This window comes from Altererythrobacter sp. C41 (genome assembly GCF_016803135.1).
GTDB lineage: Bacteria > Pseudomonadota > Alphaproteobacteria > Sphingomonadales > Sphingomonadaceae > Pelagerythrobacter.
This window is the reverse complement of record NZ_JAEVFE010000004.1, coordinates 238,960-294,486: the sequence shown is the minus strand read 5'-3', so window position 1 is coordinate 294,486 and position 55,527 is coordinate 238,960. Positions and strand designations below refer to the sequence as shown.

The window sequence follows — 55,527 nt, the reverse complement described above, 5'->3', positions numbered from 1 at the left end:
CTTCCAGGTCTTGGTCTTGGAGATCGGCTTGGTCTCCTCGATCCGGACGGTGTCGCCCAGCTTGTACTCGTTGCTCTCGTCGTGCGCGTGGTACTTCTTCGAGCGGCGGATGATCTTCCCGTAGAGCGGGTGCTTCACCTTACGCTCGACCAGCACGGTGACGGTCTTGTCGGTCTTGTCGGAGGTGACAGTCCCGATCAGGATACGCTTCGGCATTGTCTAGCTCCTCAAGCCTTGGCTGCCGCCGCGGCGGCGCGCTCGTTCTGCAGAGTCTTGATCTGCGCGATCGAGCGGCGAACCTGGCGGATCCGCGCCGGGGCTTCCAACTGGTTGGTCGCCGCCTGGAAGCGGAGGTTGAACTGCTCGCGCTTGAGCTCGGTGAGCTGCGCGTCGAGCTGGTCGTCGGTCTTCGTCCGGAGGTCTTCAATCTTGGTCATGATCAACCCTCCAGATGCGAGGTGTCGCCGAGACGGGCGACGACCTTGGTCTTGATCGGCAGCTTCATCGCCGCGCGCTCGAACGCTTCGGCGGCGAGCGGGCCGGCGACGCCGTCGAGCTCGAACAGGATGCGGCCGGGCTTCACGCGGGCGGCCCAGTATTCGACCGAACCCTTGCCCTTACCCTGACGGACTTCGGCAGGCTTCTTCGACACCGGCACGTCGGGGAACACGCGGATCCACAGGCGCCCCTGGCGCTTGATGTGGCGCGTGATCGCACGGCGCGCAGCCTCGATCTGGCGTGCGGTGATCCGCTCCGGCTCCATGGCCTTGAGGCCGTACGAGCCGAAGTTCAGCGCGGTGCCGCCCTTGGCGTCGCCCTTGATCCGGCCCTTGAAGGCCTTGCGGAACTTGGTTTTCTTCGGTTGCAGCATTGCTCTTACCTAATCTCAGCGAGCCGGACGGACGCCGGAGGTCTGCGATTCCATCATCAGACGGTCCTGCGCCGTCGGATCATGGCCGAGGATCTCGCCCTTGAAGACCCACACCTTGATGCCGATGATGCCGTAGGCGGTCAGCGCCTCGGCCTCGGCATAGTCGATGTTGGCGCGCAGCGTGTGCAGCGGCACGCGGCCTTCGCGGTACTGCTCGACACGGGCGATTTCCGCACCGCCGAGGCGGCCGCCGCAGACGATCTTGATGCCTTCGGCACCCAGACGCATGGCGGACTGCATCGCGCGCTTCATCGCCCGGCGGAATGCCACGCGGCGCACGAGCTGGTCGGCAATGCCCTGCGCGACGAGCTTGGCATCGACTTCCGGCTTGCGGATCTCGACGATGTTCAGCTTCACCTCGCTCTCGGTCATGGTCGACAGCTTGGAGCGCAGCTTCTCGATGTCCGCGCCCTTCTTGCCGATGATGACGCCGGGACGGGCCGCATAGATCGAGACCCGGCACAGCTTGGCCGGACGCTCGATCACCACCTTCGAGATCGCCGCCTGCGGCAGGTTCTCGATGATGTACTTGCGGATCTCGATGTCTTCCTTGAGCAGCCGCGCATAGTCGCGCCCTTCGGCGTACCAGCGGCTGTCCCAGGTGCGGTTGATCTGCAGGCGCAGACCGATCGGATTGCTCTTCTGGCCCATCTTACGCCTCTTCCTGCTCGCGAACCACGATGCGCAGCCGGCTGAACGGCTTGAGGATGCGGGTGCTCTTGCCCCGTCCGCGCGTGTGGAAGCGCTTCATGGTGATCGACTTGCCGACGGAAGCTTCCGCAACCACCAGCGCGTCGACGTCCAGGTCGTGGTTGTTCTCGGCATTGGCGATCGCCGAGGCGAGCACCTTCTGCGCGTCGCGCGCCATCGCCTTCTTCGAGAAGGCGAGGATGCTCATCGCGTCCTCGGCCTTCTTGCCGCGGATCAGCTCGGCGACGAGGTTCAGCTTCTGCGCCGAACCACGGATCGTGGTGCCGACGGCCAGCGCCTCGTTGTCCGCAACGCGGCGGGGAGCTTTCTGCTTGCCCATTAGCGCTTACCCTTCTTGTCGGCAGCGTGGCCCGGGAAGTTGCGCGTGGGCGCGAACTCGCCGAGCTTGTGGCCGACCATGTCTTCCGAAACGGAGACCGGGATGAACTTCTGGCCATTGTAGACGTTGAACGTCAGGCCGACGAACTGCGGCAGGATCGTGCTGCGACGCGACCAGGTCTTGATCGGCGCACGGCCACCGGCTTCCTGTGCGTCCTCAGCCTTCTTGAGAAGGCTGAGCTCGACGAACGGACCTTTCCAGACGGAACGAGCCATGTCCGATTACCTCTTCTTCTTCGCGTGGCGCGAACGGATGATCATCTTGTCCGTCGCCTTGTTCTTGCGGGTCCGGGCGCCCTTGGTCGGCTTGCCCCACGGGGTGACCGGGTGACGGCCGCCCGAGGTGCGGCCTTCACCGCCGCCGTGCGGGTGGTCGACCGGGTTCTTGGCGACACCGCGGGTGAGCGGCTTGATGCCCATCCAGCGGCGGCGACCGGCCTTGCCCAGGTTCTGGTTCTGGTTGTCGGGGTTCGACACCGCGCCAACCGTACCCATGCAGTCCGCCCGCAGGTAACGCTGCTCGCCCGAATTGAGGCGAACGATCACCAGGCCGCGGTCACGACCGACGAGCTGGACGTAGGCGCCCGCCGAACGGGCGATCTGGCCGCCCTTGCCCGGCTTCATCTCGACGTTGTGGCAGATCGTGCCGACCGGCATCTGGCCGAGCAGCATGGCGTTGCCCGGTTTGGTGTCGGTCTTCTCGCCGGCGACGACCTTGTCGCCCACGGCCAGACGCTGCGGCGCCAGGATGTAGGTCAGCTCGCCATCGGCATACTTGATCAGCGCGATGAAGGCCGTGCGGTTGGGATCGTACTCGATCCGCTCCACGGTGCCCTCGACGTCCCACTTGCGACGCTTGAAGTCGATGAAGCGGTACTTCTGCTTGTGACCGCCGCCCATGCCGCGCGAGGTGACATGGCCCTTGTTGTTGCGGCCGCCCGTCTTGCGCTTGCCTTCCGTCAGCGACTTGACCGGCTTGCCCTTGTACAGGCCGGACTTGTCGACGAGGATGAGGCCGCGGCGCGCGGGGCTCGTCGGTTTGTAGTTCTTGAGTGCCATCTGTCCTGCCCTCAGATTCCGCCGGTGACGTCGATCGAGTCACCTTCCGCCAGCGTCACCACCGCCTTCTTCAGGTCGCTGCGCTTGTAGGGCTTGCCCTTCCAGCGCTTCGTCTTGCCCTTGACGACGATCGTATTCACGCCCTTCACCTTCACGTCGAACAGCGCTTCCACCGCTTCCTTGATCTGCGGCTTGGTCGCATCGTTCGCCACCTTGAAGACGACGCCGTTCTGCTCCGAAAGCAGGGTCGACTTCTCGGTGATGTGGGGGCTGAGGATCACGTCGTAGTGACGCGCATCGATTTCCTGCTTCTTAGCCATTGAAGCGCGCCTCCAGCTTTTCGACCGCGTCCTTGGTCAGGACCAGCGTGTCGTGCTTCAGGATGTCGTAGACGTTGGCGCCGATCGCGGGGAGCACGTTGACCCCCTTGAGATTGCCCGCGGCCTTCTTGAAGCCTTCGTTCACGGCCTCGCCGTCGATCACCAGCACCTTGCCGTTCCAACCGTTCTTGCCGAACGCTTCGGCGACGGCCTTGGTCTTGGCGTCCTTGAGCTCAAGGCTGTCGACGACCACGAGGCCGTCCTTCGCCTTGCTCGAAAGCGCCATCTTCAGGCCGAGCGCGCGGATCTTCTTGTTCAGCGAGACGTCGAAGTCGCGCAGACGGGCGCCGTGCGCCTTGCCGCCGCCGATGAAGATCGGAGCAGCGCGGTCGCCGTGACGAGCCGTGCCGCCGCCCTTCTGACGGCCGAACTTCTTGCCGGTGCGCGCGACATCGGACCGCTCGCGAGTCGGGCGGGCGGTGCCGCGCCGGTTCTCGAGCTGCCAGGTGACGACGCGGTGCAGGATGTCGGCGCGCGGCTCGACGCCGAACACGGCGTCATTGAGCTCGATGTCGCCCGACGCCTTGCCGTCGAGTTTCTGGACCTTGACCTTCACGATCAGGACTCCTTGCTCTCGCCGTCGGCCCCGCCATCACTGGCAGCGCCTTCGGCCTTGTTCTCTTCGCCTGCCGCGGGGGTGACGTCGTCACCGGCCCCGGCCTGCTGTTCTGCGGCCAGCTTCGCCTGCTGTTCGGCGTCGACCTGCTCGTGCACTTCGTGCTCGGCAGCGCTCTCGACCAGACCCGGGGCAGCTTCCTCGTGCGCCGGAGCGGTGCCCTTCTTCTCGAGGATCGCGCCGGGGAACGGCACGCCTTCGGGAACCGGCAACTTCACGGCGTCGCGAACGAGCAGCCAGGCGTTCTTCGCGCCCGGAACCGAGCCCTTGACGAACAGGAGGCCGCGATCGGCGTCGGTGCGCACGATCTCGAGGTTCTGCTGCGTGCGCTGACGGTCGCCCATGTGGCCCGCCATCTTCTTGTTCTTAAAGACGCGGCCCGGATCCTGGCGATTACCCGTCGAACCGTGCGAACGGTGGCTGAGCGAAACGCCGTGCGACGCGCGCAGACCGCCGAAGCCCCAGCGCTTCATCGCGCCGGCAAAGCCCTTGCCCTGCGTGTGGCCGGTGATGTCGACCTTCTGCCCGGCGATGAAGTGCTCGGCACTGATCGTCGCGCCGACCGGCATCAGGCCTTCCTCGTTCTCAACGCGGAACTCGGCGACCTTCATCTTCAACGGCACTTCCGCCTTCGCGAAAGCTTCGCGCTGCGGCTTGTTCACGTTCTTCTGCTTGGCCTCGCCCGAACCGACCTGAAGCGCGAAGTAGCCGTCGCGATCGGCGGTGCGGTGCGAAACGACCTGGCAGTCTTCCAGAGCGAGAACGGTCACGGGCACGTGCCGGCCATCCTCCTGGAACAGGCGGGTCATCCCGACTTTCTTTGCGATAACGCCGGTGCGCATCGTAAGACTCCTAAAACAGAGGCACCCCCGGCCCATCCGGAGGTGCGTGACAGCCCTGGTAATGATGCGTCGCCCCGTCCGGGCTGAATGCCTTCCGAAGAAGGCGAGACGGGGGACGCTTGCCCGGTTGAAACCGGAGGTATCCCTATGTCGTCGAGAGTCCCTGCGAAGGCAGGGACCTCAGGCCGCCTGCGGCGACCTATAAACTTGCCCGGTCATTTTAACGTCCGACCAGGAGGACTGAGACCCCCGCCTTCGCGGGGGCTCGCGGCAAATCGGCTCAGGCCAATTTGATCTCCACGTTCACGCCCGCGGCGAGGTCGAGCTTCATCAGCGCGTCGACCGTCTGGGCGTTGGGCTGCACGATGTCGAGCAGCCGCTTGTAGGTGCGCACCTCGAACTGCTCGCGCGACTTCTTGTCGATGTGCGGGCCGCGGTTCACGGTGAACTTCTCGATCCGCGTCGGCATGGGAATGGGGCCACGAATGAGAGCACCCGTACGACGCGCGGTATCTGCGATTTCACCAGTCGCCTGGTCGAGAACGCGGTGGTCGAACGCCTTGAGGCGAATGCGGATGTTCTGAGCTTCCATTACCTATACCGATGCGAAAGAGCCAAGGAGCGCCACCGGTTGCGGCGTTCGCCCCCAAAAAAAGAAGGCCAGCCCCGCCTCCCGGAAAACCCGGTCAGGGGCGGCCCCCTTCGAAAAATCCGACCGGCGAGGGACGAATCCCCCGCCGGTCGCGCGCCTATATTACTTCGTGATCTTGCTGACAACCCCCGAACCGACGGTGCGGCCGCCTTCACGGATGGCGAAGCGAAGACCTTCGTCCATCGCGATCGGCGCGATCAGCTTGACGCCGATCGTCACGTTGTCGCCCGGCATGACCATCTCGGTGCCCTCGGGGAGGATCACTTCGCCGGTCACGTCGGTCGTGCGGAAGTAGAACTGCGGGCGGTAGTTGGCGAAGAACGGCGTGTGACGGCCGCCTTCGTCCTTCGACAGCACGTAGACTTCCGCGCTGAACTCGGTGTGCGGAGTGACCGAACCCGGCTTCGCGAGAACCTGGCCGCGCTCCACGTCGTCACGGCCCGTGCCGCGCAGCAGCGCACCGATGTTGTCGCCGGCTTCGCCGCTGTCGAGCAGCTTGCGGAACATTTCGACGCCGGTGACGGTGGTCTTCTGCGTGTCGCGGATACCCACGATCTCGACTTCGTCGCCCACGTTGACCTTGCCGGTCTCGACGCGGCCGGTGACCACGGTGCCGCGGCCCGAGATCGAGAACACGTCTTCGATCGGCATCAGGAACGGCTTGTCGACCGGACGGTCGGGCTGCGGGATGTGGTTGTCGACGGCTTCCATCAGAGCCTTGATGGAGTTCTCGCCGATTTCCGGATCGCGGCCTTCGAGCGCGGCCAGAGCCGAACCCTTGACGATCGGAATGTTGTCGCCGTCGAAGTCGTACGAGCTCAGGAGCTCACGCACTTCCAGTTCGACGAGCTCGAGGATTTCCTCGTCGTCGACCTGGTCGACCTTGTTCATGTACACGACCAGCGCCGGCACGCCGACCTGACGGGCGAGCAGGATGTGCTCGCGGGTCTGCGGCATCGGGCCGTCGGCAGCGTTCACGACCAGGATCGCGCCGTCCATCTGCGCCGCACCGGTGATCATGTTCTTCACGTAGTCGGCGTGGCCCGGGCAGTCGACGTGCGCGTAGTGGCGCGCGTCGGTCTCGTACTCGACGTGCGCGGTCGAGATGGTGATGCCGCGCTCACGCTCTTCCGGGGCCTTGTCGATGTTCGCGAAATCGACCGCGGCGCCCTGCACCTTGGTGATCGCCGCCGTCAGCGTGGTCTTGCCGTGGTCGACGTGGCCGATGGTGCCGATGTTGCAGTGCGGCTTGTTCCGCTCGAATTTTTCCTTAGCCATTTGCGTGTAACCTCTGTCTGTCAGATTGAATTTCACCAAAGTCGCGGGCGGCACCCAGGTGAATCAGGCGCCGCCCCTAGACGCTTGCCCAGCCTTAGGCAAGCTTCTCCTTGACCTCCTGCGCGACGTTCGCCGGCACCTCGTCGTAGTGCGAGAACTGCATCGAGTAGTTCGCACGTCCCTGCGTGAAGGAGCGCAGCTCGTTCACGTAGCCGAACATGTTGGCGAGCGGCACGAAGGCGTCGACCACCTGGGCGTTGCCGCGGCTGTCGGTGCCCTGGATCTGGCCGCGACGGCTGTTGAGGTCGCCGATGACGTCGCCCATGTACTCTTCCGGCGTCACGACCTCGACCTTCATGATCGGCTCGAGCAGCTTGATGCCGGCCTTGCTGGCCGCTTCGCGCATCGCGCCGCGACCGGTGATCTCGAACGCCACCGTGCTCGAGTCGACGTCGTGGTACTTGCCGTCGATCAGTTCGATGGTGAAGTCGATGATCGGGAAGCCGACCAGATAGCCGCTCTCGGCCTGCTCGCGCATGCCCTTCTCGACCGACGGGATATATTCGCGCGGAATATTGCCGCCCTTGATCTGGTCGTCGAAGATGATGCCCTGGCCGCGTTCGCCGGGGATCACGCGAACCTTGGCTTCACCGAACTGGCCTGAACCGCCCGACTGCTTCTTGTGGGTGTAGGTCACCTCGACCTCGCGGGCGAGCGACTCGCGGTACGCCACCTGCGGCGCGCCGACGTTGGCCTCGACCTTGAACTCGCGCTTCATGCGGTCGACCAGGATGTCGAGGTGAAGCTCGCCCATGCCCTTGATGATCGTCTGGCCCGACTCGTGGTCGGTCGAGACGCGGAAGCTCGGATCCTCGGCGGCCAGGCGATTGAGCGCGACGCCCATCTTCTCCTGGTCGGCCTTGGTCTTCGGCTCCACCGACAGCTCGATCACGGGCTCGGGGAATTCCATCCGCTCGAGGATGATCGGCTTGGCCGGATCGCACAGCGTGTCGCCGGTGGTGGTCTCCTTGAGACCGGCGATCGCGACGATGTCGCCCGCGAACGCTTCCTCGATGTCCTCGCGGTTGTTGGAATGCATCAGCAGCATGCGGCCGATCTTTTCCTTCTTCTCCTTCACCGAGTTCAGGACCTGGCCCTTGGCCAGCTTGCCCGAATAGATGCGGGTGAAGGTGAGCGAGCCGACGAACGGGTCGTTCATGATCTTGAACGCCAGCGCGCTGAACGGCGCGTCGTCGCTCGAAGGACGGGTGTCCTCCTCGTCGCTGTCGGGCTTCACGCCCTTGATCGCCGGCACGTCCACCGGGCTCGGCAGATAGTCGACGACCGCGTCGAGCAGGGGCTGCACGCCCTTGTTCTTGAACGAGGAGCCGCACATCACCGGCACGAACGCGTGGTTCAGCGTGCCCTTGCGGATCAGCTTCTTGAGCGTCGCCGGATCGGGCACGTTGCCTTCGAGGTAGGCTTCCATGACCTCGTCGTCCTGCTCGACGGCGAGTTCGACCAGCTTCTCGCGGTATTCGGCGGCCTTGTCGGCCATGTCCGCCGGGATCTCGGCGTAATCGAACTTCGCGCCGAGGCTCTCGTCCTGCCAGATGATCGCGCGGTCGTTGACCAGGTCGACCAGGCCCTTGAAGTCGGACTCGGCGCCGATCGGCAGGTACAGCACGGCCGGGACCGCGCCGAGACGGTCGATGATCGTCTGCACGCAGTAGTAGAAATCGGCGCCCGTGCGGTCGAGCTTGTTGACGTAGCACATGCGGGGCACGCCGTACTTCTCGGCCTGGCGCCACACGGTCTCGGACTGCGGCTCCACGCCGGCGACGCCGTCAAACGCGGCGACCGCGCCGTCGAGCACGCGCAGCGAACGCTCGACTTCGATGGTGAAGTCCACGTGGCCCGGGGTGTCGATGATGTTCAGGCGGTGCTCTTCACCCTGCCCGTCGTCGGCCTTCCAGAAGGTCGTGGTCGCGGCCGAGGTGATGGTGATGCCGCGCTCCTGCTCCTGCTCCATCCAGTCCATCGTCGCGGCGCCGTCGTGGACTTCGCCGATCTTGTAGGACTTGCCGGTGTAGTAGAGGATGCGCTCGGTCGTGGTGGTCTTGCCGGCATCGATGTGCGCCATGATGCCGAAGTTGCGATAGCGCTCGATAGGATGGCTGCGGGCCATGGGAAATTCCTCGGGTTCGTTAGGAGCGGCGGAGAAGCGCGCCCCATATAGTTAACTCTGTGACCGGTTGAAGACGTCTCGCGGGAAGCGGACCGGCCTGCGGCAGACGCCGGCCCGGCCCGCTTCCCTGCGACGAGCGATCCCCGCCGGTCCCCGCCTTACCAGCGGTAGTGCGAGAACGCGCGGTTGGCGTCGGCCATGCGGTGCGTGTCTTCCCGCTTCTTGACCGCGTTGCCCCGGTTGTTCGCCGCATCGAGCAGCTCGCCCGACAGACGCGCCGCCATGGTGGTTTCCGCACGCCCGCGGGCGGCGGTGATCAGCCAGCGGATCGCCAGCGCCTGGGCACGCTCGGGCCGAACCTCGACCGGCACCTGATAGGTCGCACCGCCGACGCGGCGGCTGCGGACCTCGACCTGCGGCGCGACATTGTTCAGCGCGTCGTGGAACAGCGCGATCGGATCGGCCTTGGCCTTCGCCTCGACGGTGTCGAGCGCGCCATAGACGATACGCTCGGCGACGGATTTCTTTCCGTCGAGCATGAGGTTGTTCATGAACTTGGACAGCACCTGATCTCCGAACTTCGGATCAGGCAGGATCTCCCGCTTCTCGGGACGACGACGACGTGACATCGGATGTATTCCTTATCTTGGCCCCTGCCCTTCCCTCCTTCGTCACTCCCGCGAAAGCGGGAGCCCAGGGAGGCAAAGCGCGGCGCCTGAAAACCAAACCGCCCTTCGAACCCGCCCTGGGTCCCCGCTTGCGCGGGGATGACGGGTGAAGAGCTGCGCGCCCCTTACTTGGGCCGCTTGGCGCCGTACTTCGAACGGCTCTGCTTGCGGTCCTTCACGCCCTGCGTGTCGAGCACGCCGCGCAGCACGTGGTAGCGCACGCCCGGAAGGTCGCGCACACGGCCGCCGCGGATCAGCACCACGGAGTGCTCCTGCAGGTTGTGCCCCTCGCCGGGGATGTAGGAGATGACTTCGCGCTGGTTGGTCAGGCGGACCTTGGCCACCTTGCGCAGAGCGGAGTTCGGCTTCTTCGGCGTCGTGGTGTAGACGCGGGTGCAGACACCGCGCTTCTGCGGATTCTGCTCCATCGCAGGGACCTTGGACTTGGCCTTCTGCGGAACGCGGCCCAGGCGGACCAACTGGTTGATCGTCGGCATAGATTCTTTCTCTTCACCGTATGGAGGTGACACTGGGGCCAGGGTGGAGAGATTTGGGCTGCCCTGAGTCCCCGCGAAGGCGGGGACCTCGTGCCACCGGCGCACCGCCTGCGGCCTGAGGCTCCCGCCTGCGCGGGAGCTCGGTAGCGAGCCTGAAACACTCCACCCGGGTCACGGACACCGGGTTACTTTGACGGCTGCCCCGAAGCACCCCAAGGGCGCTTCAATAGAAAAAAGCCTCCAGCGCTCAGCGCCAAGGCCTCCGGGACATGACCGGCAATGTTCAGCTCTATCTGACCGACGCGGAGCGCACCCCGTTTCGGATGAGCGCGCCCTTAGGGGGATTCGGGCTCACGGTCAAGAACCGGCGCACCGCTGCCCTTCCCGGCGTCGGATCGCTGCGTTCTAGTCACTACATCGTTACACCCCGCCGTCATCCCAGCGAAAGCTGGGATGACGAAGGGTACCGAGGCGACGCCCGACATCACGAAAATTGCATCTTGTCTCACCTTCCACAATTCTATAATTCGATAGTTATCGAATCATTGAAAGTACCCCATGGAAGCGGTTGACACCATACGCGCCCTGTCCGCTCTGGCCCAGGAACACCGCCTCGCCGCATTTCGCCTGCTGGTACAGGCGGGCGAGGACGGAATGGCAGCCGGCGCGCTCGCCGACAGTCTCGACGTTCCGCCTTCGTCGATGAGCTTCCACCTCGCCCAGCTCACCAACGCCGGGCTCGTGACCCAGCGGCGCGAAAGCCGATCGATCATCTATTCGGCCGACTATGCCGCGATGAACGCGCTGATGGGCTACCTGACCGAGAATTGCTGCGGCGGCGTTCCCTGCGCCGACGATGCCTCCACCTGCCCTCCCCAAACGAAAAGGACCGCGTGATGAAGCGCTTTCATGTCCATGTCGGCGTGACCGATCTCGACCGATCGATCGCCTTCTACAACAAGCTGTTCGGTGCTGAGCCGAGCGTGGTGAAGAGCGACTACGCCAAGTGGATGCTCGAAGACCCGCGGATCAATTTCGCTGTCTCGCTGCGCGAAGGCGCATCGACGGGTATCGAGCACGTCGGGCTGCAGGTGGAGAACGGCGACGAGCTCGCCGAAGTCTACGCCCGCCTCAAGGCGGCCGACCGGCCCGTGCTGGAAGAAGGCGCGACCACGTGTTGCTACGCGAAGTCGGAGAAGAGCTGGATCGCCGACCCCGACGGCGTCGTGTGGGAAGCCTTCCTGACCGACGGCGAAAGCACGACCTACGGCGGCAATCCCGACCTTGCGCAGCTCGCCTCGACGAATGCGGCCTCCGATGCCTGCTGCGTGCCGAAGGCTGCAAACGCCTCGGCTCCTTCCGTGTCCTGCTGCTGAGACCCACGATGCCGACCCAGCCGCTGAACGTGCTGTTCCTCTGTACCGGCAATTCCGCTCGCTCGATCCTCGCCGAAGCGATCCTCAACCGCGACGGCGACGGCCGATTCCGCGCCTTCAGCGCCGGCAGCAATCCGGCCGGAACGGTCAGTCCCTGGGCTATCCATACGCTCGACAAGCTGGGCTATCCGGCTGATGGATACCGCTCGAAAAGCTGGAACGAGTTCGCGCAAGGTCCGCAGTTCGATCTGATCTTCACGGTCTGCGACAGCGCGGCGGCGGAAACCTGCCCCGTCTGGCCGGGCCGGCCGGTCAGCGCGCACTGGGGCATTCCCGATCCTGCGGCAGTCGACGGGAGCGATGCGGAGAAAGCCGCGGCTTTCCTCGATGCGTTCCGCATGCTCAAGCGGCGGATCGATCTGATGCTCGCCCTGCCAGCCGACAGCCTCGAGGATGTCGCGCTGCGCGAACGGCTGCACGCGATCGGGCAGGAGGCGGACGGACGATGAGCGCATCCGCTGCCAGTCCTGCCGCGCCCATCGACACCCGCGCCGCGGGCCTGGGCCTGTTCGAGAAATGGCTCTCGCTGTGGGTCGCCGGCGCGATCCTTTGCGGCCTTGCGCTCGGCAGTCTCGCGCCGGACATCTTCGGCGCGCTCGCCGCGATCGAATATGCCTCGGTCAATCTCGTGGTCGCGGTCCTGATCTGGGCGATGATCTTCCCGATGATGGTGGCGGTCGATTTCTCGGCCGTGCGCCGGGTCGGCGACAAGCCCAGGGGCCTCATCATCACGCTGGTGGTGAACTGGCTCGTCAAGCCCTTCACCATGGCCGCGCTCGGCGTGCTGTTCTTCGAAGTCGTCTTCGCCGATCTGATCGCGCCGGCCGACGCGAGGGAATACATCGCGGGGCTGATCCTGCTTGGCGCCGCGCCCTGCACCGCCATGGTGTTCGTCTGGTCGCAGCTTACCAAAGGCGATCCGGCCTATACGCTGGTGCAGGTGGCGGTGAACGATCTGGTGATGATCGTCGCCTTCGCGCCGATCGTCGCCCTGCTGCTCGGGGTCGCCGACATCGCCGTGCCGTGGGAGACGCTGCTTCTCTCGGTCGCGCTCTACGTCGTCGTGCCGCTTGCGGCGGGCGCATTCGTCCGCCGCCGGCTCCTCGCCGCGCACCACGGCGATCCGGGCGCGGTGGATCGCTTCACCGGCCGCCTCAAGCCGCTCTCGATCCTCGGGCTGCTCGTGACCGTGGTGCTATTGTTCGGCTTCCAGGCCGAAACCATTCTCGCGCGGCCGCTCCTCGTCGCGCTGATCGCCGTGCCGATCGTGATCCAGAGCTACGGCATCTTCCTCATCGCCTATGGCGCGGCGAAGGCCTGGCGCGTGCCGCACGCGATCGCCGCGCCCTGCGCGCTGATCGGCACCTCGAACTTCTTCGAGCTCGCCGTGGCGGTCGCGATCGGGATGTTCGGGCTCGGCAGCGGCGCGGCCCTGGCGACGGTGGTGGGCGTGCTGGTGGAAGTGCCGGTGATGCTCTCGCTGGTCGCGCTCGCCAACCGGACCCGCGGCGCGTTCCCGGACGGCTGATCCGGGGCCGGTCGACGCTCGCTCACAAACCATTTTCCTACACGCCGAAAATTTGCAATCTGCTTGCGGGCTATGTCCGACCGAGTCGCCTGCCCCTTCGTGTCTTCGCGTCCTTGCGTGAACCCAATCAGCGCTGATGGAGCCGCATGCGGCGCCGTGGCAGGCCCTGGCCTGCCGGGGGTCGTTCGCTTCCACCCGCAAGCCCCGGGCGGAGCGTCGCGGCGCGCTACCGGCAGCACGGCACACCGGGACGCAGGGGCTCGCAGCCATGCCGCAAGGTTACACATGACATGCAAGGTGACACTTGCCCCGGGGACCGTGTCACTCGTGTCAACACCCCCTTCCCGCCCGAGGCCCTTGCGGCGCCGGGCGAACGGGAACCCGCCCCACCGGGTCGACCGTTGGTCCCGTGAGGAGACGAGCGATGAGCGAACCCGAGCGGGACGAGGCGATCCATATCGAGGCGCAGGACGCGCGCGGGGCGGAGATCGTCCTGCGCAAGCGGCGCAACCGGCTGATCTTCATCGCGGGGCTCGCGGCGTTCGTCGTGCTGACGATCCTCGTGCGGCTGCTGGGCTGAGGATGGCCGGCTCGGCTGGGGACGAGGGCGCGGCGCTCTACCTGCTGTGGATCGATCCGGCGGCGGAGGTGCCCGGCGGGCTCGACCTGCACGGCGACGGGCATCCGCTGGCGGAAACGCTGTGGCTGGTCCGCAGCTGGCTGAGCCGCTCGCGGCTCTACCACCGGATCAAGCGGCAGTTGCCGGCCGGCGCCGCGCTGCTTGTTGCGCCCCTCGCCGACACGCGGGAGGGCTGGCCCAAGTTCAAGGGGATGGAAGCGGGCGCGCTCGCCTGGCTGCGCGGCGCGGGCGGCTAGGCGGCGGTGAGGAAGGCGACCAGCGTCTTGACCTTCTTCTGCCGCCACTGGGGCAGCGGGGCGACGAGCCAGTACGCACGGCGCCCTTCGTCCGGGCCTTCGAGCACCGTCAGGCGGCCGTCCTCCAGCGCGTCTTCCACCAGCAGGTACGGGAGCACCGCCTTGCCCAGCCCGGCGATCGCGCTCGACAGGGCCTGACCGGCGTTGCCGACCTCGACCGTCGGCTCGGCGCCTTCGGGCAGCGGGGCGCCGGGCCAGTCGATCCAGGCGCTCAGTACTTCCTCGGGCGCGTCCTTGGCGGCGACGACCACGCGGCGTGCCGGGGCGAGCTCGACGCCCTCCAGCTCGCCCGGCCCGTCGACCAGGCGCACGGCGACGTCGAGGTTGGTCTCGGTGAAGTCGGCATGCTCGTCGGCCACGAAGCGGAAGCGGATGCCGGGGTTGGCCTTGCGGAAGGCGGACAGGCGCGGGGCGAGCCACTGGGCGTAGAACTCGCGCGGGGCGGCGATCGTGTAGCGGTCGCTCGCCTGCCCGGCCTGCATCGACTGGACCGACTCTTCGAACTTCAGAAACCCTTCGCGCAGCGCGTCGAGCCCGGCGAGCCCTTCCTCGGTCAGCTCCAGCCCCTTCGAGGTGCGGCGGAACAGCACGGTGCCGAGGTGATCCTCGAGCGCGCGTATCTGCTGGCCGACGGCGGCCGGCGTCACCGCCAGCTCGTCCGCGGCGCGGGTGAAGGAGAGGTGCCGCGCGGCGGCGTCGTAAACGCGCAGGGCGTTGAGGGGCAGGTGCGTGCGCTTCATCGTGCCGGTGCGGATAGCGGCAAGCCGCCTCTGCCGCAATCGGGCGCCGTGTCACACAAGCGTAACACGCGGCTTGCAAGTGGGTCTGCGAGGGCTTGGCACTTCCATGGACGTACTCACGCAGGGCGCGGCCGAGCGGGCCGAAGGCGGCAGCGCGGCGCCGGCGGAGCGGTACGTCAACCGCGAGCTTTCCTGGCTTTCGTTCAACCGGCGGGTGCTGGCGGAGGCGGAGAACGAGCGCTATCCGCTGCTCGAACGGCTGCGCTTCCTGTCGATCTCGGCCAGCAATCTCGACGAGTTCACGATGATCCGGATCGCCGGGCTCGAGGGCCAGGCGACTCGGGGGATCGAGACGACCGCGATCGACGGGCTGGATCCGCGCCAGCAGCTCGCCGCGATCCGCGAGCAGGTGCTCGCGCTCGACAGCCGGCAGCAGCGCACGCTGGAGACGCTGCGCGGCCTGCTCGCCGCAGAGGGCATCCTGATCGCGGAGATCGACCAGTTGGACGAGCGCCAGCGCGCCTGGCTGGTGACCTACTTCACGACCGACATCCTGCCGCTGATCACGCCGCAGGCAATCGATCCCTCACACCCCTTCCCCTTCGTCGCCAACCTCGGCATGGGCGTGCTGTTCCGGTTGAAGCGCGGCAAGCGCCAGCCCGATCTGGTCGAGATGGTCCTGATCCCCAGCGGCGCCCCGCGCTTCGTGCGGGTGCCGGGTGAGGAGGCAATCTACGTCGCGATCGAGAAGCTGATCGTGCGCTATGCCGACCAGCTCTTCCCCGGCTTCCGCATTCTCGGCGACGGCCTGTTCCGCGTGCTGCGCGACAGCGACATCGAGGTGGAGGAGGAAGCCGAGGACCTCGTCCGCCTGTTCCGCACCGCGATCCAGCGGCGGCGGCGCGGACGCGCGGTGCTGCTCGAGCTCGACGAGAACTGCGACCCCGCGGCCGAGGCGCTGCTGCGCGAGCAGTTCGACGTCGATACGGCGATGGTCGCCAAGACCGCCGGCATGCTCGGCCTGCGCCACCTGAGCGCGATCTGCGGCGAACCGCGCCCGGACCTCAAGTTCGCGCCCTTCGCCTCGCGCTATCCCGAGCGCATCCTGGCGCACGACGGCGACTGCTTCTCCGCCATCCGCGAGAAGGACATCGTGATCCAGCACCCTTACGAGAGCTTCGAGGTGGTCGTCGACTTCCTCCACCAGGCGGCGGTCGATCCGGCGGTCGTCTCGATCAAGCAGACGCTCTACCGCGCCGGCGACCAGTCGCCGGTGATCGCCGCGCTGATCGATGCGGCACAGGCGGGCAAGGCAGTGACCGCCGTGGTCGAGCTCAAGGCCCGCTTCGACGAGGAGCGCAACCTGCACTGGGCGGCGGAGCTCGAGCGCGCCGGCGTGCAGGTCATCTACGGCTTCATGGACTGGAAGACCCACGCCAAGGTCAGCCTGGTCGTCCGGCGCGAGGAGGAAGGCTACCGCACCTACTGCCACTTCGGCACCGGCAACTATCACCCCACCAACGCGCGGATCTATACCGACCTCAGCTACTTCACCGCCGATCAGGCGCTCGGGCGGGACGCGGCCAAGCTGTTCAACTTCATCACCGGCTACGTCGAGCCGCGCAGCACCGAATGCCTGGCGATCTCTCCGATCGGACTGAAGGAAAAGCTGTTCGAGCTGATCGACCGCGAGATCGCGAACGCCCGCGCCGGCCGGCCCGCCGGCATCTGGGCCAAGCTCAACGCGATCACCCACAGCGAACTGATCGACCGGCTCTACGCCGCGAGCGCGGCGGGAGTGGAGATCCAGCTCGTGGTGCGCGGCATATGCTGCCTGCGCGCGGGCGTGCCCGGCCTGTCAGAGAACATCGAGGTCAAGTCGATCATCGGCCGGTTTCTCGAACACAGCCGCGTCTGGGCTTTCGGAAACGGGCACCGCCTGCCGAGCAAGCATGCCGCCGTCTACCTGACCTCCGCCGACGCGATGAGCCGCAATCTCGACCGGCGGGTGGAAGTGCTGGTGCCGCTGGCGAACAAGACGGTCCACGACCAGGTGCTCGAGCAGGTCATGCTGGCGAACATCCTGGACACCGAACAGAGCTGGCAGTTGCAGCCGGACGGGGAGTACGCGCGCATGCGCATGGGCGAAGGCGGCTTCAACTGCCACGACTACTTCATGAGCAATCCCTCGCTCTCGGGCCGCGGCGCGGCGCTGAAGGCGGGCGCGGTGCCCAAGCTGCGCCTGGAAGGAAGCGGCGCGTGACCAGCCTGCGTGCCTTCGCCTGGCGCGGCCTGCGCGTGGCCCCCGCCGATCGCCGGGCGGTGATCGACATCGGGTCGAACACCGTGCGGCTGGTCGTCTACGACGGTCCCCAGCGCGTGCCGCGCACGATGTGGAACGAGAAGGTCGTCGCGCGGCTGGGCCGCGATCTTGCCGAGACCGGCCGCATCCCGGACGAAGCGAGCGAGCAGGCGCTCGCCGCCCTCGCCCGCTTCGCGCTGCTGACGCGCGAGCTGGGCGTGACCGACGTGCAGACGGTCGCCACGGCAGCGGCGCGCGACGCGGAGAACGGCGCCGAGTTCCTGGAACAAGTCCGGGCGCTGGGGCTCGCGCCGCAGCTCCTGAGCGGAGAGGACGAGGCGATCGCCGCCGCCTACGGGGTGATCGGTGCCTTCCCGGATGCGCGCGGCACGGTCGCCGACCTCGGCGGGGGCAGCCTCGAACTGGTCGCGGTGGAAGATGGCGCATGCCGCGACGGCGCGACCCTGCCGCTCGGCACCCTGCGCCTGCCCGCCCTGCGCGCGAAGGAAGCGCCGGGCTTCAAGCGCGCGGTGAAGAAGGCGTTCGCGAACGCCGGCGGGGCGGCAGCGCAGGCCGGACCGCTCTATCTGGTCGGCGGAACCTGGCGCGCGCTCGCCGCCTACGCGATGCACGACGCACGGCATCCGCTGACCGACCCGCACGGCTATCGGCTCGAGGTGCCGGAAGCCGACCGGATCGCGCGCGCCCTGACCCGCACCGATCCGGCGAAGCTGGTCGAGATCGAGGGGATCGGCGCAATACGCGCGCCTTCCCTGCCCGATGCGGCGGCATTGCTGCGGATCATGCTCGCCGAAATCGAGCCGGAGGCGCTGGTGTTCTCGAGCTGGGGGCTGCGCGAAGGGTTGCTCTTCCGGCGACTCGATGCGCTGGAGCGTGCGAAGGACCCGCTGATCGTCGCGGTGGCGGATTTCGCCGCGCCGATGAAGAGCGCGATCACCGACGCGGCGCTGATGTCGGCCTGGGTGGTCGGCGTGACCGAACCGGGCGGCGGCGAGAGCGAGCGGTTGCGGCTCGCCGGCGCGCTGCTGTCGCTGGCGCTGCACCGGGTGGAGCCGAACTTCCGCACCAGCCAGGCGGTCGAATGGGCGCTCGACAAGCGGTGGATCGGCCTCGACGCGCACGGACGAGCGATGCTCGCCGCGATGATGCTCGGGAGCTGCGGAAAGACCTCCTGGCCGAGGCGCGTGGCCGCGCTCGCGCCGGAGACGGATCTCAGACAGGCGGTAGGCTGGGGGCTCGCCATGCGCCTCGCCCGCCGCATGAGCGCAACATCGCGCGTATCCGTAACAACGAGCGCGCTCGAACGCGACGGAACTAGCCTGGTGCTGCGCCTCGACCAGAGCCGCGCGGCACTCGCCGGCGAAGGCGTCATGCGCGATCTCGCAGCGCTGGGGGATTGGCTGGGGCTGACGCCGGAGCTGCGCGTCAGCGATTGAGCGACCCGGGCCGTGGACTCATGATCGTCCTCGCTGGTCGATGGCGGCTGCCACGCATATTATGCATCGGCCATGCACACAAAGATGTCGCTTCTTCTGCTCTGCTTCGTCGCGGGATGTGTGACGAAGGAGCCCGCGCGTCACCTGGAGTTCGGATGCGAGGATATTGCCGTGGTCGGGCGAATAAAAACGCTCGACCAAACGGCCATCCAAGGCAACGATCCTCTCCCTGGCTGGCAAAGTGCATATCGGCTTCAGATCCACATCAAGCGGGTGGTTCGCGGTAGCGAACACAGGCGACTGGTCCCGGCGACAGCCTTAGCTCATGCGCAAATTCGCGATGACCGCGATTTCCTGATTGTTCTCACGCCAGACGGTGCCGGTGGCTACTCCGTGGCGGCTGCCTCTTTGTGGCAACACCGGCCCAGGCTCAGCGCGTCATGCTCGCCTGCGTCTGGGATCTGACGGACACTATCGGACGCCGCCTCCGACTGTGGCATCGAGATGATCAGCACTTCCGTTCGCGCTCATCATGAGTTGAGGGCGCTAGTCCGCGGTCGCGGGCGCTGCGAGGGGGAAATAGGGGATGCGCACTTCGAGCGGCGTGCCGTCGGCGCGGTGGAAGGTGTAGAACCCTTCCATCGATCCGTGGGGTGTCCCGAGCGGGCAGCCGGACACGTAGTCGTGGCTGTCCCCCGGTGCGAGCACCGGCATCTCGCCCACGACGCCCTCCCCGTCGACCAGATTGACCCCGCCGCGCGAGTCGGTGATCCGCCAGTGGCGGGTGATCAGCTGCACCCGCTCGTTGGAGCCGTTCTCGATCCGGATGTGATAGACCCAGAACCACTTGCCCGCCTCGGGCTGCGACTGCTCGGGCAGGAAGTTCACCGCCACGCGGACGGTGATCCCTTCGGTGATCGCGGCGTGCTGGAACAACTGTTTCATTGCGTCGGCGAGAATAGAGGCAATGGGCGGGGCCGGTAAAGGGCGCGTTTGTGGTGATTTTGCGTTCATCGTCATCCCGGCGAAAGCCGGGATCGTTAGCCGCCCGCGCGCCGCTGGAAAGCTTTCCCGGCTTTCGTGGGGATGACGGCGGCTCCTGACGCGGCGCCGGCGGTGAGCCGAATCAGAACCCCGCGGCGGACAGTGCGCGGTCGAGATCTTCCTTGAGGTCTTCCGGATCCTCGAGCCCCACGTTGAACCGCAGAAGCCCCTCACCCACGCCCATCTCGGCGCGCGCCTCCGCCGTCATGCCGGCGTGCGTGGTACTCGCAGCGTGGCACATCAGGCTGCGCGCGTCGCCGATATTGTTGGAGATATCGACCAGTTCGAGCGCGTCGAGCACCGCGAAGGCCTTCTCGCGGCTTCCGACATCGAACGCGAAGATCGGGCCGAAGGCATCCATCTGCTTCGCGGCGATGGCATGGCGCGGGTGGCTCTCGAGCCCGGGATGGAGCACGCGGGGCACCCGGCTTTCGATGAAGCGGCCGAGTTCCAGCGCGGTCTCGCTCTGGCGGTGTGCGCGCAGCGGAAGCGTCTCGAGCCCCTTGTGCACGACCCAGGCATTGAACGGCGACAGGTTGGGCCCGGTGTTGCGCTGGAACGGCAGCAGGACCTCATCGACGAACTCGCGCGTGCCGCATACGGCACCTGCGAGCACCCGGCCCTGCCCATCCATCAGCTTGGTCGCCGAATAGGCCACGACATCGGCGCCGAATTCCATCGGGCGCTGGAGCACCGCGGTGGCGAAGGCGTTGTCGACGACGGTGGTGATGCCGTGGGCCCTGGCGAGACCGCAGACGAATTCGAGATCGACCACGTCGAGCGTCGGATTGGCCGGGGTCTCGAAGAAGAACACCTTCGTGTTGGGCCGGATCGCGGCTTCCCACGCGGCGTCGTCGGTGCCGTCGATCACGGTCGCCTCGATGCCGAAGCGCGGACAGAGGTGGTCGACCAGCCAGCGGCACGACCCGAACGCTGCGCGCGCGGCCACGACATGATCGCCGTGCGAAAGCTGGCAGAGGAGAGCCGCAGTCATCGCCGCCATGCCGCTGGCCTGTGCGCGGCATGCCTCGGCACCCTCGATCAGCGCGATCCGCTCCTCGAGCATCGCGACCGTCGGGTTCTGCAGGCGGGAATACGTCATCCCCTCGGCTTCGCCAGCAAAACGCGCGGCAACGCTGGCCGCATCGTCGTAGCTATAGCCGGAGGTGAGGAATAGCGCTTCGCTGGTTTCGCCGTGCTCGGAGCGCCAGGCGCCTCCTCTTACAGCACGGGTTGCGGGGCGCCAGGTGCGTGTGGCGGCGCGGTTCATTCCGGTGGTCTTCTTCATCGCGGCCGCTCTAACGGCGGGGAAGCCCCCGGCGCAATGAAAAAGGAATATCCGTTATAGAACCGCGCCTACCAGTACGCAGTGGAGCGATCAGACGCTCACCGGATCTTCATCGTCGTCGTCGGTCACGAGCAGGGCGATCATGCCCACGGCCGCGATCGCGACGATGATCAGCGCCGGGCCGATCTGGCCAGCAAGCTTGGATTCTCCGCTCACGGGCTCGGAAGCGCGGTCGGCGATCTGAGCCTGCGCTGCGACCGGAGCGGCGACCAGCGACGCCGCAGCCATAGCTGGGAGGAGATTGCGAAGTTTCATAGACTATTACCCTTCCGTTCGGGACCGAAGTTCCTGAGGAGAGACGGGCTTTAAGCTAAAACGTTCCCTGCCGTCACCCAATTTTTTTAGAAAATGCAACGGCCGGGCGCGCAAAGATCACGCTTTGTGAAAGTGGGATCCGCCTTCGTCCAGGTGCATCGGGTCCTGCGGAACCCCTTCTTCCCATCCATCCTCGGCGCGCCACATCCGCGTGCGGCACCAGCGGCAACGGCCGACATATATCTGCCCTTCGCGGCGTATGCGGCGACGGTTGACCTGATGGCCGAGGACCATGCAAACAACGTGACGAGCCATTCTTGCGCAACTCCGTTTCTCTGCGCCCCCGACACTTGTTCTTTCCGACCGGCTTCTCCCCGTGTGAACGTCCGGTCGTTGCTCTATACAGGGATTTATTAACTAATGTAACGCCCCGTTCGACTTGCTCCATCGCGGGACGAGCACTATCCGTCGCGTCAATGAACGAGGCGCCCGATCATCCGCGCGACCCGGCCAGGTGGAGCGCCGCGATCGCCGTCGTCTTCTTCGTGCTCTGCCTCGTGCGAATCGGCATCCCGGGCACCCCCTATTTCGACGAAATCCATTACCTGCCCGCGGCACGGGCGTTGCTCGACGGAAGCGAATACCTCAATCGCGAGCACCCCCTGCTAGGCAAGGAGATACTCGCGCTGGGCATTGCGCTGCTGGGTGACAACCCCTGGGGCTGGCGCCTGTTCCCGGCGCTGGCAGGTACGGGTGCGCTCTACGCATTCACGCGCGCGCTATGGTTCGCCAGCCTCTCGCGCTTCGCCGCGGTCGCCTACGGCGCGCTGCTGGCGAGCGGGTTCGCGCTGTTCGTGCACAGCCGCATCGCGATGCTCGACGTGTTCTTCGTCGCTTTCCTCGCGCTTGCGCTCTGGCAATGCGCCGCCGCTGTACGCGAGCCCGAGACCGGGCGGCGCCGGCTCGCGATCGCCGGCGTGGCGATCGGGCTGGCGATGGCCGCGAAGTGGAACGCGGTGCCGCTGGCGGTCGTGCCGGGCCTCGCCTTCTTCGCCGCGCGGCTGGCGGCGGGACGGCGACGACTCTTCACCAGTCGCAGGGGTATTCCGGTGCCCGGCGTGTCGCTGCTCGAAGCCGCACTGTGGCTCGGCCTCGTGCCGCTGGCAGTCTACGCGGCGACCTTCCTGCCGACTTACGGCTTCGACAAGGGCGCGCTCCAGCCCGGCGGGCTGATCGAACTGCACCGCCAGATCGTCGCGCTGCAGGAAAGCGTGGTCGAACCGCACCCGTACCAATCGCGCTGGCCCGAATGGATCTTCAACCTGCGCGCGATCTGGTATCTCTACGAGCCGGTCGACGGCGCGCAGCGCGGGATCCTGCTGATCGGCAATCCGCTGACCATGCTGCTCGGGCTGCCGGCGATGGTCTGGGTGATCTGGAGAGGCGCCGGGGGCGACCGCGCGGCGCTGTCGGTCGCGGTGCTCTACGCAGTAAGCCTCGGTTTCTGGATGGTCGTGAACAAGCCGGTCCAGTTCTACTATCACTACTTCCTGCCGAGTTGCTTCCTGCTCGCCGCGCTCGCGCTGGCGCTGGCCGAGCTTCGGCAGCGCGGCTGGCGGCGATCGACGACGGCAACGCTCCTCGCGAGCGTGGCGCTGTTCGTCTGGTTCTACCCGATCCTGAGCGCCGCGCCGCTCGTCGGGGAGCACAGCTTCGCGTTCTGGATGTGGCTCGACGGGTGGCGGTGACGTCGACCTCGGGCGAAGGTCACCTGCGGCGCCAGACGAAGCGGCTCGACAGGGCGTAATTCCACACCGCCCCGACCAAGATACCTGCTCCCGCAGCGAGGAGCCAGTGGAGGTCTTGCTGCTTCAGGAGTCCCGCGACCGCCACGTTCGCGACCGCACCCACGGCGCAGGTGGCGCAGAAGGCCGCCCAGCCGCGCAGGAACGCGCCACCGCCCGTCAGCCGGCGGTCGCGGTAGGTGAGCCAGTTGTTGAGCCAGAAGTTGAACGTCATCGCTGCGAAAGTCGCCGCCGCCTGCGCCGTCAGGAACGCCGTCCCGAATGCGCGGTAGAGCAGCGCCAGCACCACGAGGTGGACCAGCACGCCGAGCCCGCCGACGGTGCCGAACAGCGCGAAGCGGGTCGGAACCACGCGGCCGAAGCCCTTGTCGTAGAGGCCGACCAGGAAGTCGAACGCGATCGCGCGGTCGAGCTTGCTGGTGCCGCTGCGACGCTCGCCGAACTGCAGCGGAAACTCCTTCACCCGCAGCGGCGCGGGGGCGCTCGCGAGCAGATCGAGCAGGATCTTGAAGCCGATGCCCGATAGACGCGGCGCGAGCGCGCGCGCTCTGGCAGTCTCCATCAGGAAGTAGCCGCTCATCGGGTCGGTCAGCTCGACCCCGGCGATCCGGCGCGCGAGGCGGTTGGCCAGACGGGAGCCCTTCTCCCGGCGTGCGCTCGGGAGCCCATCGAGGCTGGCACCGTCGACGAAGCGGCTGGCCACCGCCACCTCGCATTCGCCGCGCTCCACGGCGCCGAGCATGGCAGGGAGCAGCGCAGGATCGTGCTGGTGGTCGGCGTCCATCACGGCGACGAACGGGGCGGCGGTGGCACAGATGCCCTCGACCGCGGCCGAGGCGAGCCCGCGCCGTCCGATCCGCTCGATCACTCGCACCCGTGCATCTGCACGCGCGAGGCGCCGCGCTTCTTCCGCCGTGCCGTCGGGACTGACGTCGTCGACCACGATCGCTTCCCACCCCTGGGGCCCGAGCGCCGCGTCGATCCGCGCGATCAGGGGCGCGAGGTTCTCGCGCTCTTCGAGCGTGGGGAGGACGATGGCGAGAATCGGTGACGGGGGTGCCATATTATTAGCCCGTCGCCCCTGCCGAGGCAGGGATCCAGATGACACGTGGCGAGCGCCGATGCGGTAGCAAGATGCCGAGGGCATGAAAGTCGTGATGGGAGGCCACACGGAACATCGGCCCTGGATAGGCGCCTGCCTTCTTGGGGGCGACGAAAATTTCGACGCTGTCTCGCTTCAAAGCCGCTCCAGCACCGCATCGCCTACGGCTTCGGTGCCCGCATCGCCGCCGAGGTCCGCGCCGCGCACCCCGTCGGCAAGCGCCTTCGCCACGGCCGCTTCGATCCGCGTCGCTTCCGCCTCGCGGCCGAAGCTGTGGCGCAGCATCATGGCGGCGGAGAGGATCGTCGCCATCGGGTTGGCCTTGCCCTGCCCGGCGATGTCGGGCGCGCTGCCGTGGATCGGCTCGTAGAGTCCGAACGTGCCGTGCGCGGTTTGCCGCTCGCCAAGCGAGGCGCTGGCAAGCAGGCCGATCGAGCCGACGCACATGCTCGCCTGATCGGAAAGGATGTCGCCGAACAGATTGCCGGTCACGACCACGTCGAACCGGCCCGGATCGCGCACAAGCTGCATCGCGGCATTGTCGACGTACATGTGCTCGAGCGCAACGTCAGGATATTGGGCGGCGACGTCGTTCACGACCTCGCGCCAGAGTTGGCTCGTTTCGAGCACGTTGGCCTTGTCGACGCTGACCAGCCGCCGGTCGCGCCCCCGCGCCGCGCGGAATGCGACGTGCGCGATGCGGCGTACCTCGTCCTCGGCGTAGGCCATCATGTCCCAGCCCTGCCGCCGGCCATCGTCGAGCGTTCGCATGCCCTTCTCGCCGAAATAGACATCGCCGTTGAGCTCGCGCACGATCAGCAGATCGATCGCGCGGGCGATCTCAGGCCGCAGCGCGGACATGGCTTCAAGGCCGGGGAAAGTCGTGGCTGGCCGCAGGTTCGCGAAGAGGCCGAGCTCTGCCCGGAGCCCGAGGATCGCCTGTTCGGGTCGCAAATGCCGCTCCAGCCCGTCGCAGGCCGGATCGCCCACCGCGCCGAACAGAACGGCATCGGCGGCGCGCGCCATCTCGAGCGTCTCGGCCGGCAGCGGGTGGCCGTGGCGGTGGTAGGCCACACCGCCGACGTCGCCTTCGAACAGCACCATGCCCGGCAGGTCGAGCGCCTGAAGCACGCGCACCGCCTCTCGCGTGACTTCGGGGCCGATCCCGTCGCCGGGGAAGATTGCGATCTTCATGGTGCTGGATTTCCTTCGTCTCACGCGCGATTTGCGACTGCAGGCGACCAGGAGCGCCGTTTCACCCGGCCATTTTCGCCAGCCGCTCGCGCAGCATGGCGCGGGCGGCCATAACATCGCCCCGGCGGTCGGCAAGCAGGTAGCGCTCCAGCAGAGGCCCCTGTGCGGCAAGGATTTCCAGCAGCGACTCAAGCCCCGCTTCGGCAGGCGGCGGTGCGCCCCCGTAGCCGAGTTCGCGCAGCAGCAGCGCCTCGTAAGCGACCAGCGCCCGCAGCCAGCCGCGCGCCGAGGGCGCGTGACAGATCGCATCAAGAAGAGCGATCAAGGCGCTGTAGAGATTGGGATAGGGGTTGCGCTCAGGCAAGGCAGTGGCGGTCAGCGCGGTGACCCAGCCGATCGCCGCGGCCGGAAGCGGTTCGGCCAACCATGGGCCGCGGCTCTCGGTCAGTTCCAATCGCGCGAACGGAAGCTGGCTGTCCGATCGCGCGCGCAGGTCGACCTCGACGACATTGGCCGGGATCACCACCGGCCGAAGCTGCCGCCCGCGCCCGCCAGCCACATAGCCGGCGACGAGCCCATGCTCTTCGGTCAGCATCCGCGCGATCACCGCCGTCTCCCCATGCGGCCGCGCGGCGAGGAGGATGGCGGGTGCGCGAAAGTTCATCGCGCGCGGCGGATCACCCGCCGCCGATGCGGGCTTCGAGGGCGGCGAGGCGGTCGGCGAGGGCTTCGTTTTCCTCGCGCGCGCGGGCGGCCATGGCCTTGACCGCGTCGAATTCCTCGCGGCTGACGAAGTCCATCCCGCCCATCGCTTCCTTCACCCGCTCGCGGGCACTTTCGCGCGCCTCACGCGTCATGCCGGCAAACGTGCCGGCGGCTCCGTTGAGGAGCTTCACGAAATCGGCGATCATCGGGTTCTGGCTCTGCATGCGCGCTATTTGGGCGCGGGCGGCGCGAAGCTCAACTCAAATTTCGATCCGCTGGACGGCGCCGCGGCTCTGGTCCGCCCCGTCCGCCTCGGGATTGAGGCGCAGGAACTCGCAGTTGAGCAGCGTGGCGAACAAAATCCACGCGAGGTAGGGCAGCAGGAGCAGCGCGGCCGGCCGGCGCACCCGCCAGAACAGCACGATCGTCGCGATCACCAGCACGTCGAGCGCCAGCAGGATGCCGAGCGCCGCAGTCATCTGGTGCATGCCGAAGAACACCGGCGTCCAGGCGAGATTGACCACGAACTGCAGGCCGAAGAGCGCGACCGCCGCCGTCCGCCCGCGCGCACCCCAGGCGGCACAGACGAGTGCGAGCGCGAAGCCCATGACCGCATAGAGGATCGTCCACACGATCCCGAACCAGATCGGCGGCGGGAATATGGCGGGCTTGATCAGACCGGCGAACCAGGCGTTCTCGGGGCCGCTCTGCGCGAGATTGCCCGCAAGGAAGCCGAGCAGCATGCAGGCGGGAACGGTGAACAGCGCCCAGCGCATGACGCTGGCGCGCAACTGTCCACGCGAGGCAAGTGCGGTCATTGAATCTCCCCGAGGACCGGCGATTCGGCCGTTGCGAATACTGGCGGGACTCCTTCGGCCGCACAAGCAAGCCTCCCCGCGGCGTGCCAGTGCGGGATGGCGCTCAATTTCGCGCTGCCGAGATCAGGAACTCGACGTTGCCCTCCGGCCCGGTGATGGGGCTCTCGACGATCCCCTGCACCGCCCAGCCCAGCCCTTCGAGCCATTCGCGCACTTCGTCGCAGACGCGCGCATGCAGCGCCGGATCGCGCACGACCCCGCCCTTGCCGACTTCATCCCGCCCGACTTCGAACTGCGGCTTGATCAGCGCCACCAGCCGGCACTCACGCGCAGCCAGTTCCAGAGGTCTTTCCAACACCTTGGCGAGTGAAATGAAGGAAGCGTCGCAAACGATCCAGTCGCACGCCCGATCGATCTGCGCGCGCGTGAGAATGCGCGCGCTGGTCTGTTCGAGCACGGTGATGCGCGGATCCTGGCGCAGCTTCCATGCGAGCTGGTTGGTTCCTGAATCGACCGCGAAGACGTGTTCGGCACCGTTCTGCAACAGCACGTCGGTGAAGCCGCCGGTCGAGCTGCCGATGTCCATCGCCACTGCGCCCGCCGGATCGAGCGCGAAGTGCTCCAGCGCGTGCGCCAGCTTGATCCCGCCGCGCGAAACCCACGGGTGATCGCGCCCGCGCACCTCCAGCGGCGCATCTTCCGCCAGTTGCTGGCCGGCCTTGGCGAGCTTGGTTTCGCCCGAGAACACGAGGCCTGCCATCACCAGCGCCTGCGCACGGGTTCGGCTTTCCGCGAGGCCGCGGGCGACGAGCAACTGATCGAGGCGCTGTTTGGCAGGCATGGACCCGAACCCCGTTAACGGTCATTGTCGCTTTGAGAAACCGGGAGATTCGCTTGAACTACCGCCGCGCCCTTGCCGTTGCCACCACCTGCCTCGCGCTCGCCTCCTGCGTCACCCCGGCGCCGGAGCCGGCCCCGCCCCCTCCCGCACCCGAGCCGGCGCCCGCGCCCGCCCCGCCGCCGGTGGCGCCGCCGGCCTACGACAACTGGATGGATGCGCCGGCTACCCCGGGCGACTGGTACTTCCGCAGCACGGCGGGCGGATCGCAGGCAGTGTTCGGCCCGGCAAACAGCGAGGCGATCTTCGCGCTCACCTGCGATCGCGCCGCGCGCACGATCACGATGACCCGCGCCGGCAGTGCAGCCGGAGCAACGGCGATGAACATCCGCACCGAAACCAGCGACCGCGCAGTTCCCGCACAGCAGGCGGGCACCGGGCTCTCCATGCTCGCCGCCACGCTGCCCGCGGCGGATCCTCTGCTGGCCGCGATGGCCTTCTCCAAGGGGCGGTTCGCGGTCGAGACCCAGGGCCTCGCGACGCTCTATATCCCGAGCTGGCCCGAAGTGACGCGGGTGATCGAGGATTGCCGGTAAATTCACGTGATCGCGGCAACAAAAAAAGCCCGCGAAACACGGGCCACAGCGATCAATTCTGACGTGGGAAAAGTTTTTTTCAAGGCTTGTTTTCCCGGGCCCGCTGACTCACATTCTCAAGTGAGGCCAGCGGCGAGCGCGGCTCTCACCCGGCGGTGAAACGCCAGGTTCGGCTACATAGCGCGAAAGGAGGTGATCCGATGTCTCATGGTTCAGCAGGGAGGTCGGTACGTTTCCGCGCGAGGCACTATCGCTGAGCAGACAGCGATAGAGGTTTCGTGAGCGGCGCTATCGGCCGCTGACCATGCGAAAGGTCGTTTCGGCTCAGGCCGAAGCGGCCTTTCTCATTTTGCGGCCAGAGGCGTTTTCGCGAAACGATCGGTCTTGCCCTGCCCGCTTCTCCCCATTACGCGGCGCTGCATGGATTTCGAACACATCCCCCACGCCGCCCCGGTTCCCTCCGCCACGCGCGACGAGGCGCTTGCCAACCCGGGTTTCGGCACGCTCTTCACCGATCACATGGTCGAGATCGACTACGACGCGAACAAGGGCGGCTGGCATGCCGCGAAAGTCTGCCCGCGCCAGCCGATCAGCCTCGATCCGGCGGCGGCGGTGCTGCACTATGCGCAGGAAATCTTCGAAGGGCTCAAGGCCTATCGACATGAGGACGGGGGGATCGCGCTCTTCCGGCCGGAGGCGAACGCACGGCGCTTCAACCAGTCGGCCGACCGCATGGCGATGCCGCACCTGCCCGAGGAGATGTTCCTCGAATCGATCCGCCGCCTGATCGCGGTCGACAAGGACTGGTTTCCCACGGTCGAAGGCGGATCGCTCTACCTGCGGCCCTTCATGTTCGCGAGCGAGGCATTCCTCGGCGTGCGCCCGGCGAAGCAGTACAAGTATCTGCTGATTGCGAGCCCGGCCGGCAATTACTTCAAGTCTGGCGCGCCGGCGGTGAAGATCTGGGTCAGCCGCGATTACGTACGCGCGGCTCCCGGCGGCACGGGCGCTGCGAAGACTGGCGGCAACTACGCCGCGAGCCTCGTCCCCCAGGCCGAGGCGATCGAGAAGGGTTACGACCAGGTCGTGTTCCTCGACGCCGCCGAGCGCAAGTGGATCGAGGAACTGGGCGGCATGAACCTGTTCTTCGTGTTCGACGACGGGAGCGTCGTCACTCCGCCGCTCACCGGCACGATCCTGCCCGGCATAACGCGCGACAGTCTGATCCAGCTCCTGCGCGAGGAGGGGCTGACGGTGCGCGAGGAGCCCTACTCCATCGACCAGTGGCGCGACGACGCACAGAGCGGACGCCTGGTCGAGACGATGGCCTGCGGCACCGCCGCGGTCGTCACGCCGGTTGGCACGGTTGCCGGACCGGACGGGGAGTTCACCATCGGCGGCGGCGGACCGGGCCAGATCACCAGCAAGCTGCGCGACAAGCTCGTCGGCATCCAGCGCGGCCGGGTGGAAGACAGCCACGGCTGGGTGATGCGGCTTTAGTCGCAAAATTGATCCTCCCCATTTTTGCGCAGCCAAATGGGGAGGTGGCGCCCGCCGCAGGCGGGTGACGGAGGGGTCTTTAACATTACCCCTCCACCACGAGCCGCTTACGCGTCTCGCGGTCCCCCTCCCCATTTGTCCTGCGGAAAAATGGGGAGGATCTTGGCTGGGCTTACATCGGCGGCAGGGCGCGGCGTAATTCTTCCAGCCACACATCCGCGACCGCGTCGCTCGGTGCGCGCCAGTCGCCGCGGGGGCTTAGCGCGCCGCCGGCGCTGACCTTGGGACCGTTGGGGATCGCGCTGCGCTTGAACTGGCTGAAGGCGAAGAAGCGCTTGAGGAAGTTCTCCAGCCACTTCGCGATCGTGGCGAGATCGTATTCGTTCTTCGCCGCCTCGGGAAATTCAGCCGGCCACAATCCTGCGCTGGCGTCCTTCCACGCGTGCCACGCGAGGAAGGCGATGTGGCCCGGCGCGTGGCCCCAGCGGATCGTGTGGTGAAGGAAGAAGTCGTTGAGCTCGTAAGGGCCGATCACGCTCTGCGTGGACTGTATCTGGCCGTCCTCACCCACGGGCACGAGCTCGGGACTGATCTCGGTCGCAAGGATCGCCTCGAGCACCGCATCGGTCTCCGGATCGAACTGGTCGGTGCGTGTGGTCCAGCGGATCAGGTACTGGATCAGCGTCTTGGGCACGCCGGAATTGACCGCATAGTGGCTCATCTGGTCGCCCACGCCATAGGTGCACCAGCCGAGCGCCAGCTCCGACAGGTCACCCGTTCCGAGCACGAAGCCCGAATGCTGCCCGGCGAGGCGGAACAGATAATCGGTGCGCAGGCCAGCCTGCACGTTCTCGAACGTGGTGTCGTAGACCGGCTCGCCCTTGGCGAAGGGATGGCCGATGTCCTCCAGCATGCGCTGTGCCGCGGGGCGGATGTCGATCTCCTCCGCCGCAATGCCCATCGCTTCCATCAGCTTCCAGGCGTTCGACTTGGTCCCTTCCGACGTGCCGAAGCCGGGCATGGTGTAGCCGCGGATCGTGGTGCGCGGCAGATCCAGTCTGTCGCAGACCTTGGCCGCAACGAGCAGCGCGTGCGTGCTGTCGAGCCCGCCCGAGACTCCCAGCACCATGTGCTGCCCGTTCGTCGCCTGGAAACGGCGCATGAGCGCGTCGACCTGGATGTTGAACGCCTCGTAACAATCCTCGTCCAGCTTGTGCGGCCGGTTGGGGACGAAGGGGAAGCGGCGGATCGGGCGGATCAGGCCGCTGTCGCCCGGTGCTGCGGCATGCTCGAAGCGAACGCGGCGGTAGAGGTCCTCGGGCCGCCCCGCGGCCTCGGCGCCATCGTTGAAGGTCTGCATCCGCATCCGGTCGCCCAGGATCCGGGAAACGTCGACGTCGGCTATGCACAGCTCAGGTTCGAGGTCGAAGCGCTGGCTCTCGGCGAGCAGGTCGCCGAGCTCGTAGACCATGCCCTGCCCGTCCCACGCGAGGTCGGTGGTGCTTTCGCCGTGACCGCTGGCCGAATAGGCATAGGCGCAGGCCGCCCGGCTCGACTGCGACCGGCACAGCATGTGCCGCTCGTCGGCCTTGCCGATGGTGATGTTCGAGGCCGAGAGGTTGAGCACGATCGTCGCCCCCGCCAGCGCCGCGCGCGTCGACGGGGGTTCGGGCGCCCAGAAGTCCTCGCAGATTTCGAGGGCGAAGCAGAAGCCGGGCAGGTTCTCCGCTTCGAACAGCAAGTCGGTGCCGAACGGCGCGACTTCACCGTCCACCGTGATCTCCAACCCGATGCAGCCGCGCCCGTGGGCGAACCAGCGCTTCTCGTAGTACTCGCGGTAGTTGGGCAGGAAGCTCTTGGGCACCACACCAAGCAGCCGCCCGTCCGCGACCGCCAGCCCGCAATTGTAGATGCGGCCGTTCCTGCGCAGCGGCGCGCCGACCACGGCGACCGGCGACAGCTCCGCGCTCGCCGCCACGATCTCGCGCACGCCCCGCTCGACCGCGTCGAGCAGCGCCGACTGCATGTGCAGATCGTCAATCGCGTAGCTGGACAGCGACAGCTCGGGAAAGAGCACCACGTCCGCCTGCCGCTCGTGCGCCTTGCGCAACTCGTCCAGGATGCCCGCGACATTGGCCGCGACGTCAGCGGTCCGCGTGCGGGGCGTGGCGGTGGCGACGCGCACGAACCCGTGGGTGCGGCGGTCGAAGAACGGGTGATCGGTATGGTCGGTCATGCGCGAAGCGCATTGTCCACCATGTCCAGCGCGACTGCAAGCGCGGCGATGCGCACGCCGTCGCGACCGATCGCACCGAAGTGCTCCTCGCGGTGCGCGATCTCCCCGCCGTGAGCACCGCAGGCGAAGTGGACCAGGCCTTCCTCGTCATCGTCGTCGCCCGGCCCCGCGAAGCCGGTGATCGCCACACCGATGCCCTTGCGCGAGCGGTCGAGCGCGCCCTTCACCATAGCGACCGCGATCTCGCGGCTCACCGCCCCGCACCGCTCCAGGTCGCCGCGGTCAACCCCCAGCAGGTCGCACTTGGCATCGTCCGAATAGACGACGAAGCCGCGCTCGAAGATATGGCTGCACCCCGGCACGTCGGTCAGCAGCGCCGCGAGCATGCCACCGGTGCAGCTCTCCGCCGTTATCAGCGGAATCTCGCGTTCGGCTGCGCGTTCGAGCACGGCGCAGGCCTTTTCCGACAGGTCTTCGGGCAGGATCGGGTCCAGGGTTTCGGTCTTCGTCACGCGGCAAGCAACTCCTCGGCGCCGGGCGCCTGCTCGAGCAATTCGATCAGCCCCCGTTCCTCGCGGGTCAGCCACTGGGTCGCGCGCGGCAGCCGCAGGGTGGCGCGCCACTCCTCCTGCCGTTCCACCAGATCGATCACGGCCGGGTGGACATAGCTCTTGCGCGTCACCGCAGGCGTGTTGCCGAGATGCTCCGCGACGACGTCGAGCATGGCCTTGAGCGGCAGCCGTTCCGACGCTTCGGCCAGCATCTGGAATCCGAGCACGCTCGCGTGCCAGGTACGGAAGTTCTTGGCGGTGAAATGCTCGCCCATGGTCTCGCACAAGTACTGGTTCACATCCTGCGAACCGACCGCGTGCAGGTCGCCCTCGTCATCGATGTACTGGAACACGTGCTGCCCGGGCAGATCCTGCATCATGCGCACGACGCGCGCCAGGGCGCCGTCGGTCAGCGAGACCTCGCGCAGCTTGCCCGATTTGCCCTTGTAGCGCAGCCGCAGGGTCCGCCCGGTCACCTCCGCATGGCGTTGGCGCAGCGTGGTCGCACCGTAGCTGCGGTTCGCCTTGGCATAGCCCTCGTTCCCGATCCGCATCGCACCGAGATCGAGCAGGCGCACGACGCTCGCGATCGCGTGCTCCCGGGTGAGCGTGCGGCCGGAGAGGTCCTCCTCGACGCGCTTCCGCACCAGCGGGAGGAGATTGCCGAAAACGAGGCAGCCGTCGAATTTCTCTCCCTCGCGAGCCGTTCGGAAATCCGGGTGATAGCGATACTGCTTGCGTCCCTTCGCATCGGTCCCGGTCGCCAGGATATGGCCGTTCGGCGCGGGGCAGAACCAGGCATCGGTATAGGCGGGCGGCAGGGCGACCGCGTTCAGGCGCTTGCGCTCTGCGGGGTCGCGGATCAGCTTGCCATGCACGTCGTAGTAGGCCCAGCCCTTCCCCGCCCGCTTGCGGGTGATGCCCGGCAGCTCGTCGTCGACATAGATGAGCTTGGGCGCGCGGGTGGCCATGGGACAAGGAACCGCGCTTCCCGCTTGCGGTTCCGGGCGTCCCGACCCATTTCGTGTGCTCGACGCACAAACAGGGAGCCCGCGATGGCCGATCCGACCTACATCCCGCCCGAAGTCTGGACCTATACCGAGAACGGCGGGAAGTTCGCCGGCATCAACCGCCCGACCGCCGGTGCGCGCGAGGAGCGCGATCTGCCGGTCGGCGAGCATCCGTTCCAGCTCTACTCGCTCGCCACGCCCAACGGGGTGAAGGCCGGCGTCATGCTCGAGGAATTGCTCGAGGCAGGTCACGCCGCGGAATACGACGCCTGGACCATCGAGATCTCGGACGGCGACCAGTTCACCAGCGGCTTCGTCGGCGTGAACCCCAACAGCAAGATCCCCGCCCTGCTCGACCGCAGCGGGCCGGAGCCGGTGCGCGTGTTCGAAAGCGGCGCGATCCTGATGCACCTGGCAGAGAAGTTCGGCGCCCTGCTCCCCACCGACCGCACCCGTGCCGAAGTGCTGAGCTGGCTGTTCTGGCAGGTCGGCAGCGCCCCGTTCATCGGCGGCGGCTTCGGTCATTTCTATGCCTATGCGCCGGAGAAATACGAGTATCCGATCAACCGCTACGCGATGGAAACCAAGCGGCTGTTCGACGTCGCCAACCAGCGCCTGGCGCAGAGCGAGTATCTGGGCGGAAAGGACTACACTATCGCCGACATCGCGACGTGGCCCTGGCTCTCCCCCTTCGTCCTCGGCGGCATCTACGGCGAGGCGCGCCAGTTCCTCTCGATCCACGAATACGAGCACGTCGATCGCTGGGTCCGCCAAATCGCCGAGCGTCCGGCCGTCCGCCGCGGCCGCCTGGTCAACAAGACCTGGGGCGAGGAAGACGAGCAACTGCGCGAGCGCCACTCGGCCGCCGATTTCGACGGCAAGAAGCTCTGATCGCCCCCTTCCCCTGGCGGATCAAACCGCTATAGGGGCCCGCGCTGCTGGGGCGTCGCCAAGTGGTAAGGCACCGGTTTTTGGTACCGGCATTCGCAGGTTCGAATCCTGCCGCCCCAGCCAACCGCGGAATTCGAAGTCTGGATGAACTTCGGATTGAGCGGATGGCCGATCTCCCGTTCATTAAGCAGGCGCGGCGATTTGCCCCCCGCAGTCGTAGATCAGAAATCCGCTGCCCGCTTTGCCGGGCCGAAGCGGGCGACGAGGCTGTAGGCGGAGCCGACGAAATGCTGGCGAACCTGCGTGATGCCTTCGTTTCCGCGCCAGGTGCGCCGCTCGACGAAGAGGCAGGGCGCGCCGGCCGGCAGTTTCAGCTGTGCGGCGATGCCGGCGCTCGCTGCAACGGAGGCGATCCGGCTTTCCGCTTCGGTCCATGGGACGTGCTTCAGAAGCCATGCGCCCGGCGAATCCGCGCGGAACGGCTGAGAGGCCATCTCCGGCACTGCGGAAAGGCAGACCAGCCGCGATTCGCAAGCGAGCGGCACGTCGTCGGCGAAATGAACACCCGCGATCATCAGTAGTTCGCCATCGTCCGCCAGCCCCGCCTCCCGCGCTTGCGGCGTGCCCGGCGGCAGGATCGTCCGCTCGGACAATTCGAAGCGATAGCGCTGGCCGCGCTGTACGATCTCCTGCTCCAGATCGGGAATATCGAGCATCATCGAATGGGCTTTCGGGCGCGCGACGAACGATCCCGCGCGCTTGCGCCGTTCGATCAGCCCTCCGTCGGCGAGCGCCGAGAGCGCCTTGCTCACCGTCATTCGCGAGCAGCCGTAATGCTGCATCAGATCGTGTTCGGTCGGCAGGCGCGAGCCGGGCGTGCGTACGCCGGTGAGGATGTCCGCCTCGATCTCGCTGCGGATCTTCTCGTGCAGGGGCAGGTTCACGCGATCAGCGCCCCGATCGCCTTGCGGTAGCGGGCCGCGATGGCGTCGCGCGCGACATGGCGGCCGCCGCTGACAAGCTTGTCGCCGCGCCGCCATACGCAATCGACGGCGCTGCGGCCGGCGGCGAACAGGAAGCCGTCGAGGATCGCGGCGGCGGGGCGATCGGCGAGCGAGGGATGGTCGGCGTCGAGGCTGACGACATCGGCCGCGTTCCCGGCTGCCAATCCGGCCGGTGCGCCCAGCGCCTGCGCGCCGCCCGCCAATGCCGCATCGAATATCGCCTGCCCGGTGGAGCAGTCGCTGCCCGGCGCCATGACATTGCGCGAGCGCGCGGCCAACCGTTGGCCATATTCGAGCCAGCGAAGCTCCTCGGCCATATCGATCAGCACATTCGAATCGGAACCGATGCCGAACCGCCCACCGGCGGCGAGGAACGCGGAGGCGGGAAACAGGCCGTCGCCCAGATTGGCCTCGGTCACCGGACACAGGCCCGCGACGGCGCCGATGGCCGCCAGGGCCGTCACTTCCGCCGCGGCCATATGGGTCGCATGGACCAGGCACCAGCGCGCATCGACCTCGGCATTGTCGAGCAGCCATTCCACGGGCCGCCGGCCGCTCCACGCCAGGCAATCGTCCACTTCGCGCACTTGTTCCGCGATATGGATATGCACGGGCGCGGCCCCGGCCATCTGCTGCAGCAGCCGCAGTTCCTCCGCGGTAACCGCACGCAGACTGTGCGGCGCGATGCCGACGAGCGCATCCGGGAGTGCCGCCGCGGCCTCCCTAGCGGCTTCGAGCAGGCGCGCGAAGCTGTCGGGATCATGGACGAAGCGGCGCTGCCCCTCGTTCGCGGGAAGGCCACCGAATCCGCTGTGAGCGTAGAAAACCGGTAAATGCGTCAGAGCGATACCGGTCTCGGCGGCGGCCGCGATGATTCCGTGGGTCAGTTCCGCCGGATCGGCATAAGGCGATCCGTCCGGGTCGTGATGAACGTAGTGGAACTCGCCGACGCGCACGAAGCCCGTTTCCAGCATCTCGACATAGGCGAGCGCTGCAATGGCGTGCAGCGCCCCGGCGTCGATCCGGTCGACGAAGCGATACATGATTTCGCGCCAGGTCCAGAAGCTGTCGTCGCCCGCGCCGCGTCGCTCGGCCAGCCCCGCCATGCCGCGCTGAAAGGCGTGGCTGTGAACATTGGGCATGCCGGGAATGGCGATCGCGTGGCGCTCGTCGGCCGAAGCCGGATCGACTCCGATTTCGACCGCCGCGATAACCCCGCCCTCGATTGCAAGGCGCACGTTCTCGGCCCAGCCGCCGGGCAGCAAGGCACAGTCGAAATGAATCGTGTGCCGGCGTGCAGGGGATACGTCGTGGCTCATTCGCGGGCCTCTCGAAGTCGTTAATTAATGTCTATACATTATCGGCGATCAATGCAATCTATTGCCGCGAAGGAGACTCGGGCAATGCGATGCGACAGGTTGTGGCGCAATGCGCGGCTGGCCACGATGACGGGGCCGGGCCTCGGACTGGTGGAAATCGGTCTTGTCGCCTCGCGCGGCGGCACGATCGTTCATGCCGGGGCGGAGCAGGACGCGCCCTCGTTCGAGGCCGATGAGACGATCGACTGCGAAGGCCGCTGGATCACCCCCGGCCTGATCGATTGCCATACGCACCTGGTCCACGGAGGGAACCGCGCGCGCGAATTCGAGATGCGGCTGGCGGGTGCGTCATACGAAGAGATCGCCCGCGCCGGTGGGGGCATCGTCTCCACCATGCAGGCAACCCGCGCCGCCAGCGAGGACGAGCTTGTCGAAAGCGCCCTCCCCCGCCTCGATGCCATGATCGCCGAGGGGGTCACGGCGGTCGAGATCAAATCGGGTTACGGACTCGATACGGACAGTGAAATCCGCATGCTGCGCGCCGCGCGCCGGCTGGGCGACGAGCGCCGGATACGGGTCGCCACGACATTCCTCGGCGCGCACGCCCTGCCGCCGGAACATGCGGGAGACGCCGACGGGTACATTGCGCGGGTCGTCGACGAGATGATCCCCGAAATCGCGCGCCTGGGCCTCGCCGATGCCGTCGATGCCTTCTGCGAAGGGATTGGCTTCACCGCCAGCCAGACGGCCCGGGTGTTCGAGGCTGCGACGAAAGCGGGGTTGCCGATCAAGCTCCACGCAGAGCAGCTCTCGAACCAGCACGGCGCGGCACTGGCGGCGGAATACGGCGCGCTTTCCGCCGATCATCTTGAGCATCTCGACGAAGCTGGCGTCGCCGCGATGGCGCGCGCAGGGACGGTCGCGACTCTGCTCCCCGGCGCGTTCTATTTCATGCGCGAGACGCGCCTGCCGCCGGTCGAAGCCTTGCGCACGGCGGGGGTGAAGATCGCCCTCGCGACCGACTGCAATCCCGGCACCTCGCCGCTCACCTCCCCGCTGCTGACGATGAACATGGGGGCGACGATGTTCCGCCTGACGGTCGAGGAATGCCTGCTCGGCATAACGCGCCACGCCGCCGCCGCGCTCGGCCTTCTGCACGAAATCGGAACGCTCGAGGCGGGCAAACGCTGCGACCTCGCGATCTGGGACGTCGAGCACCCGGCCGAGCTTGTCTATCGCATGGGGTTCAACCCGCTTCATGCCCGCATCTGGAGTGGTCGATGACCGATCTGATACTCGTTCCCGGCGCGGTTTCGCTGGCCAACTGGCGCGCCATCTATCGCGGCGCGACCGCCACGCTCGACCCGGCCTGCGCCCCGCGCATCGCCGAAAGCGCCGCCGCCGTCGGCCGCATTCTCGCGCACGGCGACCCGGTCTATGGCATCAACACCGGCTTCGGAAAGCTGGCGAGCGTGCGGATCGGCGACAACGATCTCGCGGCGCTCCAGCGCAATATCGTCCTCAGCCATGCCGCGGGGACCGGGGCGCCCTCCCCGGTGTCGGTGGTGCGGCTGATGATGGCGCTCAAACTGGCGAGCCTCGCACAAGGCGCATCGGGGGTGCGCCCGGAGACGGTGGCGCTGCTAGAAGCGATGCTCGCGAAGGGGCTGACGCCGGTGATCCCGTCGCAGGGGTCGGTCGGTGCGAGCGGCGATCTGGCGCCGCTGGCACATATGGCCGCTGCGATGATCGGCGTGGGCGAGATCGAGCTGGCGGGCGAGCGCTTGCCTGCCACCGAAGCACTCGCCCGCGTCGGGCTGGCCCCGCTGGATCTCGCCGCGAAGGAAGGGCTGGCCCTGCTCAACGGCACGCAGTTCTCGGTCGCCAATGCGCTCGCGGGGCTGTTCGAGGCGGAGACGCTGTTCACCGCCGCGCTCGTCACCGGCGCGCTCTCGACCGAGGCGGCCAAAGGCTCCGACACACCGTTCGACGCGCGCATTCACGAGCTGCGCCGCCATCGCGGACAGATCGAGGTCGCGGCCGCGCTGCGCGGCCTGATGGCCGGGTCCGCCATCCGCGCCAGCCATCTCGAAGGCGATGCGCGTGTGCAGGACCCCTATTGCCTGCGCTGCCAGCCACAGGTCATGGGCGCCGCGCTCGACCTGCTGCGGCAGGCGGCGGCGACGCTGGAGATCGAGGCGAACGGCGTCTCCGACAATCCGCTGATCTTCCCAGAGACCGACGAGGCGCTGTCCGGCGGCAATTTCCACGCCGAGCCGGTCGCCTTCGCCGCCGACATGATCGCGCTGGCGCTGTGCGAGATCGGCTCGATCGCCGAGCGCCGGATCGCGATGCTCGTCGACCCGACGCTGTCGGGCCTGCCCGCTTTCCTGACCCCGCAGCCGGGGCTCAATTCGGGCTTCATGATCCCGCAGGTCACCGCCGCGGCGCTGGTCAGCGAGAACAAGCAGCGCGCCTATCCGGCGAGCGTCGATTCGATCCCGACCTCGGCCAACCAGGAGGATCATGTGTCGATGGCCGCGCACGGCGCGCGGCGGCTGCTGGCGATGGCGGAGAATGCAAGCGCGGTGATCGGCATCGAGCTGCTCGCGGCGGCGCAGGGGTGCGATTTTCATACCGGGCTGGCCTCGTCGAACGCGCTGGAGGCCGTGCGCGACCTGCTGCGTGCGCAAGTGCCGATGCTCGACCACGACCGGCATTTCCACCCCGACATGGAGGCGGCGACCGCACTGGTGCGCGGCGGCGCGGTGGCGGAGGCGGCGGGACTGCCGCTGCCGGGGATCGCCTGATGGATTGGCTGCGCGTCCATCGCGGCGAGGCGCCGCTGGTCGTCGCCTTTCCGCATGGCGGTACCGGGCTGGCCGGATTGGAGGGCACCTTCGTCTCGCCGTGGCGGGCGCGGCTCGACACCGACTGGTGGGTGGAGGACCTTTATGCCTTCGTCTGCGATCTCGGCGCGACGACGGTGGCGACCGGCATCTCGCGCAGCGTCATCGACATGAACCGCGACCCGTCGGGCGCCTCGCTCTATCCAGGACAGGCGACGACCGAATTGTGCCCGACGACGACCTTCGACGGCGACCGGCTCTATCGTGGTGCGGTGCCCGATGCGGACGAGATCGCGCGGCGCAAGCAGGCGTTCTTCGAGCCCTATCACGCGGCGCTGGCCGCCGAGCTCGAACGGCTGCGCGTCCTCCATGGCCGCGTCGTCCTTTACGACGCCCATTCGATTCGCAGCCACGTTCCGCGCCTGTTCGACGGCGAATTGCCGCAGTTCAACATCGGCACCAACGGCGGCGCTACCTGCGCGCCGGAGCTTGAAGCCGCGATTACCGCCATCTGCGCCGCGAACGGCGAGAGCCACGTCCTCAACGGCCGCTTCAAGGGCGGCTGGACGACGCGCCATTACGGCCGCCCCGAAAGCGATGTCCACGCGATCCAGATGGAGCTGGCGATGCGCGGCTATATGGCCGAGCCGGCGGCCCTCGACGAAACCAACTGGCCGAGCCCGCTCGACCCCGCGCCCGCAATCCTGCCGACGTTACGGCAAGTGATCGCGGCCGCGCTCGATTTTGCGAAAGGATGACCATGACCCGCCTCGACAACAGCCGTGTGATCAAGGCGCCGACCGGCCCGGAACTGAACGCGAAGAGCTGGCTCACCGAAGCGCCGCTGCGGATGCTGATGAACAATCTCCACCCCGACGTCGCCGAGCGGCCCGAGGAGCTGGTCGTCTATGGCGGCATCGGTCGCGCCGCGCGCGACTGGGAGAGTTTCGACCGCATCGTCGAGGCGCTGAAGCGGCTCGAGGACGACCAGACCCTGCTCGTCCAGTCGGGCAAGCCGGTCGGCGTCTTTCGCACCCACGCCGATGCGCCGCGGGTGCTGATCGCCAACAGCAACCTCGTGCCCCACTGGGCGACGTGGGAGCATTTCAATGAGCTCGATAAGCGCGGCCTCGCGATGTACGGGCAGATGACCGCGGGATCGTGGATCTACATCGGCACGCAGGGCATCGTTCAGGGCACCTATGAGACCTTCGTCGAGATGGGGCGCCAACATCATGGCGGCGACCTGTCGGGCAAATGGCTGCTGACCGCGGGGTTGGGCGGTATGGGCGGCGCGCAGCCGCTTGCGGCGGTCATGGCGGGCGCCTCGTGCCTCGCGGTCGAATGCCAGTCGAGCCGGATCGAGATGCGCTTGCGCACCGGCTATCTCGACGTCGCCGCGCAGACGATCGAGGAAGCGATGGCGGTGATCGAGAAGAGCTGCGCGGAGAAGAAGCCGGTCTCCGTCGGCCTGCTTGGCAATGCCGCCGAAATCCTCCCCGAACTCTACCGCCGCGGCGTCCGCCCCGACCTGCTGACCGACCAAACCAGCGCGCACGATCCGGTGAACGGCTATCTGCCGATCGGCTGGAGCGTCGCCGATTGGGTCGAGAAACGAGAAAGCGATCCGGAGGCCGTCGCGAAGGCGGCCAAGGCGTCGATGGCCGTGCATGTCCGCGCGATGCTCGACTTCCAGGCGGCGGGGGTGCCGACGACCGATTACGGCAACAATATCCGCCAGATGGCGAAGGATGAGGGGGTCGAGAATGCCTTCGACTTCCCCGGCTTCGTCCCTGCCTATATCCGCCCGCTCTTCTGCCGCGGCATCGGGCCGTTCCGCTGGGCAGCGCTGTCGGGCGATCCCGAGGATATCTATCGGACCGATGCCAAGGTGAAGGAGTTGCTGCCCGACGACGCGCACCTCCACCACTGGCTCGACATGGCGCGTGAGAAGATCCACTTTCAGGGCCTTCCCGCGCGCATCTGCTGGGTCGGCCTCGGCGATCGCCACCGGCTCGGCCTCGCGTTCAACGAAATGGTCGCGAGCGGCGAGCTCAAGGCGCCCGTCGTTATCGGTCGCGATCACCTGGACTCGGGCTCGGTCGCCTCGCCCAACCGCGAAACGGAGGCGATGAAGGACGGCAGCGACGCCGTCAGCGATTGGCCGCTGCTCAACGCGCTGCTCAACACGGCGAGCGGCGCGACCTGGGTCTCGCTCCACCACGGCGGCGGAGTCGGCATGGGCTATTCCCAACACGCTGGCATGGTGATCGTCGCCGACGGCACCGCCCAAGCCGCCGCCCGGCTCGAACGCGTCCTGTGGAACGACCCCGCGACCGGCGTGATGCGCCACGCCGACGCCGGCTACGACATCGCCATCGATTGCGCGCGCGAGAAAGGGCTCGACCTGCCCGGTCTCGCGGGCTGAGAGGTCGATGCCCAGTGCGCGCAGTCGCTTGCGCGCGGTAATTCACCTGGCGGTCGCAGCCCGGCACGCTCCTAGGCCGGATGAACCCCGGGCTTCTGCGGAACGGTAACGAGAGTTGCGATCTTGGTCTTGGCCCCGCCGGGGGTGGTGACCCTGTCCACACCGACGACGTCGGTGCGCCATTCGTCCTTGCCGATGGTGAAGACCTGGTAGCCCCGGCGATCGTTCAGAAGCCGGGTGTGCGGATTGTCGGAGAGGACGTTCCCCCATCCCTTCGGGACATCCGACCCATCGCCACCCGAGGAGATCGAAGTCGCGACATACTCGGTCGCCGCGGCCGGACCGTCGAGGTCGTCCTCGTTCATGGGGACCACGCCCGCGTGATGCTTGTGCACGTCGCCGGTGGCCACGACGACGTTAGTGAGCCCCCTCTCACCGATGGCTTCGAGCACCCGCGCCCGCGCATCGGAATAGCCGCTCCATGAATCGAAGTTGTGCCGGCCGTCGGCCCGGCTCTCAGGGTAGAGGAACGGCATCATCATGACCTGCTGCGCGAGCAGGTTCCAGCCGAAGTCGGCGCTCATTCCGTCCGTCAGCCATGCCTCCTGCTCCGCGCCCAGCATCTGCGAGGGCGCGGTATCTTCGGCGGGACGGCAATGCGTCGTGTTCTGGAGTCCGCAGCGCTGATCCGTGCGATGCTGGCGGGTGTCGAGCAGGTGGATGCGCAGGAGCCGGCCGTAATCGAGCCGCCGGTGCATGCGCAGCCCGCCGTGTGCGGGGAACTGCGCGCGGCGGACGGGCATGTTCTCGTACCAGGCCTGCATCGCCGCATAGCGGCGTAGCAGGAACATCTCGGGCGGCGTGCCTTGCTCGTCCCACGTGTCCACCCAGTTGTTGTCGACCTCGTGGTCGTCCCAGGTGGACAGGAACGCGGCGGCGGCATGGGCGGCCTGGAGATCGGGGTCCATCTTGTACTGGGCGTAGCGGCGGCGATAATCGTCCAGCGAGTAGATCTCGTCGCCGACGTGGCTGCGGAAGCAGGTGCGTTCTCCGCCCTCGCCTTTCGGACAGACGCGGCCGGCCACGTGCTCGTAGATGTAGTCGCCGTAATGGAAGACCGCGTCGAGATCGGGCTCTTCGCTCAGGTGGCGATAGGCCGTGAAATAGCCGGCCTCGTAGTTCTGGCATCCGGCGACACCGATGCGCAGCTGATCCACAGCGGCCGCCGCCGCCGGAGCCGACCGAACCGTTCCGACGGGGCTCGCTTCGCCGCCCGCGAGGAAGCGGTACCAGTAGCGCCGAGCGGGCCGGAGGCCGCCAACCTCGGCATGAACCGAATGGCCAAGCTCGGGCCGGGCCATTTCCTCGCCCGAATGGACGATGCGGGTGAAGTGTTCGTCTTCGGCAACCTGCCACTGCACCGGCACCGCCTGCATCGGCATGCCGCTGCCCCTTTCGAGGGGATTAGGCGCGAGCCGCGTCCACAGGACGAAGCCGTCGGGGTGCGGATCGCCCGACGCGACGCCGAGCGTGAACGGGTATCCGGCAAGCGACCGGCCAAAGACCGGCCGCGAGGTGAGCCCGGTGAAGATAGCGAGCGAGCCTGCCGTCTTGATCAGGCCGCGGCGATCCAACCGCATCGCCCCGCCCTTCACTGCGCCGCCTCGTCCGTCGGAGCGCCGAACCTGTCGTGGAAGTCGTCGAGCGCGATCGTGAACTCCTCGCGCGCCAGATAGTCGGCGTCCGACAAGTGACCCTGCCCGTCGTGAGCCTTGTACCAAGCGCCGTACTCTGGAAGCTCCGAGGCAAACTTCCCGTAATGAGTGGAATAGGTGCGAACCTCGATACGCGGGCGATCCGTATCCAGGTGGAATGTCAGCAGCCGCAGCCAGCCGTCGCCGACCGGTCCGCTTTCCACGCCCTCGCTTTTCGCGGTCTGTCCGCGTCCCTGATAGTCGGCCATCATCTGATAGACGGGATTGGCCGCCTCGTTCGTGGCGACGCTGAAGCCCTGACCGCCGACGTGGCCGCTCAGGACCAGGAAGATCTGGTCGTGCCGGCTGACGAACTCGTCCCAGATCATCTCCGGATCGTTGTCGAGCGGATCGAGCGTGCTGTTCAGCGGATTGGAGCGCATGTTGCGCTTGCCGTCGCGCCCCAGATAATCGTGCGTGGTCACAATGGTCGGAAGGTTCGGATAGCGGCCGATCACTTCACTTGCCCAGGCGAGCGACGCATCCGGCGCGTGATATTGCAGACCGATGTGGAAGAAGCGACACTGGCCCGCGGTGAAGACCTGCGCGCTGTCCGCACCGCCGTCGTGGGAGCCGACATACCAGGGCTGGCCGGCGAAGAATTCCGACGTGCCGGAAAATGCGGACTGGAAGCCGCTCAGGCCGCCGACATGGCGCACACCCTGTTTCTTCGCTTCCGGTTGCGGCGGATGAGCCGGATCGGTCCACAGGGCGTCATAGTCGTGGTTGCCCGGCACTACGGAGAACGGCAGTTTGCCCGCGACGAGTTCGAACGCCTGGACGGCGGCGGGAATCTCGAACGACCTGGTATGGACCTTGGGCGACCTCGCGACTTCCGATCCCCCGTTGGGCATCCATTGGAAGCCGCGCGCGGCATGGCCCGGGTCCATCCATTCGGAATAGTGCTGCCAGACGTCGCCGACATGCGTGGCGAACGCGATCTCGCCGCCCGTGCTTTTCGCGTTCTCGCCCACCCAGCGCATCTGCTGGTAGAACTGGTCGACCCCGTCGATCGGAAAGCCGGACCACTTCTGATGCCGGTAATCGACATAGTTCTGCGTATCGGGAATCATGGCGACGGTGAATTCGCCGCAATCGCCCTGCCGGTAGTCGGCCGCGCCGGCCGCCGCCGCGGGAAGAACGGCCCCGGCCAGAAGCGCGGCGCCAAGTCGGGTCAGAGTTCTGCGGATGGTCATGCGAAAGCGCTCCCTTGCATTGTGGGCAGAGGTATCAATTGCTGACGTAAGGGCCGAACGCGGCCTTCACGCGCCGCTCCTCGTCCGCGTCGTCGAGCACGAAGACGCGGTAACTGGCCCCGCCCGGCGCCACGCGGATGACGACGTGGCCTTGCGTGCTCGCCGCGTCCTCGATGCCGTAGGTCGTCCTGAAAGTGGCGGGTGACACGTTGGTGACGAACACGTCGCGCGGCCCGGGCCAGGTCGCCTGGGAGGTCATGCGCCTGTAGGCGTTCACCGCGGGATGCCCCTCGGCCCGGGACGTGACCACGATCACCCGCGGGCGCAGGATTCCCAGGAAGGCGGCGCTGTTCGCGTCCCAGCTTCCGTGATGGTTGGCCTTCATCGCGTCGACCGGCCCACTCGCTTGCGCGGCGGGGGTTTCGACGTTCTTCCACGCATCGGCGGAGGAAAGCGTCTCGTCGCCGGCAGCCGACAGGTCACCGCCGGTGAAATAGTCGAACTTCCCGTACGTGACCCGAACGGCGATGCTGAGCTTGTTCTCGATCGGGTAGTCGCCCGGAGAAAGGCTCTCGATCGGCGGAAAGAGCGCGCGCGTTTCGGAGCCCAGACCGGTCCAGACGATGCCGTTGGCCATCAGGTTGCGCACCTCGAACTGCGGATAGGCGTCGGGCCGGCGCAGGAGCTGGATCTGATCCGCGCGGCCCGGTTCGAAGCGCTCGACCTCGAGGCCCCGGTTCTTGGTCTGCCACTCGACGAACTGGCGATAGTTTGTGACCGTGCGGCTCTTCAGCGGCTTCGGATAGGCATAATCCGGCCAGCCCCGATCGATGATCTTGCCGATCGGCAGATGCTCGGCGATTTCGGTGATCCCGCTCAGCCGGTAGTCGCCCTCACCCGCCGGCGGTGAATCCTCGACGATCGCGCCCATGTGGTCGCCGTGGAAGTGCGACAGCAGGGCGTAATCGATCGTCCGCCTCGACGGAGGCAGCACGTGCCGGACGTATCGCGCCACCCATTCGCCGGGCGGGCGCGACGCATCGGGCCTGGTCGGAAGCGAGAATGGCGGCTTCTCTACCGTCTTGCCGCTGGCGTCGACCAGCAGGTTGGTGCCGTCCGGAAAGACGAGGAACGACGCCTCACCCCGGCCGGTATTGATATGGTGAATGTCGAGTTCGCCTTCGCTCCAGGCGGGAAGGCTTTGCCCGACTTCGACCTCAGCAGGCGCGGTCTGCGCGCCCGCAGGGTCAGGCAGTAAGCCGAGCGCCAGAATGATCAGCGGTTTGACGGTCATGGCCTTTCCTGCGGGCTTGCGGCGCCTGCGCGACTAGAAGCGCGCCCTGACGCCGATCGTCCCCGACGTGCCGTTGTTGACATAGATCGCGCTGTGGTCGCCCAGCGCCCCGCTCTCCGCCAGACTGCCCGGCACCATGACGTTGAGCGGTCTGGTCAGCAGGTTCCGGACCGAGAAGAACGCCTCGAACGTGCGGTTGATCTGATATGCGCCGGATAGGCTCACATCGAGGCGCTTGGCGAACCATGACGGCGTGGTGCTGCGATACTTGTCGCCCGTCCAGATGCCGTTGACGTAGAGCCGCACGGGCCCCTTCTTGTAGGAGAGCGAGAGCGTGCCGACCTTGTCCGCGACCCGGACGATCGGCTCCTCCGGCTTGTTGTACATGAACGATCCGCGGACCGAGAGGCCGTCAAGCGGCGACGGCAGCCATGTCATCGCGTGATTGAACTCGATCTCCACGCCGCGGATGTTGACGGCATCGCCGCTCACCGTGTCGGTCGTGATGAACGTGTAATCCTCGTAGAGCGGATTGGTGTTCCCGAACTCCTCGGCGGTCAGTTCCTGTTCCTGGAACAGGCCCTTGACCTTGTTCTGGTAGAAGTTGACGGCGACCATGCCGACGGGTTCGAAGTACTGGGCAACGCGAATGGAATAGTTGTCCGAGATCGCCGGCTCGAGATTGGGATTCGGCGCCCGAACGATCATGTCCTCTTCGTTGACGCGCCACACACCCGCGAGAACCGCGACCTCGGGCCGGGTGATCGTGCGGCTGTAGCCCAGATGGATTTCGGTATTGTCCGCCGGAAGAAATTTGAGCGAGGCGCTGGGGAAGAAGAAGTCGTAGTTGCCCTTGCGATCGATCATCGGCCGCGTGAGGTATTGGTACTGCAGGCCCTCGATCGTTGTCGCACGATCGGTCGAATCCGACACGGTGTAGCCTGCCGCTTCGACCTCGGCCGGCGTGAGCGGATCGAATTCGCGCGCCATGGTATCCGTTCTTTCCCAACGGACGCCGGCGCGGAACTTCACGTTTGCCGCCAGCTCCGCGGTGCCCATGACATAGGCGGCGGTCGTCTTCTCCTCGAAGTGGCGCTTGTTGGCGACGTTGGCGTTGTACCACTGGGTCGCCGTTTGCGTGTGCTGCCAGTGCTCGGGATTGTCGAGGAACATCTGCCCGAGCTTGTAGGGGCTAGGCATGTAGAAGAAATCCGACCCCGAAATGGTCGCGATCGTGGCGCCGGTGTCGCCATAGGAAAGCTGGTTCGAGCTCTGCACCGCACGGAGCAGTTCCTCGTTGCTCAGCGGGCCCACGTATTCGTAGAGATTGTTGTCGCTCGTATTGTCGAAATCATAGATCGCATTCCGGATCTTGAAGCCGGTCTTGAAGACGATCGGCACCGAACCGAGGTCGGTCATCCAGGCCAGGTTCGCGGCGCCGCCCAGGTATTTCACCGAGGCGAAGCTCCCATTGCCGCTGCGGATCGTCGGCGTGCCCGACAGGTCGTACGACGCCGGATCTCGCCAGTCGGGGCCGCTCACCTGGCGGATGTCCCAATCCTGGTGAACGAGATTGTCGCGCTGCATGGAGAAATTGCCTTGCGACCGGATGTCGTTGGTGAAGCCGGCGACGGCCCCCTTCCTGAGCGGATCGTACTCGCTCGTCGATTTCGAGTACGAGAAATTGCCGTCGATCGTGAGCGTATCGGTCTGATACTCGAAACTCGGCACCAGGTTCTGGCCCTCGTTGATCTTGTAGGTCGAGGTGTTGCTGATCTCGTAGGAATAGGCGTCGGCGGGATGCAGTGTAGTGAAATCGAGGGTCGGGTCCCCGTCCACGCCCAACGAGCGAGCTCCGGTCGTGAAACGAGGCGTGGATGAATCCTGCCACACGGTGCTGCGGTTGTAGGACGACTTCAGGGACAGGATGAGATTGTCGGTCGCCTTGAAGTCGACATTGAGCGCAGCGGCAAAGCGCGAAGTCTGGCGCGGCGCCATCTGCAACTGCTGGACCGTGACGGCGAGCGGTTCGGGGCTGACGGCGGTCGGATCATAGTTGCGGCTCGATGTGAGCTGCTCGCGCTCGATATAGGTGTTGGTCTGGCTCACGCTCGCGACCACGCCGAGCCGCCGATCGAAGAATACGTCGGAATACTCGATCAGGCCGTTCGGCAGGAACTTCTTCCCGTCATGCCCGCCGTCACCGGGTCCGGCATTGCTCTTGCCGTCCCACATGTTCGCGTGCGTGGCGCCGCTCACCTGGACCTGGATACGCCGCCCGCGGCGATCGAACGCGCGCTTGGTGCGGATGTTGATCGTGCCCGCCGGCGAGTTGGCGTCGACGTCGGCGCTGGTCGTCTTGGAGATCTCGATCGAGTCGATCCCGGCCAGCGACAGACCTTCGAAGCTGGCCGCGCGCGAAGTGTCGGCCCCGTTGTTCGCGTCCGCCGAAGCGAGACCCACGCCGTCCAGCGTAACCCCGGTCATGGCCGCCGGCAGGCCGCGAAGCTGGACGTTGACCGCCGACCCGGTCGTGCCGTCCGTGTCGACGCCGGTCATGTACTTGATGAATTCGGCCGGATTGCCGTCGGCGATATCGCCGTAGGATTCGACGGACAGATTGTTCTTGATGTCCATCGACTGGCGCTGATCCATGATCGCGCGCGCGTCGCCTTCCAGAACCCCGGCCGCGGTGACGACGATCTCCTGGCCGGCGCCGGCTTCCTCCCGCGTGGAGTGCGTCAGCTCGACATCGTGACGCACCGCCCGGCCGGAGCGAACCTCGATAGTGGACGTCAGATCGCGGTAGCCGGTGTAGCTGACCGTAACTTCGACCTGCCCTGCCGGAACGTCCGAAATGCGATACTCGCCGCGCTCGGCGGAGGCGGTGGTCCGCCTGCGACCATCGGCGGTCTCGACGCGAATGATCGCGTTGCGCAGATATTCACCGGTCGCGGGGTCGAGCACTTGCCCCTCGATCACTCCCTGACCGGCCGTCTGCGACTGCCCCGAAGAGGTGTCCGCCCGGCGGGCGCTCGACGCCGGAACCGACGGGTCCTGCATCCGTGAGGCGGCGCGCAGGATCACTACGCCGCCGTCGTACGATGCGACTTCCAGGCCGCTGCCTTCCAGCAGCTGCCTCAGCGCGATCCGGGGCTCCATGGCACCCGCAATCCGGCGAGACCTGAGATGTTCGATGCCGGTCGCCGGGGCGACGATCTGCAATCCCGTCTGGCGGCCGAATGCCGAAATCGCCGAGGGCAGGCTCTGTGCCGGAATGTCGAACGTCACGGCCTGCGCCATTGCCGGCGACGAAGCTGCCACTGCCACCGCGGCAACGCCGCAGCTCAAAACGGACCTGAAGTACATTGTCGCGCCCCCGAATTTGTCTGAGCGATCGCTGTTCGGAGGCTGGATGACGGGCGGCGCTGTTTCCGCCACTGCGAAGGGAAAAAATTCTGCGGCGCGTCAGCGCCGGTCGAGGCGTACGCCGTCGGCGGTCGGTATTGCCTGAATGCCCAGGCTGAGCGCGGCCGCTCTTGCGAAGCCCAGCGGATCGCTGGTGGAATAGACGCCCGTCACCTTCATCGCGCCGACCGCCGGATCGGCGATGATGATCCGGCGGTCGGAATAGCGCGCATATTCGGCCGCGGCCTGCGCCAGCGTCATACCCTGGAGATCGATGATTCCCCGGCGCCAGCCAACCGACCGTTCGAGGGCGGCGTGCGACACGCGTTCGATTCGAAAGTCACCGCGCGGCGAAACCCGAACGCGCTGGCCGCGCCTCAGACTGTGCGGGTGAAGCTCGCCGGCTGCCCCGACCTCAACATGGCCTTCCAGAACCGCCACTTCCACCGCGCCGTCGTCGAAGCGCCGCACGGAGAAGCTGGTGCCCAGCACTCGGATGCGCACGTCGCCGGCATGGACGACGAAGGGCCGGTCCCGATCCCGGGATACGTCGAACAGCGCCTCCCCTTTCACCAGATCCACCTGGCGAAGCCGTTCCTCGAAACGGGGTTCTATGCGGCTGTCGGTGTTGAGCGTGATGGCCGAACCTTCCGCCAGCGCGATGCGGCGCGTGTCCCCCTTCGCCGTTACCACTGCCGTACCGGCGGAGAGCGCTCCGAACCCCACTGCCGCAGCGATCGATGCTGCCAGAGCCGCGCCGCCTGCGAACAGGAAATGCCTGCGCTTCAACGCCGGAGGCGGCGACGGGCGTGCTTCCTCGAAATCGTCGGGCGAAAAGCCGGGCCCCAACGCGGCGGCCCGGTCGAAATGGGCGTTCACCGCCAGCGCGCGCGCATAGGCGCCCAGCCGCCGGGTGTCGGCGCCGAGCCACTTCTCGAGCGCAGCCTGCTCATCGAAGGACAGATCACCCCGATCGGCCTTGGCCGCCCAGGATGCCGCACTGCTCTCAATTTCGGAGGCGGATTCCGGACGTTTCTGTTCTGGCGCGTTCGTCTTCACATGCTTTTGATGCCGGGATTGGTGAATTTCCGCCATAGGTGATTGCATTTGCAAGAAGACGCAGTGCCTTCCCCATGTGTTTTTCTACCGTGCTTTCCGAAATGCCCATGCGGTGCGCGACCTCCCTCTGGGAAAGCTCGTGCACCTTCCGCAGGGTAAAGACCTCACGGCATTTGGGCGGCAGCGTCGCGATGAAAGTGGCGATGCGTTCCAGTTCCTGTCGTCCGGCGGCGATGGCATCGGGACCGGGCGCATCGCAGGGAACCTCCAGGCTCTCCATGTCCGTCAATGCGCTGAAGGAAACGACCTGCGACCGCCGCAGCGCCATCAGCACGACGGACTTCGCCACTTCGAACAAGTAAGTTCGCGGATTGCGGATATGGCCGACGCAGCCGAGCCCCGCCAGGATGGCATACGATTCCTGAATCACGTCATCGATATCGAGACCCACCAGCGGACGACGCGAAAGCCAGGTACGCAGCTCGCCTTCGTGCGGCAGAATCCGGCGCGCAAGCCACTGCGTACGGTCGTGGGAGGGCATAGTCATGCGGCGCGCGTAGGAGCGGCATGTTACACATCGGGTTCAGATGCATGACAGCAAGCCGATGGACTTCGGTCGACTTGCATGCACCTTCCCACTCCAACGAACGGCTGACTCGGCCCTCACGGGAGTCGCCTAACCTCCAATCGGTGCCGTTCGCGGAAGGGCTACCCTCCTTTCATCTGCGCCATGGTCAGCTTCGGTTTCTCACCTGGGCCGACTGTAAAGACATCACGCCATTCCGGGTGTTTTTCATATCGGGCGCGGACATAGGGGCAGATCGGGATGATCTTGAACCCACGCGCCCGCGCATCGGCGACGAGGTATTCGACCATCGCCGCTGCGAGACCCGTGCCCCTCAGTTCGTCAGGCGCGCCCGTGTGATCGGCGCTGATCAGATCCGGCCCGCGGTGCGTGAAGGTGATCTCGCCTTCCGCATCGATCCCTGCGACCTTGCCGACATATCGGCCGCGTCGTTCGCCATCTTCCAGAGTGACGGTGATTTCGGGCTTCTCATCGGGCATAATCGCGATCCTCCGGAAAGGGAGTGAACTCTTCGTCGTCGGCATCCGGCAGCTTCATGCGCCCCTGCTTCCAGTCTTCCTTGGCCTGTTCGATGCGATCTTTCGACGAGCTGACGAAGTTCCACAACATGAACCGCTCGCCGATGGGATCGCCGCCGAGCACCATGACGGTGGCCGCCTCCCTCGCGATAACAGGCACGTCCTTGCCCGGCTCGAGCACGGCCATCTGCCCTGTGTGCAGGACCTGACCCGCGATCTCCGCAACGCCGGCGGCAACGTAGACCGCGCGTTCCTCGTACTCGGCGGGAAGGGTGCGGCTTGCACCCGCATCCATATCCCAGTGCATGTAGAATTGCGGACTGTGGACCTTCACCGCCGATCGCATCCCTTCGGCGCTGCCTGCGATCAGGCGGCCCCGCAGGCCCTTCTCCTCCCATGTCGGCAAGTCGGCCGCCCCTTCGTGGTGATAGAATGCCGGATCGGTTTCCTCGTGCTCGGTCGGCAGGGCGACCCAGGCCTGAATGCCGTGCATATGCGCCCCGTGCTCGCGTGCGTGATCGAAGCGCTCGGAATGCGTGATCCCGCTGCCGGTGACCATCCAGTTGACTTCGCCCGGGCGGATATCCTGCGTCACGCCCAGGCTGTCGCGATGGGTCAGAGCGCCATCGTAGAGATAGGTCACGGTGGAAATGCCGATGTGCGGATGCGGGCGCACGTCCATCTCGCGCGGGAAGCCCGGAGCAAGGTCTGCAGGGCCCATGTGATCGAAGAAGATATAGGGCCCGACCGTGCGGCGAGCATGGAAGGGCAGCACGCGGCCCACCTCGAACCCGCCACCAAGGTCATGCGTGCGTTTGTCGATAATGCGTTCGATCATTCGTGATTTCCTCGATCCAACGGGTCGTTTGATGGGTCAATCGGGCAAGAGTGTGACGGGTGCGGGCAAAAGTGCCCGGAGAGATCGAACTCTCCGGGCACGATTGATCAAGCCGGGGCGAGCGCGCCGAACTTGCCCGAGTTGAACTCCGCGATCGCCTCGCGGATTTCGGCCTCCGTGTTCATGACGAAGGGGCCGTAGCCGAACACGGGTTCGTCGATCGGCGCGCCAGTCATCACCAGCAGCATGGCGTCGCCATCGGCCTTGATCGTGACGCCCTCCCCATCTCTGGAGAGCCGCGCGATCTCGGCCTCGCCCACGCCCTTGCCGTCGATGGTGACGTGGCCCGAGAGCACGGCGATCATCGTGGTGTGGCCATCGGGCAGGGGCAACGTGACCTCCGCGCCGGCATCGAGCCGAACGTCCCACAAATTGATCGGCGTAAAGGTGCTCGCAGGCCCCCTCGTGCCGCGGAAATCGCCTGCGATGATCCGCGTGCGGCCACCGTCGAAAGTCACTTCGGCGATCGCGTCACGCGTGATCGCCTGGTACTTGGCCGGGGTCAGCTTGTCCTTCGCAGGCAGGTTGACCCACAACTGCACCATGCGGAACGGGCCGCCGGTCTTCGAATAGCCGGGCGAATGAAACTCCTCGTGCAGCACGCCGGATCCGGCGGTCATCCACTGGACCTCGCCCGTGCCGATGGTGCCGCCACCGCCGGTGGAATCGCGGTGGCTGACCTCGCCGTCATAGACGATCGTCACCGTCTCGAAGCCCTTGTGCGGATGTTCGCCCACGCCGCGCGGATGACCCGTCACGGGCTCGAAATTCCACGGTCCGGCGTAATCGAACAGGAGGAAAGGGCTGATCGCCGAAGTATCGCCCTGATAGCTGAACAGAGAGCGCACGGGGAAGCCGTCGCCCACCCAGTGAGGGGTGTCGTTGCGCAGAATGGTGTCGAGTGTCTTCATGGCGTTGACCTTTCGAGGGGGCGCATCGTCTGCCTCGCCCCGAGGCATTGCTTTCGTGTTGGGCGCAACATATGTATGTGCTGACATGACAGCAAGTACGATCCAAAAGGATACTGCAATGAACCGGCCCGCGACCGCAGTGGAAGGCTGGCACTGCCCCGCAGAACGGACGCTCGATTTCCTCTCGGGCAAATGGCGTCCCATGGTGATCTTCTGGCTCATGGAAAGCCCGCTGCGCTTCAACGAGCTGCAGCGGCGGCTCGGTGCGATTACCCATCGCACCTTGTCCAAGACGCTGAAGGAGATGGAGGCGGACGGGCTGGTCCAGCGCAAGGACTACGGCGAGATTCCGCCCCGCGTCGACTACTCGCTCACCGGCCGCGGCCGCAGTCTCCAGCCGGTCTTGCAGGCGATGGAAGAGTGGGCGCGGAGCCAAGCCGAGAGAAATCACGGAGAATTGTGATGAGCGACAATGCCGACTGGCCGCCCATTCCTTTCGCGCCATGGAAGGACAGTTGCGCCGCGTTGCACCTGCAAACGCAGATCGTCGGCAAGTACCGGCTGGCCCACACGCCCTGGGTCAATCACTCGTGGCACGCGACGCTCTACGTCAATGCCGACGGGCTCACGACCGGGCTGATCCCCGACGGTCCGGGCATCACCGTCCAGTTCGACCTGCAGCGCCAGCGCCTCGTCGCGTCATGCCCGACCGGAGAAAGCGACGGCTTCCCGCTCGAACCCATGTCGACCGCTGCATTCGACAGCAGGTTCAAGAAAACGATCGCGGCGCTCGGCGGATCGCCGGAATATCATGGCTGCCCCAACGAGTTGCCCGACCCGCTTCCCTTCGCCGAGGATACCACCGCGCGGCCGTGGGATGCCGATGCCGTGTCGCGCTTCCATCGGGCGCTGGTTCGGATCGACGCGGTGTTCAACGAATTCCGCACCGGATTTCTCGGCAAGGTCAGCCCGGTGCATCTGTTCTGGGGCAGCTTCGACCTTGCCGTGACGCGCTTCTCGGGCAGATCGGCCCCACTGCATCCCGGCGGCATTCCCAACCTGCCCGACGCCGTCACGCGGGAAGCCTACAGTCACGAGGTCAGTTCCGCTGGCTTCTGGCCCGGCGGCGGCGGGATCGACGAACCCTGCTTCTATTCGTACGCCTATCCGACGCCCGACGGGTTCGCCGAACGGCCGGTGAAGCCGGAGGCGGCAAGGTTCGACAAGAACCTGGGCGAGTTCGTGCTGCCCTACGAAGCCGTCCGCTCCGCCACGAAACCACGCGAGGCGTTGCTGGAATTTCTGACATCCACCTTCGACGCCGCGGCAGAGCTCGCGGATTGGGATGAAGACCTGACCTGCGCAATCGGCCGGAAGGGCCGGCCGCGTCTTGTTGATTAAGGCCAACGGGCTACCGGCCGCGGGGCGCCGCCCCACAAAAAATCGATACGAGTCATGCCTCCGCAATGAATCCGCAAACGAGGCGTAACAACTCTTCCCCACCAGCGCCCTCGTTCACATCGGAACAGCCACGAGGGGCACAGCGGCACTGTCGTCCAGAGCGATCTCGCCGCTGACTTCGGCTGCCGGATTTCCTTCCCGGAATCCGGCGTGCCGGCGCGCGCATACCGCTGCCGGCGAAAGTCGCTTCGCCGCCCGACTGGCGTGAACTCCAGGGGGAATGAGCGAAAAATGAAGAGTACCGTCAACGTCCGCGCCGCGCAGCTCCTTGCCGGGGTGGCCTTCGCCGCACTGTCCGCAGCACCCGCCTTCGCGCAGACTGCGCCCGTGGTCGAAGCAGACGCATCGGC

At 66.6% G+C, this 55,527-nt stretch carries 58 protein-coding genes and 1 tRNA gene (2 of these 59 cut by a window edge); 20 read left to right on the top strand and 39 right to left on the bottom strand.

Going from position 1 to position 55,527, the window contains the following annotated elements:
* The 15 genes from rpsQ to rpsL form a co-directional block, all read right to left on the bottom strand.
* Nucleotides 1-216 carry the 5' portion of a 30S ribosomal protein S17 gene (rpsQ, locus tag JNO53_RS10010; RefSeq protein ID WP_203110376.1) on the bottom strand. 60 nt of this gene lie to the left of the window's left edge, so the window shows 216 of its 276 coding nt (coding positions 1-216); it begins with the start codon at nt 214-216; its stop codon lies off the left edge, out of view.
* A gap of 11 nt (nt 217-227) precedes the next feature.
* The gene (gene rpmC / locus JNO53_RS10005; RefSeq protein ID WP_119511508.1) at nt 228-437 is read right to left on the bottom strand and encodes a 50S ribosomal protein L29; all 210 of its coding nucleotides are present in this window, start codon (nt 435-437) and stop codon (nt 228-230) included.
* 2 nt (nt 438-439) lie between these two features.
* Nucleotides 440-871: a 50S ribosomal protein L16 gene (rplP, locus tag JNO53_RS10000; RefSeq protein WP_203110374.1), complete on the bottom strand. Its 432-nt coding sequence runs from the start codon at nt 869-871 to the stop codon at nt 440-442.
* A gap of 15 nt (nt 872-886) precedes the next feature.
* The gene (gene rpsC / locus JNO53_RS09995) at nt 887-1,582 is read right to left on the bottom strand and encodes a 30S ribosomal protein S3 (RefSeq protein ID WP_203110372.1); all 696 of its coding nucleotides are present in this window, start codon (nt 1,580-1,582) and stop codon (nt 887-889) included.
* Nucleotide 1,583: 1 nt separating this feature from the next.
* Nucleotides 1,584-1,961: a 50S ribosomal protein L22 gene (gene rplV / locus JNO53_RS09990; RefSeq protein WP_129523969.1), complete on the bottom strand. Its 378-nt coding sequence runs from the start codon at nt 1,959-1,961 to the stop codon at nt 1,584-1,586.
* A complete protein-coding gene (rpsS, locus tag JNO53_RS09985; protein WP_119511504.1) occupies nt 1,961-2,236 on the bottom strand; it encodes a 30S ribosomal protein S19 in 276 nt (91 codons plus the stop codon). Before rpsS ends, rplV begins: the two co-directional genes overlap by 1 nt.
* Before the next feature lie 6 nt (nt 2,237-2,242).
* The gene (gene rplB / locus JNO53_RS09980) at nt 2,243-3,079 is read right to left on the bottom strand and encodes a 50S ribosomal protein L2 (RefSeq protein WP_203110370.1); all 837 of its coding nucleotides are present in this window, start codon (nt 3,077-3,079) and stop codon (nt 2,243-2,245) included.
* Nucleotides 3,080-3,090: 11 nt separating this feature from the next.
* Nucleotides 3,091-3,399, bottom strand: a complete 309-nt coding sequence (locus tag JNO53_RS09975) for a 50S ribosomal protein L23 (protein WP_119511502.1) — start codon at nt 3,397-3,399, stop codon at nt 3,091-3,093.
* A complete protein-coding gene (gene rplD, locus JNO53_RS09970) occupies nt 3,392-4,015 on the bottom strand; it encodes a 50S ribosomal protein L4 (RefSeq protein ID WP_203110368.1) in 624 nt (207 codons plus the stop codon). Before rplD ends, JNO53_RS09975 begins: the two co-directional genes overlap by 8 nt.
* A 2-nt stretch (nt 4,016-4,017) precedes the next feature.
* A complete protein-coding gene (gene rplC / locus JNO53_RS09965) occupies nt 4,018-4,917 on the bottom strand; it encodes a 50S ribosomal protein L3 (RefSeq protein WP_203110366.1) in 900 nt (299 codons plus the stop codon).
* A gap of 280 nt (nt 4,918-5,197) precedes the next feature.
* Complete coding sequence (rpsJ, locus tag JNO53_RS09960) at nt 5,198-5,509, bottom strand: 30S ribosomal protein S10 (protein ID WP_006831877.1); 312 nt, start codon at nt 5,507-5,509, stop codon at nt 5,198-5,200.
* 162 nt (nt 5,510-5,671) lie between these two features.
* Entirely contained in the window at nt 5,672-6,847 is a 1,176-nt protein-coding gene (gene tuf, locus JNO53_RS09955) for an elongation factor Tu (protein WP_203110364.1), read from the bottom strand.
* Nucleotides 6,848-6,941: 94 nt separating this feature from the next.
* Complete coding sequence (fusA, locus tag JNO53_RS09950) at nt 6,942-9,035, bottom strand: elongation factor G (protein WP_203110362.1); 2,094 nt, start codon at nt 9,033-9,035, stop codon at nt 6,942-6,944.
* 158 nt (nt 9,036-9,193) lie between these two features.
* A complete protein-coding gene (gene rpsG, locus JNO53_RS09945; protein ID WP_203110360.1) occupies nt 9,194-9,664 on the bottom strand; it encodes a 30S ribosomal protein S7 in 471 nt (156 codons plus the stop codon).
* Between the two features lie 164 nt (nt 9,665-9,828).
* Entirely contained in the window at nt 9,829-10,200 is a 372-nt protein-coding gene (gene rpsL / locus JNO53_RS09940; RefSeq protein ID WP_203110352.1) for a 30S ribosomal protein S12, read from the bottom strand.
* 558 nt (nt 10,201-10,758) lie between these two features.
* Between rpsL and JNO53_RS09935 the strand changes: the two genes are divergently transcribed.
* The 6 genes from JNO53_RS09935 to JNO53_RS09910 all read left to right on the top strand — a co-directional run bounded on the left by JNO53_RS09935 (nt 10,759) and on the right by JNO53_RS09910 (nt 14,040).
* Nucleotides 10,759-11,097: an ArsR/SmtB family transcription factor gene (locus tag JNO53_RS09935; RefSeq protein ID WP_203110350.1), complete on the top strand. Its 339-nt coding sequence runs from the start codon at nt 10,759-10,761 to the stop codon at nt 11,095-11,097.
* Nucleotides 11,097-11,576 (top strand): ArsI/CadI family heavy metal resistance metalloenzyme, encoded by a 480-nt coding sequence (locus JNO53_RS09930; protein ID WP_203110348.1) that lies wholly within the window; start codon nt 11,097-11,099, stop codon nt 11,574-11,576. Before JNO53_RS09935 ends, JNO53_RS09930 begins: the two co-directional genes overlap by 1 nt.
* Before the next feature lie 8 nt (nt 11,577-11,584).
* On the top strand, nt 11,585-12,085 hold the full coding sequence (locus tag JNO53_RS09925; RefSeq protein ID WP_203110347.1) for an arsenate reductase ArsC: 501 nt from the start codon (nt 11,585-11,587) through the stop codon (nt 12,083-12,085).
* Nucleotides 12,082-13,164, top strand: a complete 1,083-nt coding sequence (gene arsB, locus JNO53_RS09920) for an ACR3 family arsenite efflux transporter (protein WP_203110345.1) — start codon at nt 12,082-12,084, stop codon at nt 13,162-13,164. The genes JNO53_RS09925 and arsB overlap by 4 nt, the downstream gene beginning before the upstream one ends.
* 424 nt (nt 13,165-13,588) lie before the next feature.
* Nucleotides 13,589-13,744, top strand: a complete 156-nt coding sequence (locus tag JNO53_RS09915; RefSeq protein WP_203110343.1) for a peptide ABC transporter permease — start codon at nt 13,589-13,591, stop codon at nt 13,742-13,744.
* Nucleotides 13,745-13,746: 2 nt separating this feature from the next.
* A complete protein-coding gene (locus tag JNO53_RS09910; protein ID WP_203110341.1) occupies nt 13,747-14,040 on the top strand; it encodes a hypothetical protein in 294 nt (97 codons plus the stop codon).
* On the opposite strand, the gene JNO53_RS09905 is transcribed toward JNO53_RS09910, so the two are convergent.
* Nucleotides 14,037-14,840 carry a LysR substrate-binding domain-containing protein gene (locus JNO53_RS09905; RefSeq protein ID WP_203110513.1) on the bottom strand — a complete coding sequence of 268 codons (804 nt, stop codon included), beginning with the start codon at nt 14,838-14,840 and terminating at the stop codon, nt 14,037-14,039. The two genes, JNO53_RS09910 and JNO53_RS09905, sit on opposite strands and share 4 nt — an antisense overlap.
* A gap of 106 nt (nt 14,841-14,946) precedes the next feature.
* Between JNO53_RS09905 and JNO53_RS09900 the strand changes: the two genes are divergently transcribed.
* Both JNO53_RS09900 and JNO53_RS09895 read left to right on the top strand, forming a co-directional pair.
* The gene (locus JNO53_RS09900; protein ID WP_203110339.1) at nt 14,947-17,103 is read left to right on the top strand and encodes an RNA degradosome polyphosphate kinase; all 2,157 of its coding nucleotides are present in this window, start codon (nt 14,947-14,949) and stop codon (nt 17,101-17,103) included.
* Entirely contained in the window at nt 17,100-18,599 is a 1,500-nt protein-coding gene (locus JNO53_RS09895) for a Ppx/GppA phosphatase family protein (protein ID WP_203110337.1), read from the top strand. Before JNO53_RS09900 ends, JNO53_RS09895 begins: the two co-directional genes overlap by 4 nt.
* Before the next feature lie 546 nt (nt 18,600-19,145).
* Here the strand turns inward: JNO53_RS09895 and apaG are convergent.
* From apaG to JNO53_RS09880, 3 genes are all read right to left on the bottom strand, one after another.
* Nucleotides 19,146-19,544, bottom strand: a complete 399-nt coding sequence (gene apaG, locus JNO53_RS09890; protein WP_203110335.1) for a Co2+/Mg2+ efflux protein ApaG — start codon at nt 19,542-19,544, stop codon at nt 19,146-19,148.
* 181 nt (nt 19,545-19,725) lie between these two features.
* Complete coding sequence (locus JNO53_RS09885) at nt 19,726-20,931, bottom strand: trans-sulfuration enzyme family protein (RefSeq protein WP_203110332.1); 1,206 nt, start codon at nt 20,929-20,931, stop codon at nt 19,726-19,728.
* A 90-nt stretch (nt 20,932-21,021) separates the two neighbouring features.
* On the bottom strand, nt 21,022-21,246 hold the full coding sequence (locus tag JNO53_RS09880) for a hypothetical protein (RefSeq protein ID WP_203110330.1): 225 nt from the start codon (nt 21,244-21,246) through the stop codon (nt 21,022-21,024).
* 476 nt (nt 21,247-21,722) lie between these two features.
* Here JNO53_RS09880 and JNO53_RS09875 point away from each other — a divergent pair, with 476 nt between their 5' ends.
* A complete protein-coding gene (locus JNO53_RS09875) occupies nt 21,723-22,994 on the top strand; it encodes a phospholipid carrier-dependent glycosyltransferase (RefSeq protein ID WP_203110328.1) in 1,272 nt (423 codons plus the stop codon).
* A gap of 19 nt (nt 22,995-23,013) precedes the next feature.
* Here JNO53_RS09875 and JNO53_RS09870 read toward each other — a convergent pair whose 3' ends face one another.
* The 6 genes from JNO53_RS09870 to JNO53_RS09845 form a co-directional block, all read right to left on the bottom strand.
* The gene (locus tag JNO53_RS09870) at nt 23,014-24,114 is read right to left on the bottom strand and encodes a glycosyltransferase (RefSeq protein WP_203110322.1); all 1,101 of its coding nucleotides are present in this window, start codon (nt 24,112-24,114) and stop codon (nt 23,014-23,016) included.
* 174 nt (nt 24,115-24,288) lie between these two features.
* Nucleotides 24,289-25,347, bottom strand: a complete 1,059-nt coding sequence (gene leuB, locus JNO53_RS09865) for a 3-isopropylmalate dehydrogenase (protein ID WP_203110320.1) — start codon at nt 25,345-25,347, stop codon at nt 24,289-24,291.
* Between the two features lie 61 nt (nt 25,348-25,408).
* On the bottom strand, nt 25,409-26,011 hold the full coding sequence (gene recO, locus JNO53_RS09860; RefSeq protein WP_203110313.1) for a DNA repair protein RecO: 603 nt from the start codon (nt 26,009-26,011) through the stop codon (nt 25,409-25,411).
* Nucleotides 26,012-26,024: 13 nt separating this feature from the next.
* Complete coding sequence (locus JNO53_RS09855; protein ID WP_203110311.1) at nt 26,025-26,276, bottom strand: accessory factor UbiK family protein; 252 nt, start codon at nt 26,274-26,276, stop codon at nt 26,025-26,027.
* Nucleotides 26,277-26,312: 36 nt separating this feature from the next.
* A complete protein-coding gene (locus JNO53_RS09850; protein ID WP_203110309.1) occupies nt 26,313-26,870 on the bottom strand; it encodes a TspO/MBR family protein in 558 nt (185 codons plus the stop codon).
* Between the two features lie 103 nt (nt 26,871-26,973).
* Nucleotides 26,974-27,711 (bottom strand): TlyA family RNA methyltransferase, encoded by a 738-nt coding sequence (locus JNO53_RS09845; protein ID WP_203110307.1) that lies wholly within the window; start codon nt 27,709-27,711, stop codon nt 26,974-26,976.
* Nucleotides 27,712-27,764: 53 nt separating this feature from the next.
* On the opposite strand from JNO53_RS09845, the gene JNO53_RS09840 reads away from it, so the two are divergent.
* Both JNO53_RS09840 and JNO53_RS09835 read left to right on the top strand, forming a co-directional pair.
* A complete protein-coding gene (locus tag JNO53_RS09840) occupies nt 27,765-28,304 on the top strand; it encodes a hypothetical protein (protein ID WP_203110305.1) in 540 nt (179 codons plus the stop codon).
* A gap of 420 nt (nt 28,305-28,724) precedes the next feature.
* Nucleotides 28,725-29,804: a branched-chain amino acid aminotransferase gene (locus JNO53_RS09835; protein WP_203110303.1), complete on the top strand. Its 1,080-nt coding sequence runs from the start codon at nt 28,725-28,727 to the stop codon at nt 29,802-29,804.
* A 172-nt stretch (nt 29,805-29,976) separates the two neighbouring features.
* On the opposite strand, the gene JNO53_RS09830 is transcribed toward JNO53_RS09835, so the two are convergent.
* The 3 genes from JNO53_RS09830 to JNO53_RS09820 are packed head-to-tail and all read right to left on the bottom strand — an operon-like array spanning nt 29,977 to nt 33,562.
* On the bottom strand, nt 29,977-32,040 hold the full coding sequence (locus JNO53_RS09830) for an NAD(+) synthase (protein ID WP_203110301.1): 2,064 nt from the start codon (nt 32,038-32,040) through the stop codon (nt 29,977-29,979).
* Nucleotides 32,037-32,552: a nicotinamide-nucleotide amidohydrolase family protein gene (locus tag JNO53_RS09825; protein WP_203110295.1), complete on the bottom strand. Its 516-nt coding sequence runs from the start codon at nt 32,550-32,552 to the stop codon at nt 32,037-32,039. Before JNO53_RS09825 ends, JNO53_RS09830 begins: the two co-directional genes overlap by 4 nt.
* A complete protein-coding gene (locus tag JNO53_RS09820; protein WP_203110293.1) occupies nt 32,549-33,562 on the bottom strand; it encodes a DNA topoisomerase IB in 1,014 nt (337 codons plus the stop codon). Before JNO53_RS09820 ends, JNO53_RS09825 begins: the two co-directional genes overlap by 4 nt.
* An 84-nt stretch (nt 33,563-33,646) precedes the next feature.
* Here JNO53_RS09820 and yghU point away from each other — a divergent pair, with 84 nt between their 5' ends.
* A complete protein-coding gene (gene yghU, locus JNO53_RS09815; protein ID WP_203110291.1) occupies nt 33,647-34,492 on the top strand; it encodes a glutathione-dependent disulfide-bond oxidoreductase in 846 nt (281 codons plus the stop codon).
* Nucleotides 34,493-34,540: 48 nt separating this feature from the next.
* Nucleotides 34,541-34,615: transfer RNA gene (locus JNO53_RS09810), tRNA-Gln, on the top strand.
* 98 nt (nt 34,616-34,713) lie between these two features.
* Here JNO53_RS09810 and hutC read toward each other — a convergent pair.
* Both hutC and JNO53_RS09800 read right to left on the bottom strand, forming a co-directional pair.
* Entirely contained in the window at nt 34,714-35,436 is a 723-nt protein-coding gene (hutC, locus tag JNO53_RS09805; protein ID WP_203110289.1) for a histidine utilization repressor, read from the bottom strand.
* Complete coding sequence (locus tag JNO53_RS09800; protein ID WP_203110287.1) at nt 35,433-36,815, bottom strand: formimidoylglutamate deiminase; 1,383 nt, start codon at nt 36,813-36,815, stop codon at nt 35,433-35,435. The genes hutC and JNO53_RS09800 overlap by 4 nt, the downstream gene beginning before the upstream one ends.
* A gap of 84 nt (nt 36,816-36,899) precedes the next feature.
* On the opposite strand from JNO53_RS09800, the gene hutI reads away from it, so the two are divergent.
* Genes hutI through hutU form a run of 4 tightly spaced genes read left to right on the top strand, consistent with a single transcriptional unit; the run spans nt 36,900 to nt 42,092 of the window.
* Nucleotides 36,900-38,099, top strand: coding sequence for an imidazolonepropionase (hutI, locus tag JNO53_RS09795; protein WP_203110285.1), 1,200 nt, complete (start codon nt 36,900-36,902; stop codon nt 38,097-38,099).
* Nucleotides 38,096-39,625, top strand: a complete 1,530-nt coding sequence (gene hutH / locus JNO53_RS09790; protein WP_203110283.1) for a histidine ammonia-lyase — start codon at nt 38,096-38,098, stop codon at nt 39,623-39,625. The genes hutI and hutH overlap by 4 nt, the downstream gene beginning before the upstream one ends.
* Nucleotides 39,625-40,422, top strand: coding sequence for an N-formylglutamate deformylase (hutG, locus tag JNO53_RS09785; protein WP_203110281.1), 798 nt, complete (start codon nt 39,625-39,627; stop codon nt 40,420-40,422). Before hutH ends, hutG begins: the two co-directional genes overlap by 1 nt.
* A 2-nt stretch (nt 40,423-40,424) precedes the next feature.
* Entirely contained in the window at nt 40,425-42,092 is a 1,668-nt protein-coding gene (hutU, locus tag JNO53_RS09780; RefSeq protein WP_203110275.1) for a urocanate hydratase, read from the top strand.
* Nucleotides 42,093-42,163: 71 nt separating this feature from the next.
* On the opposite strand, the gene JNO53_RS09775 is transcribed toward hutU, so the two are convergent.
* The 9 genes from JNO53_RS09775 to JNO53_RS09735 all read right to left on the bottom strand — a co-directional run bounded on the left by JNO53_RS09775 (nt 42,164) and on the right by JNO53_RS09735 (nt 53,716).
* Nucleotides 42,164-43,732: an alkaline phosphatase D family protein gene (locus JNO53_RS09775; RefSeq protein ID WP_203110273.1), complete on the bottom strand. Its 1,569-nt coding sequence runs from the start codon at nt 43,730-43,732 to the stop codon at nt 42,164-42,166.
* 11 nt (nt 43,733-43,743) lie between these two features.
* Nucleotides 43,744-45,042, bottom strand: a complete 1,299-nt coding sequence (locus JNO53_RS09770) for a serine/threonine protein phosphatase (RefSeq protein ID WP_203110271.1) — start codon at nt 45,040-45,042, stop codon at nt 43,744-43,746.
* A 34-nt stretch (nt 45,043-45,076) separates the two neighbouring features.
* Complete coding sequence (locus JNO53_RS09765; RefSeq protein WP_203110269.1) at nt 45,077-46,336, bottom strand: ComEC/Rec2 family competence protein; 1,260 nt, start codon at nt 46,334-46,336, stop codon at nt 45,077-45,079.
* A gap of 33 nt (nt 46,337-46,369) precedes the next feature.
* Nucleotides 46,370-49,705 (bottom strand): TonB-dependent receptor domain-containing protein, encoded by a 3,336-nt coding sequence (locus JNO53_RS09760; protein ID WP_203110267.1) that lies wholly within the window; start codon nt 49,703-49,705, stop codon nt 46,370-46,372.
* 99 nt (nt 49,706-49,804) lie between these two features.
* A complete protein-coding gene (locus JNO53_RS15565; protein WP_443111171.1) occupies nt 49,805-50,437 on the bottom strand; it encodes a FecR family protein in 633 nt (210 codons plus the stop codon).
* Between the two features lie 313 nt (nt 50,438-50,750).
* Nucleotides 50,751-51,350, bottom strand: coding sequence for an RNA polymerase sigma factor (locus JNO53_RS09750; RefSeq protein WP_203110263.1), 600 nt, complete (start codon nt 51,348-51,350; stop codon nt 50,751-50,753).
* A 161-nt stretch (nt 51,351-51,511) separates the two neighbouring features.
* The gene (locus JNO53_RS09745; protein WP_203110261.1) at nt 51,512-51,868 is read right to left on the bottom strand and encodes a GNAT family N-acetyltransferase; all 357 of its coding nucleotides are present in this window, start codon (nt 51,866-51,868) and stop codon (nt 51,512-51,514) included.
* Nucleotides 51,858-52,745 (bottom strand): pirin family protein, encoded by an 888-nt coding sequence (locus JNO53_RS09740; RefSeq protein WP_203110259.1) that lies wholly within the window; start codon nt 52,743-52,745, stop codon nt 51,858-51,860. Before JNO53_RS09740 ends, JNO53_RS09745 begins: the two co-directional genes overlap by 11 nt.
* Before the next feature lie 107 nt (nt 52,746-52,852).
* On the bottom strand, nt 52,853-53,716 hold the full coding sequence (locus tag JNO53_RS09735; RefSeq protein ID WP_203110257.1) for a pirin family protein: 864 nt from the start codon (nt 53,714-53,716) through the stop codon (nt 52,853-52,855).
* A 118-nt stretch (nt 53,717-53,834) separates the two neighbouring features.
* Between JNO53_RS09735 and JNO53_RS09730 the strand changes: the two genes are divergently transcribed.
* The 3 genes from JNO53_RS09730 to JNO53_RS09720 form a co-directional block, all read left to right on the top strand.
* Nucleotides 53,835-54,179 (top strand): winged helix-turn-helix transcriptional regulator, encoded by a 345-nt coding sequence (locus tag JNO53_RS09730; protein ID WP_203110256.1) that lies wholly within the window; start codon nt 53,835-53,837, stop codon nt 54,177-54,179.
* A complete protein-coding gene (locus JNO53_RS09725; RefSeq protein ID WP_203110255.1) occupies nt 54,179-55,117 on the top strand; it encodes a DUF5996 family protein in 939 nt (312 codons plus the stop codon). Before JNO53_RS09730 ends, JNO53_RS09725 begins: the two co-directional genes overlap by 1 nt.
* Before the next feature lie 291 nt (nt 55,118-55,408).
* Nucleotides 55,409-55,527, top strand: the start of a protein-coding gene (locus JNO53_RS09720) for a TonB-dependent receptor (protein ID WP_203110254.1). The gene runs 2,647 nt beyond the window's last position; only the first 119 of its 2,766 coding nucleotides appear in the window; the start codon lies at nt 55,409-55,411; its stop codon lies off the right edge, out of view.

Coding starts and splice junctions, on each gene's coding strand:
- yghU (WP_203110291.1), top strand. CDS start 33,647: ATGGCCGATCCGACCTACATCCCGCCCGAAGTCTGGACCTATACCGAG.
- rpsS (WP_119511504.1), bottom strand. CDS start 2,236: ATGGCTCGTTCCGTCTGGAAAGGTCCGTTCGTCGAGCTCAGCCTTCTC.
- hutG (WP_203110281.1), top strand. CDS start 39,625: ATGGATTGGCTGCGCGTCCATCGCGGCGAGGCGCCGCTGGTCGTCGCC.
- apaG (WP_203110335.1), bottom strand. CDS start 19,544: ATGAAACAGTTGTTCCAGCACGCCGCGATCACCGAAGGGATCACCGTC.
- JNO53_RS09730 (WP_203110256.1), top strand. CDS start 53,835: ATGAACCGGCCCGCGACCGCAGTGGAAGGCTGGCACTGCCCCGCAGAA.
- JNO53_RS09770 (WP_203110271.1), bottom strand. CDS start 45,042: ATGACCATCCGCAGAACTCTGACCCGACTTGGCGCCGCGCTTCTGGCC.
- hutH (WP_203110283.1), top strand. CDS start 38,096: ATGACCGATCTGATACTCGTTCCCGGCGCGGTTTCGCTGGCCAACTGG.
- JNO53_RS09725 (WP_203110255.1), top strand. CDS start 54,179: ATGAGCGACAATGCCGACTGGCCGCCCATTCCTTTCGCGCCATGGAAG.
- JNO53_RS09855 (WP_203110311.1), bottom strand. CDS start 26,276: ATGCAGAGCCAGAACCCGATGATCGCCGATTTCGTGAAGCTCCTCAAC.
- hutI (WP_203110285.1), top strand. CDS start 36,900: ATGCGATGCGACAGGTTGTGGCGCAATGCGCGGCTGGCCACGATGACG.
- JNO53_RS09800 (WP_203110287.1), bottom strand. CDS start 36,815: ATGAGCCACGACGTATCCCCTGCACGCCGGCACACGATTCATTTCGAC.
- JNO53_RS09875 (WP_203110328.1), top strand. CDS start 21,723: ATGAACGAGGCGCCCGATCATCCGCGCGACCCGGCCAGGTGGAGCGCC.
- recO (WP_203110313.1), bottom strand. CDS start 26,011: ATGAACTTTCGCGCACCCGCCATCCTCCTCGCCGCGCGGCCGCATGGG.
- hutU (WP_203110275.1), top strand. CDS start 40,425: ATGACCCGCCTCGACAACAGCCGTGTGATCAAGGCGCCGACCGGCCCG.
- JNO53_RS09925 (WP_203110347.1), top strand. CDS start 11,585: ATGCCGACCCAGCCGCTGAACGTGCTGTTCCTCTGTACCGGCAATTCC.
- JNO53_RS09915 (WP_203110343.1), top strand. CDS start 13,589: ATGAGCGAACCCGAGCGGGACGAGGCGATCCATATCGAGGCGCAGGAC.
- rpsL (WP_203110352.1), bottom strand. CDS start 10,200: ATGCCGACGATCAACCAGTTGGTCCGCCTGGGCCGCGTTCCGCAGAAG.
- JNO53_RS09905 (WP_203110513.1), bottom strand. CDS start 14,840: ATGAAGCGCACGCACCTGCCCCTCAACGCCCTGCGCGTTTACGACGCC.
- JNO53_RS09820 (WP_203110293.1), bottom strand. CDS start 33,562: ATGGCCACCCGCGCGCCCAAGCTCATCTATGTCGACGACGAGCTGCCG.
- JNO53_RS09885 (WP_203110332.1), bottom strand. CDS start 20,931: ATGAAGAAGACCACCGGAATGAACCGCGCCGCCACACGCACCTGGCGC.
- JNO53_RS09910 (WP_203110341.1), top strand. CDS start 13,747: ATGGCCGGCTCGGCTGGGGACGAGGGCGCGGCGCTCTACCTGCTGTGG.
- rpsJ (WP_006831877.1), bottom strand. CDS start 5,509: ATGGAAGCTCAGAACATCCGCATTCGCCTCAAGGCGTTCGACCACCGC.
- rplB (WP_203110370.1), bottom strand. CDS start 3,079: ATGGCACTCAAGAACTACAAACCGACGAGCCCCGCGCGCCGCGGCCTC.
- rplC (WP_203110366.1), bottom strand. CDS start 4,917: ATGCGCACCGGCGTTATCGCAAAGAAAGTCGGGATGACCCGCCTGTTC.
- JNO53_RS09835 (WP_203110303.1), top strand. CDS start 28,725: ATGGATTTCGAACACATCCCCCACGCCGCCCCGGTTCCCTCCGCCACG.
- JNO53_RS09930 (WP_203110348.1), top strand. CDS start 11,097: ATGAAGCGCTTTCATGTCCATGTCGGCGTGACCGATCTCGACCGATCG.
- leuB (WP_203110320.1), bottom strand. CDS start 25,347: ATGAAGATCGCAATCTTCCCCGGCGACGGGATCGGCCCCGAAGTCACG.
- rplP (WP_203110374.1), bottom strand. CDS start 871: ATGCTGCAACCGAAGAAAACCAAGTTCCGCAAGGCCTTCAAGGGCCGG.
- JNO53_RS09750 (WP_203110263.1), bottom strand. CDS start 51,350: ATGACTATGCCCTCCCACGACCGTACGCAGTGGCTTGCGCGCCGGATT.
- JNO53_RS09830 (WP_203110301.1), bottom strand. CDS start 32,040: ATGACCGACCATACCGATCACCCGTTCTTCGACCGCCGCACCCACGGG.
- arsB (WP_203110345.1), top strand. CDS start 12,082: ATGAGCGCATCCGCTGCCAGTCCTGCCGCGCCCATCGACACCCGCGCC.
- JNO53_RS09850 (WP_203110309.1), bottom strand. CDS start 26,870: ATGACCGCACTTGCCTCGCGTGGACAGTTGCGCGCCAGCGTCATGCGC.
- JNO53_RS09845 (WP_203110307.1), bottom strand. CDS start 27,711: ATGCCTGCCAAACAGCGCCTCGATCAGTTGCTCGTCGCCCGCGGCCTC.
- JNO53_RS09735 (WP_203110257.1), bottom strand. CDS start 53,716: ATGAAGACACTCGACACCATTCTGCGCAACGACACCCCTCACTGGGTG.
- JNO53_RS09935 (WP_203110350.1), top strand. CDS start 10,759: ATGGAAGCGGTTGACACCATACGCGCCCTGTCCGCTCTGGCCCAGGAA.
- JNO53_RS09880 (WP_203110330.1), bottom strand. CDS start 21,246: ATGAAACTTCGCAATCTCCTCCCAGCTATGGCTGCGGCGTCGCTGGTC.
- JNO53_RS09900 (WP_203110339.1), top strand. CDS start 14,947: ATGGACGTACTCACGCAGGGCGCGGCCGAGCGGGCCGAAGGCGGCAGC.
- JNO53_RS09760 (WP_203110267.1), bottom strand. CDS start 49,705: ATGTACTTCAGGTCCGTTTTGAGCTGCGGCGTTGCCGCGGTGGCAGTG.
- fusA (WP_203110362.1), bottom strand. CDS start 9,035: ATGGCCCGCAGCCATCCTATCGAGCGCTATCGCAACTTCGGCATCATG.
- rpsG (WP_203110360.1), bottom strand. CDS start 9,664: ATGTCACGTCGTCGTCGTCCCGAGAAGCGGGAGATCCTGCCTGATCCG.
- rpmC (WP_119511508.1), bottom strand. CDS start 437: ATGACCAAGATTGAAGACCTCCGGACGAAGACCGACGACCAGCTCGAC.
- tuf (WP_203110364.1), bottom strand. CDS start 6,847: ATGGCTAAGGAAAAATTCGAGCGGAACAAGCCGCACTGCAACATCGGC.
- rpsC (WP_203110372.1), bottom strand. CDS start 1,582: ATGGGCCAGAAGAGCAATCCGATCGGTCTGCGCCTGCAGATCAACCGC.
- JNO53_RS09740 (WP_203110259.1), bottom strand. CDS start 52,745: ATGATCGAACGCATTATCGACAAACGCACGCATGACCTTGGTGGCGGG.
- JNO53_RS09775 (WP_203110273.1), bottom strand. CDS start 43,732: ATGCGGTTGGATCGCCGCGGCCTGATCAAGACGGCAGGCTCGCTCGCT.
- JNO53_RS09765 (WP_203110269.1), bottom strand. CDS start 46,336: ATGACCGTCAAACCGCTGATCATTCTGGCGCTCGGCTTACTGCCTGAC.
- JNO53_RS09870 (WP_203110322.1), bottom strand. CDS start 24,114: ATGGCACCCCCGTCACCGATTCTCGCCATCGTCCTCCCCACGCTCGAA.
- rplV (WP_129523969.1), bottom strand. CDS start 1,961: ATGGGCAAGCAGAAAGCTCCCCGCCGCGTTGCGGACAACGAGGCGCTG.
- JNO53_RS09975 (WP_119511502.1), bottom strand. CDS start 3,399: ATGGCTAAGAAGCAGGAAATCGATGCGCGTCACTACGACGTGATCCTC.
- JNO53_RS09745 (WP_203110261.1), bottom strand. CDS start 51,868: ATGCCCGATGAGAAGCCCGAAATCACCGTCACTCTGGAAGATGGCGAA.